This is a genomic window from Leisingera sp. ANG-Vp, from assembly GCF_000813725.1.
Taxonomy (GTDB): domain Bacteria; phylum Pseudomonadota; class Alphaproteobacteria; order Rhodobacterales; family Rhodobacteraceae; genus Leisingera.
Genome location: NZ_JWLD01000051.1, coordinates 1 through 49991 on the forward strand (window position 1 = coordinate 1; position 49991 = coordinate 49991).

A 49991-nucleotide genomic window follows, 5' to 3' on the forward strand; every position below is an offset into this window, starting at 1 on the left:
TGCTCCGCCGTGCGGCGTTTTTCCTCAGTGATGTTGGTGGCGAACTTCACCACTTTCACCGGTTTGCCATCGGCATCAAAGATCGGGTTATACGAGGCGTTGATCCAGATTTCCTCGCCGCGCTTGCCAAAGCGTTTGTATTCCCCGGCCGAGAATTCGCCCATCGCCAGCTGCATCCAGAAATCCCGGTATTCATCCGATGCAGCGTAAGAGGGATCGCAGAACATCCGATGATGCTGGCCGCGGATTTCGTCCAGTGAATAGCCAACGGTCGAGAGGAAGTTCTCGTTGGCTGTCAGGATCGTCCCATCCAGCTCAAACTCAATGACAGCCTGAACACGGTTGATAGCGTCCACAACGCCTTGCAGATCCGCACCCGCCTTCAGAGACTCCGGAGTTTCGGAGATTTCTTTCGCACCCATAACCTTGCCTCACTCACAAAAAACTTTCTACGTGAATGTCGGGAAAACCCCTTAAAAATTGCCTACCGCTGTTTCCTTTTGAGGGTGCTTAATCTCAAAAAATCTACCGAAAATTGCGCATCCAAAACGGCATTCACGCAAGCAAACAGCTCTTCCGAAATGCTGGCCCGCCAGTGATCCGCTCACCTAAAATTCCGGTATCAACATGCCAGCCTGCCGCTATCGGCCCGCTGACGAGTGGTGTCGGTGGAGACCCGATGGTGGCGTCACTCGGGCCGCCAGGATTAGGAGCATCACCTTTGGATCTGCATGGATGGGCAGCCAGCCCGCCGACCCGCTCAGACGGTGCCGAAATCGCTCAATCCAACTGGAGCATAAATCGGGGCGCTTTGGAGCCTCTGAGGCGTCCAAGCTTCTTGTTTTGCTATGTCAGGAGGCCGATGGCTGGGGTGGTAGGATTCGAACCTACGGTACACGGTACCAAAAACCGCTGCCTTACCACTTGGCTACACCCCATCGGTGAGGCGCTGTCTAAAGTTTGTTGCGGGGGGGTGCAAGAGGGTTTTTGAAAAAAAGTGCAGTTCTTTTTCCAACCCTCCGGGAATCCTGGTTTTATCGATGTTCCGCTGTGGCAGGCCTCCAGCTGAAATGGCAGGAAATAGAAATGAATTTAAAGAGTTGCACGGTGATCGCAGCTGGAATTTCTGGGCGCGGGGCAGCCCTGAAAACAGCCTGCCCCAGCCTGTTGGGACAGGCCGGGGCAGGTGAAAACATGATCCGGCAGCGGCTGGAAGAGCAGCGCCGCCGGCCCGGGTATTAAGAGCCCCAGATCGCCTGATGCGCCTCTTCGCCGCTTTCGAAGATATGCGGCTGGACGCTGCGGCTGGCAAGCTCGCCCTGCATCTTCAGACGCATGAAGGCGCTGGTGGTGTAATGGGCAATCGACTCGCTGCTGGCCTCCAGGAGATGCCCGGCGGTGGCCGCGTAGTCATCCTGCAGATCCTCGGCGATGCGGAAGCCGTTCTGGTTCACCACCGTGTTCACGCCTGTGCCGCTCCTGGCAAAGGCCTCCTTCAGCACCCGGGTCAGATCCTCGATGTCGCGCTTCTTCTTGACGCTCCAGCCTTCCAGGTTGAGGAACATGGTATGGCGGGCGGCGTCATAGGTGACGCGTTCCGACAGGTTCAGGTTCAGCAGGTCATCAAGCAGCCCCATCGGTTCGTCGCGGAAGATGCGCGGGTCCATCTGGGTGACATTTTCGATGATCGGCTTGAACTCCATCTGGTCGAGGATATCGCGCTGCAGGTCGATGCCCGGGGCAATCTCGATCAGCTCCAAACCTTTGGGGGTCAGCTGCAGCACGCAGCGCTCGGTCACATAAAGCACCGGCTGCGAGCGTTTGGAGGCATAAGGCCCCGAGAAAGTGATCTGTTCGATCAGGCGCACAAATTTCTTGTTGCGGCCCTCCTGCACAATGCGCAGCTGGCCGTCTTCGACAGCAACCTTCAGTCCGCCTGCGGTGAAGGTGCCGGCAAAGACCACGGCGCGGGAGTTCTGCGAAATATTGATGAAACCGCCGCAGCCGTTCAAGCGGCCGCCGAAGCGGGAGGCGTTGACGCTGCCTTCGGCATCGCATTCCGCCATCCCGAGGCAGGTGAGGTCGAGGCCGCCGCCGTCGTAGAAGTCGAACATCTGGTTCTGGTCGATCACCGCATCGGCATTGGCGGAGGAGCCAAAGCTGGAGCCGCCCGCCAGAACGCCGCCAACGGCGCCGGCCTCGGTGGTGAGGGTGATGTACGGGGTGGCCTTCTCCTCGTTGGCCACGGCAGCGACGCCGTCCGGGGCGCCGACGCCGAGGTTCACAGCGCCATTGGGCGGCAGTTCAAAGGCTGCGCGGCGGGCGATGATTTTGCGCTGGTCCAGCGGCATCTTGGCGATGCCCTCAACCGGCACCCGGATTTCACCGGAGAGCGCCGGATTGTGCTGCACGCCGTAGTTCATCCGGTGCATGTCCGGGTCGTCAGCAACGCAGACACAGTCCACCAGCAGACCGGGGATTTTCACGTCCTTGGGTTTGATCGAACCGTCTTCGACGATGCGCTCAACCTGGGCAATGACAATGCCGCCGTTGTTATGGGCCGCCATCGCCTGGGCCAGGCAGTCCAGCGTCAGCGCCTCGCGCTCCATGCTGATGTTGCCCGAGCGGTCGGCACTGGTGCCGCGGATCAGCGCGACGTCGATCTTGGTGGCCTTGTAGAACAGCCATTCCTCGCCCTCGACCTCGTGGAAGCGGACGATGTCCTCCTGGGTTTTCTTGTTGACCTTGCCGCCGCCGTGGCGCGGGTCGACATAGGTGTGCAGGCCGACCTTGGAGAACAGGCCGGGCTGGCCCGCGGCACAGGCGCGGTAAAGCTGCGAGATCACCCCCTGGGGCAGGTTGTAGCCGCAGATTTTTTCCTCCTGCGCTGCCTGCGCCACTTTGGGCATACGGCCGAAATTGCCTGCGATCACCCGGCGCAGCAGGCCGTCGTGGTGCAGCCGCCCGGTGCCCAGGCCTTTGCTGTCGCCTGCACCTGCGCACATGATCAGGGTCAGATCGCGCGGAGCGCCTTCCTCAAGGAAACGTTTCTCCAGTGCCGCGTGCAGCAGTTCCGGAATGCAGCTTTGCACAAATCCGGTGGTGGTCACGACATCCCCGTCCCGGATCAGCGCCATTGCCTGTTCGGTGGTGGTTGTCTTGTCTTTCATGGCGGCGCGTCCTCCCCGATGCCTGTCGCCTTCCGCGCAGGCTTTGCTGCCTCACGGAAATCTGATCGGGCATTCTAGGGGCCGGCGGCGCGGTGGCAGACACCGGATTCCGTCAGCGTATGGCGGAGTTACGACATCGCCAGTTCCGGGCAGGACAGAAGTTTCCGATCGGAGGCTGCATGTTCCTGATGCGGAGGCGGGGAGGGGCACCGCTGAGCAATGCGGCTCCACAGCCGGCGTCAGAACAGGCTGTCGCCGGAGTCCTGCCATTCCTTCATGGTCACGTTTTCCAGCACAACCGACCATCCAGCGCCGTCGGACACCTGCAGCTGCCCATCAATTTCGGTGACTTGAAGCAGCCGTTTGGGGGTGCCCATTACCTTGATCCAATCCAGCCCGAGTTCGAAGTCGGTGATCGTGTCGTTGCCGTGCTGTGCGCTTCTGAATACAAAGCAATCGCTGCCGGCGCCGCCTGTCAGCAGGTCGTCGCCCTTGCCGCCGTTCAGCGTGTCATCGTGTTTGCCGCCGTCCAGGGTGTCATTGCCCTTGCCGCCGTTCAGCCTGTCATAGCCGCGGCCGCCGTCCAGCATGTCATTACCTTCGTTGCCGCGCAGCTGGTCCCTGTTGCCGCCGCCCAGAAGAATGTCGTTGCCATACCCGCCGCGCAGGTAGTCGTGGCCGCCGCCGCCATCCAGACAGTCGGCGCCGCCGTTGCCGTTCAGATTGTCATTGCCGCGGCCGCCTTGCAGGTCGTCGCAGGCGCCGTATCCAATCAGTGTGTCATTGCCGTCGCGGCCATGCAGGAAGTCACGCAGGGCGCCGCCCTGCAGAACATCATTGTCCTGAGTGCCGATGATCCGGTCCATGCCTCCGAAGATATCCTTTTGGATCAGCTCAATTTCGGTATTGCGCAGGATGATGTCGGACAGTTTCGTGTCCCAGAGTTTCTGCATTTCCCGTGCCGGGATGCCGTCGCGCCCCTCGCTCCAGAAGGGGTCGCCATCACGCAGCCGGGTGAATTGATCCACCATGACCGTGGTAAAGGTCTCGCCCAGCATGCCGTGGCCGTAGGCGTCTTCGGCCAGGCCGCCGATCCAGGCATCCACCTTGTCGGGGGTGCCATAGGCCTCTTCCAATTTGGCGGCAAGACCCGCGTCCGAAGTGATATCGTCAAAGCTGTCAGCCCGGGCCAGTCCCAGCGCCTCGCGCAGATCGTTGTAGCTGGCAACGCCCAGATCTCGGCCGCGCTGGATATTCAGCGCCGCCAGGTCAAACCCGCCGGCACCGGGCGGGCCGAACAGGAAAGAGCGCACGTCTTCCACCACCTTGGTGTCGATCGCCTCGGCGGTCTGCGAGGCGGCACCGCGGATGATATCTTCGATCATGCTGTCCTGTTTCATCAGCTCCGGCTGGAAGAACGCGTCCCGCAGTGCCAGCGGATCATAGCGGGTGCCATCCTCGCCGACCCGCTGCAGATTTGCCGACAAGAGCGTATGCCCCAGCCGGAACACCACGGTGGAGAACTCGATCGCGATGCCTGGGTTCACCGTTGCATCATAACCCTGGTATTCGCTCATTGCGCTGTCGCAGACCAGATAGGGCAGGAACTCCTTGTAGGTGACCGCCTGCACCAGCGCCTCGACCCGGGCACGGGCCGCCTCGAACAGCTGATCATCGGTCAGATAGGGGTCACGTTCTGCCAGCTCGTCAACCAGCCGGTTGTGCTCGCGGGTGAAGATCGTATGCATTGAAGACAGCGCCACATTTTCGGCGGCCCGCACATCGCCGGTCAGGAACCCGTCGCCGTCCCGGTACAGATGGCCGTCCTCGGTCAGCTTCAGCTTGCCGCCCTCGTCCCGCATGGCAGAGACCGTCTCTTCATCCGAGCCATAGATCATAGATGCATCGATATAAGCGGTGATCTCGTTGATGTATTTGCCGTCCTGCTGGTCCACCCGGGTAAAAGGGATGACCGCTTCGCCGGTGCCATAGGGGTCGAAATACGGATCTCCCGCCGGCACCGGTATATCGGCGCTGGTATAGGCTCCGGCACTGGTCAGCGACAGGTCATGATCCAGGAACTGCCCCCAGATCCACAGAAAATCAGAGGCGCATTCGCTGTTGTGGGTCGTGCCGTGCTGCACCGAAAGAATATTGGAGATTTCCCTGGCGCCGGGCCGGTCCGCGCCGGACATTTCGCCATCAGGTCCCAGATCGCTGGGGGCCAGATTCAGCAGCCCGGTACCGGTTGCGCCCCAGTCTGGATTGTCAGGGTTTGTGGAATAGCCATCGGCGGGGCGCGCGGCCCCGATCTGCAAATTGGACATGTGATCCCCCAATCACTCATTACTTTCACCGAAAATGCCGTTGCGCGCGGCCCGCAGGTCCCCTCTGCGGCCAGCGCTGGGCAAACGCCTGCAGCTTCCCGGAAATGCAATCCTGCCGGGACTCAGGCACTCAGCCAGTATATCACGTTTTTGTGTCGAATTGTGTCAATTTGTGATCGGTGCGCCAGGTAAGCAGCCTGGCCGCTGCGGGTCAGGCCCGGCGGGCGTGTGCCGCAGCGCTGACCGGAAGGCCGCTGCCGGTCCACTTAGCAATCTGTTCCAGCAGTTGCTGCTTGCGGACTGGTTTGGACAGGAAACCGACCATCCCCGCAGCACGGCAGGCGGCTTCATCTGTGCTCAGCACATTGGCTGTCAGCGCAAGGATCGGGCAGGGGGCGCGGCCGGTCTCCTGCTCCCAGGCGCGCAGCCGCCGGGTTGCCTCCAACCCGTCCATCACCGGCATCGACATATCCATCAGTACCAGGTCGAAAGGCTGCGCGGCAAAGGCGTCCACCGCTTCCTGGCCATTGCTGCACATGGTTATCCGGATTCCCGAGGGCGCCAGCATCTTCTTCAGCACCAATTGGTTGGTGCGGTTGTCCTCGGCCACCAGAAGCCGCAAATGGTCAAAGCCCGCCGATACCTGTTCTGTGCCGGGCGCGTCCGCAGCGGGCACCGCCGCCTCGGGCGCAGGGCGCAGCATGTCCTGCAGCGTGCGCAACAGCACCCGGTTGCGGGCGGGTTTCATCAGCACCTGCACAGCCTCCTGGTCCTTCAGCATCTGGTAGCCAGAGATCGCCTGGCTTCCGGCGCAGAACGCCACGGGCAGGCCCTGGCATCCGGCCAGGCTGCGGATGCAGCGGCACAGATCGCCGGCCTGCTGCGGCGGCAGGGTGTTCTCCACCAGCACAAGGTCCGGCGGCTGCCCGGCTGCGGCCATCTCCTCCAACTGCTCCAGCAATTCCGCCGGGCTGGCCGCGGCTGAAGTTTCTGCGCCCCAGTAGGCCAGCTGGCGCAGCCGCACATCGCGGGAAAACGCCAGATCCGCGGCCACCGCCACCCGCTTGCCAGCCATCGGCCGGGTTGCAGGCGCGGGCTGTGCGGCCACCGGAAGGGTTAGGCAGACCGTAAAGCAGGAACCTGTACCCGGCTCGGATTCGACATCGATCCTTCCGCCCATGGCCTCAGCCAGCCGGGCAGAGATTGCCAGTCCCAGCCCGGTGCCCTCAAAGCGCCGTGCGGTGCTGCTCTCCACTTGCTCAAAGGCGTGAAAAATCTGGCCGATGGCGTCTGCGGGGATGCCGACACCGGTGTCTCGCACGTCAACGCACAGCGGAATTTCATGGCTGGCATCATAATTCAGGGTGATGCTGACATGGCCCTTCAGTGTGAACTTGACGGCATTGCCCACCAGGTTCATCAGGATCTGCCGCACCCGGCCGCTGTCGCCGGTAAAAATGGCTGGAGTGGATTCCGGGATATCGATGCAGATCTCCACCCCTTTGGCAGTCGCACTGGGCGACATCAGCGTCGCGACATCATAGATCACGTCGCGCAGGTTGAAGGGCTGTTCCAGCATTTGTGCCTTCCCGGCTTCCAGCTTGGAGAAGTCGAGAATGTCGTTGACGATCCGCAGCAGCGCCTCGGAGGAGGCCAGGATGGTGCCAGTGCAGGACTGCTGTTCAGGCGTCAGATCGGTTTCATTCAGCACTTCCGCCATTCCCAGCACCCCGTTGATCGGGGTGCGGATTTCATGGCTCATGGTGGCCAGGAAGCGGGATTTGGTTTCCGTCGCGGCTTCGGCCCGGGTCTTTTCCTGCTGCAGCCGCTCGGCAATGCGCTTCTTCTCCCGGAGGCTGGACTGCAGGGTGTCGAGTGCGGCAAACACCGCGGCAATCTCGCCGCCGTCCTGGGCAGCGCCGTCCTGCTCTTCGCTGGCCAGCCGCCGCAGTTTGGAGGCTGCGGCCTGCATCGCTGCCGAAATCGCATGAGCTTTGCGCATGGCAAAGATCAGCGCCGCCGCCATGATCAGCGCCGTGCCTGTCAGCCCCAGCACAAAAATCCGCGACAGCGTCTGGTTCGCCGCAGCCACTGCCTGTTCCGCATGCACCGCGGCCAGTGCACTGACCATGCCGGCTTGTTTGGTGACCGCTTCGCTGCTCATGACCAGGGCGCTGGGCGTGGGAATTTCTGGAGCGGATTTGACCCCCAGCAGCACTACTGCCATTGCGCACCATTCCGCCAGGGCATCGTTCAGCGCTTCGGCTTCCCGGCGCAGGGGCGCCGGCAGCGGCAGCGCCAGCAGGGCGCTGAGATCGCGATTGATATCGTTCAGATGGGCCTGAAAACGGCTGGCCACTTCGTCCTGAGGGATCAGCCGGGTCATGGCGATCACCTCCTGGGCATAGTTCTCGGCTGCAATGATGCCGGACCCGACGCTGCTGGCGCGGCGGGTGACCTCCAGCGAGGCCTCAAGCACCGCGTCTTTGCGGCTGGAGGCATACATCGCCATGCTGCCCACCAGCAGCGCAGCAAACAGCGCCGCCATTGCGATGACAAGAACCGGCAGGACAATGGACCGTTTGATATTCATAAGGAGCAGCTTTCAGCCGGGGGCATCAGTTGGCCGGCAGAATAGGGGTTGGCACATTGGTTTCATTGTCCGTCAGCGTCTCAAGAAAGGCGATCAGGTCAGTTATCTCCTCTGCGCTGACAGCGAAACCTGTGATTTCCGCCTGCCGTCCGGTGCGGGCGCCGCCGTTGGCATAGTGGCGGATCACGGCGCGCAGCGAGGGCTGCGAACCGTTGTGCATGTAGGGCGCGCGCAGTGCGATATTGCGCAGCCCCGGGGTCTTGAAGCGCAAAGTGCCCTCTGGAGCCTGCGCCGCTGCCCCGCCGTGGCCGGGATCGCTGGACTGCAAGCCAATGTCATGCAGCTGATTATCGGTGAACATCCAGCCGGAGTGGCACGAGGCGCAATTCGCCTTGCCGGTGAACAGAGCAAAGCCGCGCTTGGCCGCCTCCGGCACGGCACCGGCATCGCCCTCCACCCAGCGGTCAAAGCTGGCCACGCCGCTGACAATAGTGCGCTGATAGGTGGCCAGCGCCGTCAGAATGGTTTCTTTGCGGATGCCGCGGCCGGGAAAAAGCCGCTCAAACCAGGCCTTGTAGTCGCTGACCGCTGACAGCCGCGCCACGATGCCGTCAAAGGTTGCGTTCATCTCGTCCGGCGCGGTGATCGGCCCGATCGCCTGTTCCTCCAGGCTGTTTGCGCGCCCGTCCCAGAACAGCGGCGTGATCCAGGCGGCATTCAGGATCGTTGGCGCATGGCGGAGCACCGGCGTATTGGCAGCGCCGATAGCCTTGGGCACCGGGGTTTCCCAGCCGAAAGAGGGATTATGGCAGCTGGAACAGCTGATGTTCTGTCCGCCCGACAGCCGCGGATCAAAGAACAGCATTTTGCCCAGGGTGGCAATTTCCCGGCTGTATGGCGCAGACGGCGGGAACGGAATGGTCTCCGGGCGGCGGAAGTCCTCAAGCCCGGCGGGTTGCGCCAGACTCTGGACAGTCCACAGCAGCAGTGCCGCAAATGCGGCAGCAGCAGCTTTCCACTGCATCCGGGACCTCCTCTTACCTCACAATGTCTCCATAACTCGAATGGCATAATCTGAGAAGGCCGTTAAGATTTCGATTATGCGGCGGGGGGTGTGCCTGGACCGGATTTGGCTGCCGCATCCGGCGCGCCGGACGCCCGCTTGGGCCCCAGCCGCCGGGTGACCAGCCAGGGGCCGGTCCGCAACGCCATCAGCGCAAAGCCAGCGGTCCAAAACACGGCTGACAGGGTGATCCCGTCCCAGCCTGCTGCCAGAAGCCCGGTTCCTGCAGCGCGCAGCCCGGCAGCGCCCAGCACCAGCGCAAAGGCCGCCGTCAGGACCGGGCCCGCCGCCAGCGCCCTTCCGCTGTGCCCCATGGCAGCGCGCATCATAACTGCCAAAGTCATGCCGCCGATTGCACCGATGCCCAAAAGATGCACGGCAGCCGCCGGCTCCAGCAGGCCGAACGGCACGGCACCGGCAGCCAGCAAGCCGGCGGGCACCATCGCATAGGCCGCGTGCAGCATGAACAGGAGCGGGTCGCTCATGGCAGCCAGCCCGCGCCAGCGGGACAGGCGCAGGGTATGCAGCAGTCCGGCCGCCAGCAGCAGTGCCCCAGTAACGGCCGCCCACGGGGCCAGCACCCAGGCCAGCAGCGCCGCTGCACCAGCTGCCAGGCAGGCGGCATCAAACCGGCCAAAGGGCACAGGCATCCGCGAAACCGCCTGTTTCGCCAGCCAGTTACGGGTGAAGCTTGGCACGATCCGCCCGCCGATCAGCATGATCAGAAAGATCAGCACCGCAAGACCCAGGCGCCGCGACACATCCGCAACGCCCTCGGTCATGGCTTCGATATGAAACAGGGCATTGGCCAGCCCCAGCAGCACGACCGGCACCAGAACCTTGAGGTTGCGCCAGTTTTCGCCGGCGATGATTTCGCGCGCGATCATCACCGCAACCGCGGCCAGAAAACTGCAATCCACCGCCATCACACCAAGCGGCGGCAGCCGCAGCCAGCCTGCCAGGGCGAGCCGCCCCAGCAGCCACAGGCCCAGCAGCGCTGCCAGCGGCCAGCCGCGCGCAGGCATCCGCCCGGTCCAGTTCGGCACCGCGGTGAACAGGAAACCGGCAACAACCGCAGCGCCGTAGCCAAAGATCATCTCGTGGCTATGCCAGTCTGAGGCCAGGAACGGCCCGTTGAATTCCAGCTCTCCCAGCCAGATCAGCATCCAGACAGGAACCGCCAGCAGGGCACAGAGGCAAGCCGCCAGAAAAAACGGCCTGAAGCCGAAGGACAGAAAAGCAGGGCCATCATAATTCTTGCGCGCGCTCATGTTCGTCTCCGCCGTGCGGAGCTGCTGCGAACAGCCCGGCACCGGTTCAAGTGTCGTCATGCGCATTGTTATGCGGCTTTGGCCGCCAGCGGACCTTGAGCTTCCTCAACTTCGCTCCGCTTTTGCCAGGGCCCTGGACAGGCAAGCGCCCGGCAGACCGCACCTGAATGGAGAACCTGACGGAAAAAGGCCCCGCGCAAGCAGGGCCTGGAACCATTTAACATCGGGCGGGACAAAAGGTGGCAAGGCGGCCCGGTGTTCGGGGGGAGCCGCCTTGCCGCGGTATCAGCCGGCCGTTGCCAGAAGGCCGGCTTCCGCCGCTGCCTGAACCTCGGCCAGGTCCGCTTCGCCATCGGCATTGGCGTCGATGGTGGCAAAGGTTTCTGCGGTCAGATCCGGGAACGCGGCCTGCAGTTCTTCGAGCGAATAGGTGCCGTTGCCGTCAGCGTCGGCTTCGGTGATGGATTCCATCGCGGCCAGCGGCGAGGCGGCCAGAGCAGCAAAAGCGGCGGCGGTCAGCGCGAATTTTTTCATGTGAGACACTCCGTTCATGTGTTTGTTTCTTCCTGCGGCCACGGTGTTCCGTGTGCCGTGGCCTAGAGCTAGAACCTGCACTGGCCTGCTGCTATCCCTTTGGAGCCAAGCGGCAAATTCCGGCGCTGCCCTGCCGGAACCGGGTGCCCGGCTCGGCATTTTGCCGCCCTGCGCAAATGCTGATCCTTTCTCCGCTCAGCGGCCTGGACCGATCCTGCAAGTTTCTGCCGGGGCGGCTTTCAGTCCGCGCTTCCCCCCTTGCGCCGGGCCGCCGGAACCCGGCTGGCGTTCACTTTCTGCAGCGCCTGCGTGGACAAGGCGCAATTGCCATCTAGGTTGCAAAGAGGTGTGTATAGGTGTGCGGCGGGTGTTGTGGCTGCAAAAATGGAAATTGTAACGGATCCCGGAGCGCTGGAAGCGCTGCGGCCTGCCTGGGCAGAGCTGCACCGCGCCTCCGGCGGCGGGCCGTTTTCCTCAATGGGCTGGATCCTGGCGTGGATTGCGGGTTTCGGCAATGGCGCCCGGCCGCGGATCGGTTGCGCCTGGCGTGACGGCCAGCTGGTGGCGGCGCTTCCGCTGGGTGTAAACCGGGCTCCTTTGTGGAAAGGCGGTCCCCGGCTGCGCAGGCTTTCGATGCTGTGCAGCGACCGGGCCGGGTTTCATGACGTGCTCGCAGCTCCGGGGCATGGCCGGGAGGCCGCCGGGCTGATGGAAAACCTTCTTGCGGCCCGCGACTGGGACGTGGCGGATCTAACCCCGATGCGGGTGGCGGGTGCCTATGGCCGGATCCGCGCCGCTACCGCTCAGGGGCGCCTCCGCAACCGCCAGCGCGGTGAGATCCGCGCCGGGGTCTGCCGCCATGACGATGGCTGGGAGGCCTGCCTGTCCCGCCGCAGCCGTGATTTCCGCAAATCCCTGCGCTCCGGCCGCCGTGCGCTGGCCAAGACCGAATTTCAGTTGCTGACCGCCACCAAACCGGGGCCGGCGGCGGATCGCATTCTTGACGGTGCGCTGACCGTTTCCGCCCGCACCTGGAAGGCGCGCATGGGGACCGACATCGGTACTGACACCGGCACCCGCCGGTTCTTTCAGGCGCTGTGGCGGAACATGTCGGCCAGCGGCACCATGGCTGTGCATCTGCTGGTGATCGACGGCCGCGAGGCCGCCAGCTGCATTTGCCTGGAGGCGGGGGATACCTCTTACGGGCTGATCCTCGATTTTGATGAAAGCTTCCGCAAGATCTCGCCCGGGCGGATCATGGCCGCGACTTGTATCGAGACCGCGGCGGCCCGCGGCCTGCACTATACCAACATGCTGCGCTCGACACCGTTCCTGGACCGGCTGGCAGATGACTTCGAAAGCTTCCAGCGGCTGCGCATCTGCCGCCGCTACGGCTATGCCGATCTGCTGCTGACCGCGCAGGAGCTGCTGCGCCCGGTCGGGGCCAGGGCGCGCAAACTGAAACAGCTGCGCACGCGCAAGCGGTCGGCCTATGTCAGCTGACCGGCGGTGAAGGGGAAAGACCATGACCTGGGGGAGAAACAGGGTTAAGCACTTGGCACGCAAGGCTGCGGGGCTGGCGGCCCTTTTATGCATGGTGCCCGTTCCGGTTTTTGCAGCGGAACTGCTGCTGGGACCGGGCGATGAAATCAGTGTTTCGGTGCTGAACCGCGACGACCTGAGCCGGACCTACAAGCTGCGCCAGGACGGCCATGTTTCGCTGCATCTGGCTGGTGAAGTCCGTGCCGAGGGCCTGACCGCGGCCGAACTGGAGCTCTGGCTGGAACAGCAGCTGACCGAGCGCACCGGCCTGCCGGCCTCGGTGGCGGTCAGCGTGTCTTCCTGGCGTCCGGTCTATGCGCTGGGCGATGTGGTGATCCCGGGCGAGATTGCCTTCCGCGACGGGCTGACCGTCGGGCGCATCCTGGCAGTTTCCGGCGGCCTCTATCCGCGCGAAAGCGAAAGCGTGTCCAGCCAGCTGGACATCCGCATCGCCGATGAACAGGCCCGGATCACCGTGCGCCGCTCCACCCTGGTGGAGCTGCATTCCCGGCGGCTGCGCCTGCTGGCGGAATCCTCGGGCGCAGTGGAGATTGCTCCGGATGCGCAGTTTTCGGCGCTGGCCGGGCCGGAGGCCGATCAGCTGATGGCCGAACAGCTGGAAATCCTGCGCAGCCGCCAGGACCGGGCGCAGGTGCGTGCTGCCGCAGCTCAGGCCCAGGCGCAGCTTGCTGATCAGGAGGCCCAGGCGCTGGCCCGGCAGCAGGCGATCCTACGCGAGCAGATCGAAACCAGCGCCAAGGCGCTGGCTGATCTCGAAGGGCTGCTGGACCGCGGCTTGACCAGCACCGAGCGGGTGCGCCAGCTGCGCACCATCTACAACGACGAAAACATCGAGATGATGCTGGCCGCCAGCTATGAGGCCCGCGCCCGCCAAAGCGAGACGAGCCTGCTGGCCTCGATCGAAGACGCCTACCGGGTCCGGCGCGAGGAGATTGCCTCCGGCCTGTCCAGCGTCATGGTCAGCATCCGGGCCGAGGAGGCCGAAATCGAAGCCTCGCGCGAGCTGATCCGGGCGCTGTCGGCGGCACTGGGCGAGGTGCCCGCCACCGGTCCGCTGCTGCCCGCTGAATACCGCATCCGCCGCAACACCCGTGCCGGCGAGGAAATCCTGCCAGCCGCGCTGGAAACCCGGGTGCTGCCCGGCGATCTGGTGGAAGTCCGCCGCGGCGGCTTTGCCGAGCTGGAGCCCGGGTAAACACCCCGAAGTGCAACAGGCCGCAGTTCAGCCAGGTTCATCTGCCGCGCGCGGTTGCGCTGCGCCCAGGTTCCGGCGCCGCAGCAGCCGGCACCAGCAAACCGCTGGCAAGGTTTTCAAACGCCCGCACCGCTGTTGCCGCCAGGTAAGGATCTGCGGCTTTCCTAGCCTCTTCCAGAAACTGCGGGTCTACAGGGCGGCTGAGCGCGCGCCGGATCGCCGCGGCCAGCATTTGCACATTGCCCGGTTCCACCAGTACCCCGTGCCTGCCGCCCTGCAGGATTGCTTCCGGCCCCAGGCAGCGGCTGGCAATCAGCGGCGTGCCTGCGGCCAGCGCCTCAACCGCCACATTGCCGAACCCCTCCCGCAAGGAGGGCAGCACTGCCAGCTCTGCCCGCGCAAAATCGTGCAGCAGGTTGCCGGAGTACCCCATCAGACGCACCCGCTCCGCTGCGCCCAGGCGCAAAGCAAGCTGCTCGAGGGCGGCTCTTTCGGGTCCCGAGCCGTAAATCAGCAGTTCGGCCTGCGGATGCATTTCCAGAACCTCCGCAAAGGCGCGGATCAGTACATCATGCCCCTTGTCTTTTATCAGCCGCCCGGCAGCCGCGATCCGCCCCGGCAGCCGCTCCGGCGGGTCCGCTTGCAACTCTGCCAGCTCGGCGTCTTCCAGGACTGGATTGGGCAGGCAGGCCAGGGGCGGTCCCGGCAGAGCCAGCGCTTTCAGCCAGCCTTCACCAATTGCCTGCAGCGGCACAGCCAAGCGGTCCGCCCGCGGGTAAAGCAGCCGGATCAGCCCCCGCCGCAGGCGCGGGCGGCGCGCCTTGGCCAGGTAGTTCTCAACCGTGGTGTGCTCCGAGAGCACCAGCCTGGGCCGCTGCCGCCTGGGCATCATTGAAACCGCCAGTGCCGCCGACAGGTTCATCGCATTGGTGCCGCTGTACAAAAGCTTTACCCGGTGCTGCCGCAGAAGCCGTGCCAGCGCCCAGGCCCGCGGCAGCAGGCCCTTGCCGCCGCAGCCCGCCACCAGGACATCCTGCGGCAGATCCCGCAGCAGTTCGCCTTCGCAGCGGTTCAGGATCAGCAGCGGCGACCAGCGGCTGCGGTCCAGATGAGTCAGCAGCGCGCGCACGACCACCTCGATTCCGCCCGCCTTCAGATGCGGCAGGGCAAAGGCAATCCGCTGCGGCTGGCTGTCTGGCATGGAGTGTTCCCGTCTATTGCTTCCATTCCCCGGCCGGCTGCAATTTCCCGGGCCTGGCGCCGATCGGGCGCTATATCAATTTGCAGTGTTGAGTTGAGAGTAGGTCCGCCATGAACATGCTCAAGTGCATCCCGCCTTTGCCGGGGCTTTTCCTTTTCGCTGCCCTGGCTGCAACGGCTCCGCAGCCTGCGGCAGCCGAAAGCGGTTCCTGCACACCGGACAGCCGCCACTGGGTGTTTGAAGCGGCAGAGAAGAACGGCGGCTTTGCCTTTGTACAGCTGCAGCGTGGCGAAGCAGCCCAGGTGCAGGATCCGCTGCAGCCGGGCAATCAGGTGGCGCATCTGGTGGCAGGCCCCAAGAAACGGGGCAAAGTGGGCAAGGCCGATTATGTGCACCGCTTCGATCCCTTGCCGGCAGGTACTGTGATCTCGATGCAGGCACGGATGTATTTCCCGCCGGAGACACCGCTCAACAGTGTTATTCTGATGGATCTGGAATGCGCCTCCTGCGGGCTCGACACCAATCCAGGGATCCGTCTTTACCTGCGCAAGGGGCTGCTTCGGGTGGACCGCTCCAAGATCGGCATCCAACAGCCGTTCCTCTCCACAGTGCCGCGGCTGCTGCAGCCCGGCACTTGGCATGAGATCACCTGGCAGGTCACGCTTGGCAAAGGCGCTGAAGGGCACTCGCTGGTGATGCTGGACGGCGAGGTGGTCAGCGATGCCCGCGGCACCACTATGCTGACACAGGAAATTGTCAGGCAATATGCGGAAATCACCGTGCAGGAACAGGTGGACCGCTTTCAGGTCGGGCTTACCGCAAATTCCAACAAGCAGCCCGCAGCTCTGTTTCTGGACGACGTCCGTTTCTGTCTGCTTTGACCTGCGCTGCGGGTGACCCCGCGGCGGGCGCCCGGTTTGTCTTCTGCTCATGCAACTGCTTGATGGAGCGCTTCGCAGATCCGCTGCATATCTGCAGGGACCAGCCCGGCATGCACCGGCAGCCGCAGCACAGAGCGTTTCAGGTCTTGGGCGCCGGGATGTTCCGTCAAATCCACAGCCGGATGAAACTGCCGCCAGAACCGCACCGACTGGATGCCGGCTGCTTGCAATCGATGATGAACACGGTCGGCGTCTGGCGTGAAAAGCGGAAAGAACGCAGGACAGGCGCCAACTGGTAAGTCCGGCAGCAAGGGGCGCATTCCCGCCCGGCGCGGCACACTCGCCTGCAGTGTCTCATAGTTGCGCCGGTGTGCGGCTTTGACGGCGGCCGCATCGGTGCCGCGCAGCAGCAGCCGGGTCAGCAAGGACATCCGCCCGCCCATATCCATCGGTGTAATCCCAGCCCGGCTGTGCCAGCATTCCAGCTGCCGCGGATCAGGAGAGGACGCGATAGCTGGCGCCGATGCTGCAAGGGTCCGCCGCATCACCCCTTTGAAACCAGCCAGCACCGCCCGCAGCGGCGGCGGCTGCAGCCGCGCCAGCGCCCGGGGCTGAGGCTTGCGCAGCCACAACGCGCCGCCCTCCGGCAGCGGCAGTGTCTTGACCAGGCTGAACACCGACATATCGCCCTGGCTGCCCAGCGGCACTGCGTTCTGCGTACAGGAAAACAACCCCAGCGCCACATCCTCGATCAGCACCGCGCCATGTGCCCGGGCCAGCTCCAGCAGCGCTTCAGCCGGCTGGCCGTAGCCGAAGTAATGGATCGCATAGACCGCCGCGATGCCGCCCTTGGCCAACTGCTGCGCTACATTCTCCAGATCTGCGCTCAGATCCGGGTTCAGCCGGTAGAGCGCCACCTGCAGCCCGGCTGCCAGTACGGCATCGGCCTCCGAGCCGCAGTGCCAGGCCGGCAGCAGTACTGCCGCGCCTTTGGGCAGCTCCAGTGCCCGCAGCCCCTCGCGGATGGCAAAGCGGCCGTTGCGGGTCAGATGGGCATTTGCACTGTCGAACGGAAACGGCAGCGCGGCGCCGTGCATTCTCAGCTGAAGCGGCGGTGATTTCCGGATCAGGACGTCAGGGCTCATGCGGTGCCCCGCCGGATTGCCTTGCGCAGTATTCCGCGGACGCGGGCCAGCTCCGGCACCTTCAGCACCGTTGCCACCGCGGCAAAGACAAGAGCGCCGCAAACAGCGGACAGAACCGCGACCGACAGCATTTCGAGCCGGCCGGCCAGCTCCCGGGCCGCTGCCGCTTGCACCATCCAGACCGCCGCCGCCGCCGCGGCAGAGGCCAGCGCCATGGCGGCAAAGGATCCCGCCTCGCGCAGCCGCACCGGGGCGCCGATGGCCTGCACTAGCCGAACATAGAGAACGATCAGCAGGGCAGACATCGCCGCCAGGGAGGCCAGCGGTACCGCCAGCACGCCAAGGACCGGCAGCAGCAGCCAATTCAATCCCACCCGCACCGCCAGAGACACCGCGATACCGGTGAAGATGATTTTCAGATGCGGCGCCCTGGGATCGGCAAACAGTGCGGATGCCAGCGTCCCCAGCAAGGCGTTCACCACTAATAGCGGCGCCAGCAGCGCAATAATGCTGGCAGTTTGCTCCACAGCCCAGGGCTCAAAGGCACCATGCCCCAGCAGCACCGAGACCGCCGGGCGGTTCAGCATGAACAGCACCACGGCGGCGGGCATCACAAACAGCAGCGTCGCCCGTACCGCATCCTGCACGCTCTTGCGGAAGGCTTCTTGGCGGCCGCGGGCCAGGTGGCTGGCAAATTCGGTGTAGTAGACAATGATCACGCTGCTGGTCACCACGCCCGGCGCCATGTTGGTCATGCGCTGGGCAAACTCCAGTGTAGCGACGCTGCCCGCACCGGTGAGCGAGGCCATAGCCATGTCGATCCAGCCGGCGCCAAACAGGTGAAACTGCGCCAGCAGCATGGCCCAGATCCGGCTGCGCGAATAGGGCAGCTGCTGGCCGCTGCTGTCCGGCTGCGGCGTCCACTCCTGTGCCAGAGCACGGCGGATGCAGACCGCAAAGAAACAGGCCATCGCCACGGTGCCTGCCGCAATCGCCAACGCCACCGCACCCAGCCCGAAGGCAAAGACCGGCACCAGCGCCAGCGCTGCCGCGGCGCAAGCCCGCGGCAGCAGCCGCGCAATCACCGGCAGCCGGAACAGCCGCAGCGCATTCAGCACTGCGCCGGACAGGGCAGTGGCCGCCGACAACGGCAGCACCGCCAGCAGGATCCGCAGGTACACAGTGGCATTTGCATGCTGCTCTGCGCTGAAGCCGGGCGCCAGCAGTCGGGTCAGCGCCGGGGCAAAAACAAAAGCGGCGGCGCAGAGCACCGCCGCCGCCAGCAGAATCTGCCAGCTGCGTTTGCGCAAGTGCCTGGCCAGGACCTGCAGCCCTTCGGTTTCAGCCATCCGCACCATAGGAGGCACCTGCAGAAACTGAAGCGTCCGCTCCAGCCCGGCTGCAATGTTTGAGACCACGCGGCGGGCCAGGAAGAATGCGTCCGAAGACGCCCCGGCACCAAAAAGATTGGCAATTGCCAGCGCAATTGCCAGGCTTAGCGCCATCCCGATGGATTTCCAGAAAGTCACCGAAATAATGCTGCGCAGGGTTCCATTCTGTTTCATGCGCTGCGCTTTCCGGCGTCCTCAAAAATCTGTTCCAACTATTCAGATTAGCGCCCTTCCCCGGGGCGGCCATTAAAATGCATCACTTTTTCGAAAGCTTGCTCCGGGCGCCATGCGCAAGAGAATGGAGGTTCTAATGTATTGCATTATTTCAGTGGCTTATGTGGTGGTAACTCCTTCGGCGTATGCCGCTTGGCCAATTGACACGAATCACCCTGTTCCGTTCCATCGTATGCGGGGGATGACGCAGCTGTTGCCGGGCTATTGTTGAAAGCGCGGTGAATTGGCTTGCGAAATGCATTCGTAAATACTGGGAATTGTATAGGGGGATACAATGAACCGGGCTTTTGTTCGCGGATCAGCCGGGGGGGCTGATGGCGCGAAATCTATAAATGGCGAAAGATCTGTGCCGTCCAGGCCAGCCGTTTCAGCGGCCAGGCCGCTTGGGAGAGTGAACGAGGGACCGCAGGACAGGCTGCAGAGCCGCCCAAGAACCGGAGACTGGCCGGAAACAGCAAACAGGCTGGATGCCGGGCCGGACGCCGGGGCGTGCCGCGCCGAGGCAGCACCGCGCGGGCTGCTGAGCGGTGCCGAACTGCGCACTGGCTACGCTCCTGGAAACCCGCTTTTCGATGCCATTCTCAACCGCGGCCTGGCTCTTTTGCTGCTGCCGCTGGTCAGCCCGCTTATGCTGTTGATAATCATGCTGCAAAAGGTACTGGTGCGGGGGCCGGTGTTCTATGCCGGGCCGCGGCTCGGCAAGGACCGCAAGGTATTCAGCATCTTCAAGTTCCGCACTCTCAGCTTCAAGGCCGGCACCGTCACCCGAGACCGGACCCTGCCGCGCCGCTCGATGACGGAGACCCGCATCGGCATCTACCTGCGCCGCTCGCGGCTGGATGAACTGCCGCAGTTGTTCAACATCCTACGCGGTGACATGGTGTTCTTCGGGCCGCGTCCGATCCGCCCCGAAATCGAAGAGGTCTACCGCAAGGAGGCGCCCGGCTATGAGGAGCGCTTCCGCATCCGTCCCGGGCTGGTCGGGTTCGCCCAGGCGCTGATGACCCATGAGACCCCCAAAGCCCTGCGCGCCCGCTTCAACCGCATGTGCTGCCGCACCCCGATCCGTTACGGCGCTGCCTTCAGCTTTCTCGCCTACGTCGGCTTCTGCGTGCTGCGCAAATCTATCCGGCTTGCTGTCTCCGGCCTCACCGCCCAGTTCCGGCCGCTGGCCGAGCACAGGTGGCTGCGGGCCGGTTTCAACTGCCCGCCCGACAGCCGGGTCGAGCTTGACGAGGGCAACAGCACCCACATCGGCGCCATCTGCGGCATTTCCGACGAAGTGCTGCAATTCATCTCGACCAGGCCCTTTCCACAAGGCGAGCATTTCGTGATGCTGACCCGCAAGCGCCGGTCCGGCCGGGTCTGCCGCCTCAAGGTGCGGGCCAGAATCGAACACAGTGAGCCGGTTGGCATCGGCAAAAGCGGCTTTGCCAACTTTGCCACTTATTCAACCACCTCTCTTGCCGCCCGGCATTTTGTCGAGAGGTATTTGCTTCAGTCTTCGGTGATTTCCTCATGACTTGGCACGGGCGGCAGCGGGGGGCAGCCGCCCGTGCTGGAGCCAAAGGGCGCTGGACAGGGCATCCAGCCTCGCCAGTCCGGCAATGCCGCACTCTGGGGGGGACGCAGCCATGACCGCGCATTACCGGCAGTTGCTGCTGTATTACCGGGGGCTGATCCTGGTGGCCTTTCTGGCTCTGGTCGGCGGCACCGCAGCGCTCAGCACTCTTTTCCTCTATGTGGCGCCGCTCTACACCAGCTCTGCCAAGGTCTCGCTGCTGCCGACCCAGACCGAACTGGCCTATAGCCAGACCTTTGTGCGCTCCACGACCATCAACCCGGCCAATCTGCTGACCCAGACCCACGTCGAATACCTGCTCAGCCGCGAGATCGCCGCCAAGACCGTGGACCGGCTGACGCGCGAACTGCAGCCCAGCCAGCCGCCGGCTGCAGCTGAGATCGTGGAAACAGAGAAGGCACCGGGCCTGAAGCAGCAGGTTGCCCAGCGGTTCACCAGCTTCCGCCGCAATTTCCGCCGCATCTACAACACGCTGAACTCGGGCAAGCACGTGGTGCAGGACCCGCTGACCGATGCGGTGCTGACGCTGCAGGACGCCATCGGGGTCGAGATGGTCGAAGGCACTTACATCATGCAGATCAAGGTGACCTGGGATAAGCCGGAGATCGCCGCGCTGGCCGCCAATCTGCTGGCCGAGGAATATGTGGCGCATCTGCGGGCCCAGGCCGACGCAGCCTCGCGCCAGCTGGAGGCCGCCTTGCGCCAGGAGATTGCCAAGGGCGATAGCAATTTCACCGAACTGGAGGATCAGATCAACGCACTGCGGCTGGCCCGCGCCAACAATTTTTCGATGATGCGGGTGATCGATCCGGCGGTAGAGCCAGTCTATCCCAGTTTTCCAAAGGTGATTGTTTTCACTGTGTTTTCCATCGTCGGATGGGTGATGGTCTCGGCTTTTCTTGTGATCAGCGCCGACACTTTCTCCAGCACCATCAAAACCGAAAGCGACCTGCAGCGCCTGTTTGGCCCGCGTGCCCTGGGCACTCTGCCGCTGAGGCGGCCGAAACGTGCCAAGCTGGCCGAGCTGGCCAAAATGATGAATTTGCAGTGCAACGCCATGCCCTGCCAAGGCGCCGTAACCGCGCTGGGCAGCGATGAGGAATGCCGCCGCCTGACCGCAGTGATCGAGGTTGCTCTGCGCCGCCTCAAAGGCTGGCAGAAGCTCAAGGTGAGGCGCCTTGAGGACAGTGAAACCGCGGTGCAAGGCCAGGCGGGCGGCGCTGCTTTGCAGGCGGTGCCCGGCGGCCGCGGCAGCCAGCCGGTGATCCAGCTTGGCCGCCCGCTGGGCGGGCGGGCCGGCGCTGCGCCGACCAATGGCGTCAAGGTGACCGACCTTGGCGGCGGCGCCGAAAGCTTCTCAATGAGCAAAGCCTGCGGTTTCAACTGGGTGGTGATCGGCATCCGCCCCGGCGGCGCCACTGAGGAGGCGTTGCAGGGTACGGCCGCGCGGCTGCGCGAGCAAGGGGTGGCGAATATCTTTGGCGTGTTTTTGAAAGGCTGACAGGAGGTTACCTGGGTGTGCGGGGGCATAAGACATCCCTAACCAGCTGCCGCGCGGCGGCGCGCAGAGGATACAGCAGCGGCCCTGGCCGGACTGGCCGCAAGGCTGAACGGCGCCGGGCGCTTTTGATCTGGGCCTGTGGGGTTGCCGCGATCCTGCTGTTCTGGCTGGCTGTCCCAGCGGGGGCATGGCCGCGCTGGAGCGTCCTGCCGGCGCTGGCGGGCTGGCTGTGGATCGCCGATGGCTGGATGCGGCGGCCGGGCGGGGTGCCCTGCCTCACCTGGCACAGCGTCAGCGCGGACGCGTCCTGGCTGCCCTGGGCATCCGAGACTTCTGTGCGGCCGGAAACCCTGGACCGCCAGCTGGCGCTGTTGCGGCAGATGGGCTGCACGGCGATGGACAGCGCCACCTTCATCCGCCGCCGCAGGGCCGGCGATCCGGTGCCCGCGGGGACAGTGCTTTTGCACTTCGATGACGGGTATCTCGACAATTGGGTTGCGGCGGCGCCGATCCTGCGCCGCCATGGCATGTGCGCGACCCTGTTTGTTTCGCTGGAATTCGCCGCCCCGGAGCGCCCTGCGCCGCAAAGCCTGGACGACACTCCATGGCCGTCCCGCTGGGATGGGTATCTCAGCTGGGGGGAGATCCGGGCACTGGACCAGCCCGGGCCGGACAAGGTGTTTGATGTGCAGCCGCATGGGATCAACCACATCCGGGTTCCGGTCGGCCCGCACGCGGTTGGCCGGCTTACACGGGGCAATTGGAAACGCCATGCCTGGATGCAATGGGCCGCCATGCGCGGCAGCAAGCACGACTGGTACAGGGCCGAAAAACCGCCTGCTGTTCCCGCGGGGACTGCAATCCCGGAAAGCGACGCGGCGCTGGCCGCTCCGGCCTTCACCGGGGGGCGGTTTGAGAGCGAGGCGGAATATGCAGCCCGTGTCGGCGCCGAACTGGCCCGCTGCCGCACCGAGTTCAAGGCCCGCCTGGGCAAGGTGCCTGACCTGTTCTGCTGGCCGCAGAACCGGACCTCGGGCCTGGCTCGCCGCATTGCTGCGGAAGAGGGCTACTTGGCCTCCACCGCAGGCAATGGCAGCAACCGCGAGGGTGAGGACCCGGCAGTGATCAGCCGGGTGCACGCGGGGGAAAACGCAGCAGGGTTTCGCAGCGCGCGGCTTGATGCCTGGCACTTCCGTGCCACCGTGCGCTGCTTTCAGGGCAACCACTACTGGTACCTGCTGATCCTGGCCGCGAGCCTGAGCAAAGCGTTGCACAAGCGACTGAACCTGCGCCCTCAGCGCAGGCAGCAGCGCCGGGGGGCGCGGACGGCATGATCTGGCGGCTGACCGGATACCTGCTGCTGACCGGCATCCTCGGCTTTCTGGCACTGCTGCTGATCGCCTTTTCGCTGGCCTCGCCGAAAATGGGTGCCGCGCTGGTGCCGGGCCTTGCCGTGGGCGGGCTGGTCACCCTTAATCCCTTTGCAGCACTGACACTGCTGGTCACCTTTGCGCATCTCGATGCACTTGCCAGCATCCTCTCGAAGGCGCTGCCGCTTTCGGCTTTCAAGCTGCTGACCGTTGCCGCGCTGGGCGGGCTGCTGCTGAAAGGCTACCGCAAGCCGCGGCACTTGCGGCTGGGCCCTCGCAGCCGCACAAAGTCACTAGTGATGCTGTTCCTGCTCTGGCTGGGGATTTCCTTCCTCACCTGCGAATACCCCAGTGCAGGCAAAGACCATGTTATCGGGTTCGCCAGCGTGATTGTGCTGTTCTTCCTGATCGTTGCGATGGCCGACACGCCGCGCCGCCTGCGCTGCTTGGTCTGGATCCTGGTTGGCACCGGGCTGGTTTCGGGTCTGTTTGTGCTGGCCGAAAGCTTCCTGGGGGTGCGGCTGGTCGCCACCGAGGCGGCCGCAACCACTGCCCAGTTCGAAGGAAAGGCCCGCAGTGCCGGCGCTTCCAATTACAATCCGACAACGGCGGCGCATATGCTGCTGTGCACCGTCGTAATTGCTGCGGTTTTGTTTTTTGAACACAAGCCTTTGCGCTGGTTCAGCGGCGCTGTGGTATTGATCGGGACTGCCGGTCTGGTGCTGACGCTGGCGCGCTCGGCAGCGATTGCGCTGGCGCTGATCGCAGTGGTCTACATGTGGCGGAACCGGGGGCACCGGATGTTCCCGCTGCTGCTGTTTGCAATGGCCGCCGCCGCCGCCGCCGCGATGCCCTTTGTGCCCGAAGTCTATTGGGAACGGATGGGCACGATTTTCGAACAGGGCTCGGACCGGACCCTGCTGCGGCGGTTTTCCTACAATCTGATCGGCCTGCAGCTGTTGTGGGAGAACCCGGTATTCGGCGTCGGCCCCGGCAATTATCCGCAATTCTACGCGGGCGACGAATTCCGCTGGTATCCCGGGCGCGAACCGGCACCGCGGCAGCTGCACAACAGCTACCTGGAAGTCGCAGCCGAGCTGGGGCTGATCGGCCTGGCGCTCTTCCTTGGCGTGATGCTCAGCGCCATGAAAGCCGCACTGCAGACCGCGCGGGCCGGGATCCCTGGACTGTCGGTCTTTGCCAAGGCACTGGCCTATGGCTTTGCCGCTTTTTTGATCGCGTCGCTGTTCATGCCCAACGAGGACACTAAATTTATGTGGATCCTGCCCGCGCTGTGCGTGGCGGCACGGCATCTCAGCCTTGGGGAAGGCTCCGGCAGCGGAACAGCAGACAACGGCCCATCAAGGAGGGGCCAGGCGGGCAGCGGAGATGGGGGACTCTGACATGCGGCTGGCGGTGATCGTCACGGAATATCCGAAATTCACCGAAACCTTCATCCTGCGCGATGTGATGAAGTTCATCGAGTTCGGCGCCGAGGTGCGGCTGTACCATCTGGCGCCGTTCAACACGTCGGAAGTGCTGCATGATTTTGCCAAGCCAACTAGGGCCATCGCGAGGCATGTCGGGCTGGTAAGCCCCCGCACCCTGGCCAGCTTTGGGTCGCGGCTGGGCAGCATGGCCGGACCGCTGGCTCTGATCGGGGCGCAGCAGGGCGGCAAACCGGTGCTGGCGGGAAAATCCGCCGTGGTGTCGGTTGCAGCCAGCGCTATCGCCCGCGAACTGACGGAGTGGGGCGCCGACCATGTGCACGCAGAGTTTGCAGGCCACCCGGCCACCGCCGCCTGGGTGATCCACCGGCTGACCGGCATCCCCTATTCTGTGAGCTGCCGGGCGCATGACATTTTCCGCACCCAGCGCCTGCTGGCCGAAAAGCTGGGCGAGGCGTCTTTCGTGCGCACCATCAGCAACTACGGGCGCGACTTCCTGGCCAGCCATGTGCGCGGCCTGCGGGGCGAAGAAATCCAGGTGATCCACTCCAGCGTTGATGTGAAAGCCATTCCGCAGCTGGGGCCGCCGCCGCAGAAAGGGCCGTTCCATGTGGTCTATGTGGGCTCGCTGCAGGTGCGCAAAGGCGTAGACCTGCTGCTGCGGGCGCTGGCGGCGCTGGAAATCCCGGAGTGGCGCTGCTCGCTGGCAGGCGACGGGCCCGAGCGCGAAGCGCTGGAAGGCCTGGCAGCAGATCTGGGCCTGGGCGGCCGGGTGTCTTTTCTGGGCAAGCAGGATTTTGCAGCGGTCAGCAAGCTTTTTGAAAGCGCCAATGTGATTGCGGCGCCGTCGGTGATCGGACCCTCAGGGCGCACCGAGGGCATCCCGAATGTGGCGATCGAGGGGCTGGCTTTCCAGCGGCCGGTGATCTCGACCAATGTGTCCGGCATTCCCGAACTGATCCGCCCCGGCCAGACCGGCTTTTTGATCGAGCCGGGCTCGGTGCCTGAGCTGCTTTATGCGCTGGAGGCCGTGCATGCCGATCCGGGCGGCGCCTATGCGATTGCCAGGCAGGGGCGGGCGCTGGTGGAAGAGGAATTTTCGCTGGCGGTCAATGCGCAGCGTCAGTTCAATCTGTTCCGTGCCCATTCTGCGGCGGCGATGGGGAGGGCGGCGGAATGATCCTGCTGTTCTGGATATGCGCCGGGCTGATCCTGTTTTCGCTGGCCGGGTACGGGCTGCTTTGGTGCTTGCTGGCAGCCGTCGCCGGCCGCCGTGCGCCGCTGCCGCCCGAACAGCCGCTGCGGGCGACGGTGCTGATTGCCGCCCGCAACGAGGCCGCTGCGATCCGCGCCAAGCTGGAAACCATTCTGGCGCAGGACTGCGGGCCGCATTGGGTGGACGTTCTGGTGGTCTCGGACGGGTCGGAGGACGCCACGCTGGAGCAGGCGCTGTCGCTGAACAGCCCGCGCATCCGCGCCTTTCAGACCCCGGAGCATGGGGGCAAAGCCCAGGCGCTGACCGCCGGGCTGGCCCGGATCGAGGCGGATGTCGTGATCTTCTCGGATGCCAACAGCATGCTGGCGCCAGGTGCTTTGCGCCATCTGTTGGCGCCGTTCTCCCAGGCCGGGACCGGCGGTGTCTGCGGCCGGCTGCAGCCGCAGCGCCGTCAGGGACGCGGCGGCTGGCTGGCGCGGGCAGAGCGGCTGTTCTGGTCCTATGACTCCGGCCTCAAGGCGGCGGAAAACCGGCTTGGCGGGGCGGTCTCGGCGCAAGGCACGCTGTATGCCATGCGGCGGCGGCTGGTGCCGGACCGGGTGCCCGGCGACGTGGCGGATGATTTCTATATCTCTGTGCAGGCCCCGGCGCAGCACCGCCGCCTGGTGTTTGAACCGCGCGCGGTGGCACAGGAAGCGGTCACCAGCCATACCGGCGACGAGTTCATGCGGCGCGTGCGCTCGACTGAACGCGGCTGGCGGGGCCTGATACGGATGCGGCATCTGATGAACCCTGGCCGCTACGGGCTCTATGCGCTGCAGCTGATGTTTCACAAAGGGCTGCGGCGGCTGGTGGCATTCCTGCTGCCGGTGATGCTGGTGCTGAGTGTGGCGGCAGCGGCAGAGCATGGCGGCATGTATACCGCAGCCCTGCTGGCGCAGCTGGCCGTCTATGGCACCGGCGCCGGTTCGCTGCTGCTGCCGCTGCTGGCACGGCTGCCGGGATCGGGGCTGTGCCGGTTCTTCGTGATGGGCCATGCGGCGATGGGCTTTGGCATCCTGCGGGCGATGGCAGGGGTGCGCAGCGTGCGCTGGGCGCCGGCCCGGAGGATGGCCGATGAATAACTGCGCTGCCATCCGCGGCGCCCCTAAGGCGGCGCTGGAGGTCCAGGTGCTGACCAGCTGGGCGGATCTGGCGGCGCGGGAGGCGGACTGGCGGGCGATGCACGACAACTGCCGCGGGCGGCTTTATTCTTCCTTTGACTGGCTGGCGGCGCAGCAGGCGGGTTTCGGGCCGCCGGAGGCGCTGCGGATTGTCACCATCTGGCAGGGCAGGGACATGGTGGCGGCGGCGCCGATGTGCCTGATCCGCAAGCGGTTCAGCAAGCTGCTGCCGCTCTACCGCCCGCGGGTTCTGTCCGGCTGGGTCTGCAGCTACACCGGCTTCTTCGAGTTTCTGGCCACCAGCCGCGACACTTTACGGGCACTGCTGGAGGCGGTCTGCCGCGAAGCTCCCAGGGGCGGGATCGAGCTGCCCACCTTCCGGCTGTGCACCCGCGATGCCTTTACCACCCGCTGTCTGCGTCTGGGCGGGCTGGATCTTTGGCAGGACCGGGCGCAGGGCGCCTCGATTGCCGAGAACCTTTGCGATTGGGACAGCTACTGCCAGAGCCGCAGCCGGTCGTTTCGCAAGAAGGTCCGAGTTAGCAGCCGCGAATTGCAGCGGGCGGGTGCAGAAGTTGAAGCCTTTCTGTCGGAGGCGGAGGAGCCGGTGCAGCGGATGCTGGCTCTGTCCGGGCGTTCGTGGAAGCAGCGCACGGGGACCGGTATCGCTGCCCTGCACGGCGGCGATGTCTTCCTGGCCGATCTGTGGAGGCGTTTTGCGGGCCGGGACAACGGCAGTCTGGTCCTGATCCGGGCTGAAAACGCCGATATCGCCTCTTTCTGCGCGGTACGCTGCAAGGACACGTGGTACAGTGTGTTTTCCGAGTTCGACGAAGCCTATGCCGGCATGGCTCCGGGCCGCGCCAGCTTGTACCAGGGTCTGCAGCAGCTGATTGCGAGGGGGCAGCCCGCGCGGGTGGAATTCGGCCGCAGGACGCATTTCCTGAAAGACTTCGAAACAGGCTCATTTCAGGTCCGGCGCGTGCGAGGAGTGCCGCGGGGCAGCGGCGCCTACTGGCTGCTCAAGCTGGAGGATGAGCTGCGCGAACTGACCGGCCTGCGGGGAATGCTGCCGCAAAAGAAACTGCGCCGGGCAGATGTGACGCATCATGGGGGCGGGGAGGCATGACCATGCTTGACAGGCTGCATTGCGAGTCCGCCGGCCTGCGGGTGCGGGTCCATGACGGCTTGACGCCCAAATCGGCGCGGCGGCTGCAGGACTTTCTGGAAGACTGCCCGTCTGCCAGCTGGCTGCAATGCCCTGAATTCACCCGGCGCTGCCCGCCGCCGGGCCGCCACCGCTATGTGATGCTGAGCGCGGCTGAACGCCATGGCAGGCTGGCGGGTTTTGGCCTGGCCCGGCTGTCGCGGCTGATGCCCGGGCGCTACCTGGCCAGCTTCCGCCGCGGGCCGGTCACCCGCTCGCCGGAGGACCTGGCGCGGATCCTGCCTGGCTTTGCGGCGCGGCTGCGGCAGATGGGCTGCTGCTCGATGCAGCTGAACCCGCGCTGGAGCGGCGCGGGGGATGTGGCGGAGGTCACAGGCATCCTGCAGAGGGCCGGGGCCCGGCAGCTTCCTGCTGGCGAGCAATCACTGCATGCAGCGACAGCGCTTGTCAGCCTGCGCGGCAGTCCGGACGAGCTGATGGGACGGCTGAAGCAGCGCTGCCGGCGGCAGATCCGCAAGGCGGCCAAGGCGGGGCTGGAGGTGCGCCCGGCAAAAAGCGAAGCGCAGGCGCTAGCCTTTGGCGGCTTGATGCGGGGCTTTTTCAAAGCCCGGGGCCTGGGGCTGGAGTCGGTGCCGCCGGTAGAGCGGCAATGGGCCATGACCCGCGAACGCGGCGCCTTTCTGCTGGCCTGGCAGCAGGACAGGCTGATGGGCGGCCATGTGATGATCGGTGACGGCGGCCGCGCGTTCTGGCTGGTGCTGGCCCGGGCCGAGGGGCAGCGGGCAGCGGCGCCGGCGGGGTATCCGCTGATTTGGGAAGCGCTGAAAACGGCGCAGGCGCAGGGATTTTCCGTCTATGACATGGCTGGCGCCCCGGACGGTGCCGGCGCTCCGGATGCCGGAGCACGCAGCCGGGACCAGTTTAAATCGGCCTTCAACCCGGATGTGACACCCTTGGTGCCGGCTCATGTGCTGCCGTTGCGCCAGCCGGACCATGCAGTTCTGTTCGGCCTTCGGCAGAAGGCGCGCGGCCTGCGCGCAGCCTGGAGGCAGCGATGACCGCACGCGCGCCCGTTCCGGTGTTTGTGCTGGGTCTGCAGCGCAGCGGCACCACGCTGGCGGCCAATCTGCTGGCAGCGCAGCCGGGCATTGCCGCAGTGGCGGCCAAACAGCACCAGGGAGTGCATGAGAGTGTGTTCTTCTCGCATTTCGCGCCGTCTTTGGAACCCTGGCCCGGCCCCGGTTTCCGGGCAGCGGCAGCCGGGGATTTTTTCGACAGCGCGTATTTTCAGCTTAGCGGCCTGGGGCCGGATTGGGGCAGGCAGGCTGCCGAGGCTGCTGCCAGTCCCGCCGCACTGTTCTGCAGCATGATGGAAGCGCTGGCGCAGCGGCAGGGCGCGGCGGCCTGGGTTGAAAAGTCGCCGCATCATACACTGCTGGCTGCCAGGATCGCTGCCCAGGTGCCGCGGGCGCGGTTTCTTTGCGTGATGCGCGAAACCCGCGGTTTCCTGCGGTCGCGGCTGTGGTCTTATGGGCGGCAGCCGCCGCCCTATCCGCAGCGCGCGGCGCTGATTGCGCGGGCCTGTGCCTCCAATGTGTTCCACCGCCGCTACATGCGCAGCCTGCCTGGCCTTCTGGGCAGGGACCGGGTGTTTCTGGCGGATTTCGAAACTCTGCGCGCGGCGCCGGACACCGCGCTGGCGTCGCTGCTGACGGAGATTGGCCTGAAGCCGGGACGGCTGCGGGCGCCGGGCTATGCGGCGAACTCCAGCTTTGCCGGCCCGGATCAGCGCAAGCGGGCACTGACCCGCGTTGATTGCGCACTGGCGAAGGCGGCTGAACGGGCAGCGGAGGCGGTTCCGCAGGTGCTGCTGCAGCATCTGCAGCGCCGCCTGGCGCGCCGCCGCCCGCGGGTTTTTCCGCATTGGGTATGGGCCAGGGAGGCAGGACCAGCCGCTTCCCGCTGCCATCTGAACCAGCAGGATTGAGAGGCTGCCGATGAAACGGGTACTGAGATTGGAAATTTCCGGCAGCCTTGAAGAATTGGAGGCACTGGACCGGCAGCTGGAGATGCTGGCACATTCCTGCACTGCCGGGGCCTTCGACAGGCCCGGATTCTTCCTGCCCTGGGCGCGGGCCGCGGTAGCCGATGGCCAGCGGCCAGCCTGCCTATGCCTCTACCGGGGCAGCGAGCTGACCGGATTCCTGCCGGTCTTCTTCCACTGCGACCGCAAAGCACTGATGGCGCAACGAGGCCGGTTTCCAGAGTTCGGTTCCTCGCCGGCCTTCGACCTGCTGCTGGCGCCATCCGAAGACGAGGAGGAAACCTGCGCCTTGCTGGTTCAGGCGCTGGACCAGCAGAATTGGCTGGATCTGACCTTTGCCAACCTGCCTGAGGACAGCCGGCTGGCACAGTGCCTGCCGCTGGCATGTCAGCGGCAGGGTTTCCAGGTGAACAGCCTGCCAGGCCTAAGCTACCACATGATTGACGGACTCAATGACAGCGCCACCTTCCTGGCGCAGATGAAAGGCCGCAACCGGCGCAACTGGAAACGCAAGGAACGCCACCTGCGCGAGACCTGCGACATCCACCATTTCACGCATGAGACCGACTATGTGTCCTGTCTGCCGATGCTGCGGGACGTTCTGGAAAACAGCTGGAAGTTTGATGACCGGATGCGCGGCATCGGCTTGCCGCTTTACGAGAACCAGGTGCTGGGCACCGCGCGCGACGGGACGCTTGGCATCTGGTTTGCCTGCCTGAAAGAAAAGCCGCTGGCATTTGCTTTTGAACTTGCCGACCCGCGGGGCGGCCATCACGGCTACTTCATGGCCTACAATGCGGAATACGCCAGATTCGGCGCCGGCGGGGCACTGGCTTTTATGGCAATCCTGAAAAGCCTGGATAGCGGCAACCCCAGATATGATCTCTGGTCAACGCGGGGGCATATGAGCCAGCTGGCCAATTGCGCCCGTGCAACAACGGTTCTGGAAGTCCGCCGCAGGGGAGCGCTGCCCCGCCTGCGTCTTGCGGCAGCGGAACAGATCAGGGCTGTGCGCCATGCGCTGCAAACTGTTAATCCCCGCCCGCAGGCATAGGCTGCGGACGAGGAAGATTTGTGTCAAACGGTCTGATTGCCGGGCAGGTCCGGCCTGCCCAAGCGGATCAGGCCAGGATGAAGTCGTTTGAGGACAGCTCGGCGTAGGCCACCCCTTCCAGCAGGATTGAATCCGCACCGTGGGAGATCAGCACACCGGCGTCCGCGCCGCCTTGCTCCTGGATCCGCACATTGCGCAGCTCCGCCGCGTCGAAGTCGAGGAACACTTTGTCGGCACCGGCCGCAAAGTCGATTGCCACGTCATTGCCGCTGCCCGAGCCGAACACAAAGGTGTCATTGCCCTTGGCGCCCTTGAGCGTGTCGTTGCCGCTGCCGCCGTCGAGCCAGTCATTGCCCTTGCCGCCGTTGAGGCTGTCTGCGCCATTGCCGCCGTAGAGCTTGTCGTTGCCCGCGCCGCCCATGAGCGTGTCGTTGCCGTTGCCGCCCTTCAGGCCGTCATAGCCGTTGCCGCCCCAAAGAGAATCGCCGTCCTCGCCGCCGTAAAGCGAGTCGCCCTGGTCACCGCCGAACAGTTCGTCCCGTCCGCCGCCGCCATAGACGGTGTCCTTGCCGCCGCCGGCGCGCACTGAATCGCTGCCGCCCTGGCTGCGCAGCATGTCAGCGCCCTGATAGGCGATCATCGCATCGCTGCCCGCGGTGCCGGTCAGTACGTCCTCTCCATCGGTGCCTGCCACCTTGTTGTATTCTGTGCTGTCCGCCGGGTCAGGATCCGCCGGTGCGGGATCAACTGGCTCGGGTTCAACCGGCTCCGGATCAACCGGGTCGGGCTCGGCCGGCGGCTGGTTGGGGCTGACCTCGTTCACATAAACCGGGTTGGCTTCGGTGCCGGTGCGGTAGATTTCCTCGGCAAACTGCAGCGAGTCCAGCGGATCCACTCGGTAGAAACTGTCGTTGGCGGTGCCTGGCAGATCGGTGCTGACCTCAATGTTGCGCACAGCAAGCGCGGCGTCATAGTCGTTTACGTTGGCTGTCAGGCCAACCTGCACCGTATCGATCCACGAGTTCGACGAGGTGGTGTCGACGGTCTGGCCGTTTTCATCGACGACCTTTTGGCCGTCCAGATAAACCCGCACTTCGCCGTCGTCGCCGCGGCCCGGGCGCAGTTCCACTTTGAGCGAGTACCAGCGGCCGGTCTCCAGTTCGTCCATGTCGGCGGGCCACAGTTCCTTGATGCCGATCTTGCCGCGTTCAACGCGGATGATGCCGTCGCGGACCTGGATGCGGACACCGGGATTGAAGCCGCTGCTGGCAGCTTTGCTTTCGATGTCGGCCAGATAGATGTGGCTGGTGGGCATCCCATCGGGGATCATAAAGTCGAATTCGGCGGTGACCACGCCGGAATTGTCGGTGGTGTTGATCGCGGTACTGTAGGTCGATTTGCCGACCTTGGAACCTGCCGAACCCGCCCGCATCAAGGTGACATTGCCGTCATCAGAGATGTCGATCCGGCCATCCTGCAGCTGGATCAGCGTCTCTGCATCGACGCGTTTGTAGTCGGTCTGGTACATGCCTGTTACCTCATACTTTGCACATAGCACTGTTGCGCTTCTTGTGGACTTGAGGCGGGGCCGAAGGAAAGCCGCCGGAGCGGGCGGTTCCGGCGGCATAGCGGGAACCTGCCAAGCGGCAGCGGCGGAGTTGGTGAAAAATTGCTGAAAATTCCCCTCAAACCGGCATCTGAAGCGGATCAGCGTCAGGAAATGACGCATTATGGTTGAGTGATAATTTTGCTAAACAACCTATGGGGGCTATTCCTGTCGGCGGTTTCCGGCCAGCAGTACCCGGTGGCCGTAGAAGGTCAGAGAACAAAGCGGGAAAATCGGCCGCAAGAAGCTCCGACTCAGGCCGCCGGGCGGGTTCGCGGCGTCTGATTTTGGGCGGTGGAGTTATTGGCTGGGGACAGCGAACCCGCCATTCAGGGCGCTGACAGCGGTGTCCGGCGCGCTGTTGCGGCTGGCCATGCGCTCCAGGTTGACGATGGTCGAAAGCATGATCCGGTCATGGCTCCAATCGCTCGGCCGCTGCAGCAGCATGGCTGTGGCCAGCACCAGCCCGGCCATGAGGCTGGAGACCAGCGCCCAGCCGAGCGGGCTGTGTGCTTGCGGCTGCGGTGCGGTTACCGCCAGAATGCGCCGCTGCAGCGAGGCGCCGCGGCGGGTCTCGCGGCGGTCGACCAGCGCAACTGCCGGGCTGCGGCGCATGAACAGCGCCGGGTTGCGGGCGGCATGGGCGCAAGCGCGGATCAGGCATTCGCAATAGGCACGCACGTCGAACTGCGGCCGCGCCATCAGCGCCTGATCGCAGGCAAACTCGCGCAGCAGCCGCACCTCGCGGCGCCACAGGTAGAATGCCGGGTTCCAGAACAGCAGCGGGCGCAGAATCTCCAGCAGGAATTCGCATTCGATGTCGCGCTGGCGGAAATGCTGCAGCTCATGGGCGATGGTCAGGCGCAGGTCGCGCGGGTCGTTCAGCAAAGCGGCGGGCAGGACAACATAGCGGCGCAGCAGCCCGCGGGTGGAATAGGCCACCCGGATGCTGTCGGATACCAGCAGCTCGACCCGGCCAATGCGTTTCCAGGTGAAGGCGGCAGCCAGGTTCTGACGCAGCCGGAAGACAGAAACCGCCACATGCGCGAGGCAGGCCACGGCGCCCGCGGCAAAGCCTGCGGCGAGGATCTGCGCCCACAGCGGCTGCAGAGTGGTCAGGCTGCGCACCGCGTCCTCGCGCAGGCCCAGCAGCGTTTCGAACTCGCCCGCGCTCATGCTGACGTTGCCCTGCAGATACTGCGAGACCAGCAGGTCGGAGAAATTCGGCGGATGCGAGATTATGAAGCGGGTGAAGGCCAGGATCAGTGCCGGACAGATGGCCAGGAGCACCGTCATCCCGTTCAGGAGCCGCAGCTGCGGCTGGTAGGCGCGGCCCAGTTTGCTGCGCGCCAGGGCCTTGCGCGCGCCAATCCACAGCGTGGCGCCCGCCAGCAGCAGGATATTCAGATCGATATAGGCATTCAGCAGAACATCAGTTGGCATTGTCCCCCAGCCTTTCATCCAAGAGCGCCCGCATCTCTTCGAGCATCTCGTCGGTCACATCCTCATCATCGACCAGCCGCGCCACCAGGGCGGCGGGCGCGCCGTTGAAAAGCTTGCTCGAAAGGTTTTTCAGAGATGTTTTCTGATACTCTGCCTTGGGAACGGCGGGGCGGTAAACCAGGGAGCGGTCCTTGCGCTCGCTGGTGAGGAAGCCCTTCTGCTCCATGATCTTGAGAACCGTCGCCACCGATGTGTAGGCGCGTTCCTGTGCCTTGTTCAGCTCAGCCAGGATATCGCGCACGGTGCCGCCGCCCAGGTCCCAGACCACGGTCATGAATTCCAGCTCAACCTCGGTCAGCAGGGAATTGTCCAGTTTCTTGCGCATGAGATCGGCGGTCCGGTCCGTTTTGGTTTCAGGCCATGCTAGGGGATGGCGGCCCATGTGAAAACTATTTTTTTAAGAGACGCGCGGCTGCGGGGCGGCTGTTGCCGAAATGTGCGCTTCCGCGCGAGTCTATGCAGCAGGGGGCGGGGCGCCATACCCTCTTGACGGTGGCGTCCGGGGAAGGGTCTGCGGTTCTGGCTGAGACGGCCTTGAAGGGCAGGTTTGCCTTCAAGGCCCGTGCCGATTGTGGTTTTGGTTCAGCGCGTCAAGGGCAAGCCGCCTGCGGCGGGGCCGCTGGCCCCCTTGACCCGCAGGGGCGGTGCTAAACCTGGCTGGTCCGCTGGCGTCAGACCTTCCAGAAGCAGAAAACGCCCCAGGCAACCGACAGCCCCAAGGGCCACCACAGCGGCATGCCCACCAGACCCAGCCAGGCCAGGAAGATGTAGGAGGTGCCAAGAAGGCTGATGAACAGCCGGTCGCCGCGGGTGGTGGTAAGGCCCAGCACGCCTTTGCGGGCGGCTCCGCCGGGGTGGCGGATCTCAGCGATGATCAGCACGCCGATGGCGCTGAAGATGCCGATGAACAAAAGGGCAGTGGGCCAGGTCCAGGCCATCCATGAAAGCATTTAAACCCTCCCCATCGCGAAACCCTTCGCGATGTAGTTGCGGACAAACCAGATCACGATGGCCCCCGGGATGATGGTCAGAGTGCCGGCCGCCGCCAGAAGTCCCAGTTCATAACCCGCCGAAGACGCGGTCTTGGTCATGGTGGCGGCAATCGGCTTGGCAGCGACGGCAGTGAGGGTCTTGGCCAGCAGCAGTTCCACCCAGGAGAACATGAAGCAGAAGAAGGCCGCCACGCCGACGCCTGCCTTGATCGACGGCACAAAGATCGTCGCAAAGAAGCGCGGAAAGGAATAGCCGTCGACAAAGGCGGTCTCATCCAGCTCCTTGGGCACGCCGCCCATGAAGCCCTCAAGAATCCAGACTGCAAGGGGTATGTTGAACAGGCAGTGCGCCAGCGCCACGGCCAGGTGGGTATCGAACAGCTCCACCGCGGAATAGAGCTGGAAGAAGGGCAGGGCAAACACCGCGGCCGGGGCCATCCGGTTGGTCAGCAGCCAGAAGAAAAGCTGCTTGTCGCCCAGGAAGCGATAGCGGCTAAAGGCATAGGCCGCCGGCAGGGCCACGGCGATGGAGATCACCGTATTGATCGATACGTAAAGGATCGAGTTGATATAGCCCCAGTACCAGCTGGGATCGGTGAAGATGGTCTTGTAGTTGTCCAGCGTGAAGGTCTGCGGGAACAGAGAGAAGCCCGCGAGGATTTCATTGGTCGTCTTAAAGCTCATCGCCACCAGCCAGTAGATCGGCAGCATCAGGAACAGAATATAGACGATGGGGACGATGGATCGTTTCTGCATCTGATCCCTCCCTTAGTTCAGGTCGTCTTTGGTCATCAGCGTGTAGAACAGCCAGCTGACCAACAGAGTGATTGCGAAATAGATGAGCGACATGGCAGCAGCGGGGCCGAGGTCGAATTGACCAAGCGCGATTTTCACCAGGTCGATGGACAAGAGCGTTGTGGAGTTGCCGGGACCGCCGCCGGTGAGCACAAACGGCTCGGTGTAGATGTTGAAGCTGTCCATGAAGCGCAAGAGGATGGCGATGGTCAGCACTGTCTTCATCTTGGGCAGCTGGATGAACCGGAACACCGCCCAGTTGGAGGCGCCGTCGATCTTGGCTGCCTGGTAATAGGCGTCGGGGATCGACACCAGGCCCGCATAGCTCAGCAGTACCACCAGCGAGGTCCAGTGCCAGACATCCATGGTGACAATGGTCACCCAGGCGGCAACCGGATCCTGGGTCATGTCATAATTGATGCCCAGCACATGGTTCAGGAAGTAGCCCAAAAGGCCGATGTCGGGCAGAGTGAAGATGTTCCACATCGCCCCGACCACGTTCCACGGGATCAGCATCGGCAGCGCCATGGTGACCAGGCAAACCGGCACCCAGAACCCCTTGCGCGGCATCGACAGTGCAATGGCAATGCCCAGCGGCACCTCGATGATCAGGATCAGGAAGGTGAACAGGAACTGGCGGCCAAGCGCTGCGTGGAACCGGTCCGACCGCAGGATCTGTTGGAACCAATCCAGCCCCTGCCAGAAGAACACGTTGTCGCCAAAGGTCTCCTGCACCGAATAGTTGACCACCGTCATCATCGGAATGAGCGCGTTGAAGGCGACCAGCACCAGCACCGGCAGCACAAAGAACCAGGCTTTCTGGTTTTCGGTTTTCATCAGGCCGCTCCTTGTTCGTCTGCAGCGGGGGAGGTGGCGATCCAGCCATCGACGTAAAGCCGGGTCATGTCCTGGCGGAAGGCCAGATGCACGGAACTGCCTTTTTCCGGCGCTCCGCCTTCGGTGACAGCATTGATGCGGCAGCCGCCTGCCTCGCATTCGACCACCGTGTGGCGGCCCACGTCAGAGACCTTGGTGACAATGGCAGGCAGGCCGTGATCCGCCAGCGAGACAAACTCGGGACGGATGCCGATTTCTGTCTGGCCATCTGCTGCGCCTTGAATGGGCCCCTCCAGCGGAATGGCCTGGCCTGCAAAGACCGCGGCGCCGTGCTGCAGCTCGCAGGGCAGGATATTCATGCCGGGTGAGCCGATGAAATGGCCGACAAAGGTATGGGCAGGGCGTTCGAACAGCTCAACCGGCGTGCCGATCTGCACCACCTCGCCCAGCTGCATCACCACCACCTGGTCGGCGAATGTCAGCGCCTCGGTCTGGTCGTGGGTGACGTAGATCATCGTCGCCTTCACCCGCTGGTGCAGCTCCTTGAGCTTGGAGCGCAGCTTCCATTTCAAATGCGGGTCGATCACGGTGAGCGGTTCGTCGAACATCACTACGTTCACGTCCTCACGCACCAGCCCGCGGCCCATGGAGATCTTCTGCTTGTTGTCAGGCGACAGGCCCGCTGCCTTCTGGTCCAGCATGTCCGTGACTTCTAGCATTTCGGCAATCGCCATCACCCGCTGGCGCACGGTGGCCTCGTCCCGGCCGCGGTTCCTCAGCGGGAAGGCCAGATTGTCGTAGACTGTCATGGTGTCGTAGATCACCGGGAACTGGAACACCTGGGCGATGTTGCGCTGATCCGGGGGCAGGGCGGTCACGTCCTGGCCGTCAAACAGGATCTTGCCTTCGGACGGGACCAGCAGGCCTGAAATGATATTGAGCAAAGTGGATTTGCCGCAGCCCGAAGGGCCCAGCAGCGCATAGGCACCGCCGTCGGTCCAGTCGAGGTCGATTTCCTTCAGCGCGTAGTCCGAGGCGGACTTCGGTGTAGAAAGATAGCTGTGTCGCAGTTTGGAGAGAGTTATTTTAGCCATTGATGCCTCACGCCGCGCGGCTGCCGTCGGGGGCAAAGAAGTATGCCTGCGCGGGGTCCATGTAGAAGTCGTGCAGCTCACCCACCCGGTAGGGGTGGACGCCCGGGGCCAGCGACACCCAGCTTCCTGATCCCATGTCGAAATGGGCGGAACTTTCGGAGCCTGAGAGCTCGGTCACCTGAACCTGGCCCGACAGCTGCACATGGGCGCCGTTCTTTGCCAGCGGAAGCACATGGTGCGGGCGGATGGCAATTGTGTAAGTGCCGTCGCTGAGGTTTGCGGCATCGCCGCTCAGCTCCCAGGTGACACCTGCGCCAAGGCGCGCCATGCTGCCCTGCTTGGTGATCTCGGCGGTGTTGATCGGCGGGTCCGAAAACACCCGTGCCGCATCGACGTTGCCGGGGTTGCGGTAGATCTCGGCGGTGGGGCCGAACTGGGTGACGCGCCCGTCGCGCATCAGCGCGGTCCTGCCGCCCAGGAGCAGCGCCTCCTCCGGTTCCGAGGTGGCATAGACCACCACCGCACCGCGGCCGGCAAACAGCTCGGGCAGCTGGTCGCGCAGCTCTTCGCGCAGCTTGTAGTCGAGATTGGCGAGAGGTTCATCCAGAAACACCGCGCGGCTTTCCTTGGCAATGGCGCGGGCCAGCGCGCAGCGCTGCTGCTGGCCGCCGGACAGCTCATGCGGGCGGCGGTGCAGCATCGGCTTCAGCTGCAGGATTGCCGCGGCCTCCTCGACACGGCCGGCGATTTCGGACTTCGCCATTCCAGCCACTTTCAGGGGCGAGGCGATGTTTTCGAACACCGTCATATGCGGGTAGTTGATGAAGAACTGATGCACCAGGCTGATGTTGCGCTTCTGGGTGCTGAGACGGCTGACATCCTCGCCATCCATCAGCACCTGGCCGCTGGCCATCGGGTCCAGGCCCGCCATCAGTTTAATGAGAGAGGTCTTTCCGGAGCCGGTGGCGCCCAGGAGGACATTGAAGTGACCGGGTTCCAGCAGCAGCGAGGTTTCCTTGATGTGCTGAATGGCGCCGACGCGCTTGGTCACGTCTATAAGTTCGAGTGCCATCTTGCTTTGACTTTCCGGCAGGCGGCCTGTTTGCGCCCCGGGGCCAGGGGCACGCAATCTTAGGGGGAAGAAGGCCCCGGAAGACGGGAAAGGGTCTCCGGGGCCTGTTTCAGCCCGGCCAAACGATGGGGAGGTCTGGCCGGACCGGGAGGAGTGCCTTACTGAGTTGCCCAGCGGGCCACCAGCTCGTCATAGTTGACGGTCTGGCCCTGCGGCTTCTCGTTCTCCAGCGGCGGCTTGGCGCCGCCATTGGCGTACCACCACTCCGCGTCTTTTTCCTCGTTCAGGCGCGGGCCGCAGCCGCCGTAGACATTTGCCTGCTCGTCTGCACGCTGCATCCGGGCCATGGTGATGTCCATTTCCTCGGCCAGACGGTCCATTGCTTCCTGCGGGGTGAAGGCGCCGGAGTTCACGTCACCGATCTGCTGCCACCAGATCTGGGCCAGCTTCGGATAGTCGGGCACGTTCACACCGGTTGGCGACCATGCCACACGGTCGGGCGAGCGGTAGAACTCGACCAGGCCGCCCAGCTTGGGTGCGCGCTCGGTGAAGCTTGCGTGGTTGATCGAGCTGTCGCGGATGAAGGTCAGACCCACGTGGGACTTCTTCACGTCGACGGTCTTGGAGACGACGAACTGGGCATAGAGCCAGGCCGCCTGCGCACGGTCCACCGGAGTGGACTTCAGGAAAGTCCAGGAGCCCACGTCCTGATAGCCGACCTTCTGGCCTTTTTCCCAGTAGGGGCCATGCGGGCTCGGCGCCATCCGCCACAGCGGGGTGCCGCTGGCGTCAACGGTGTTGTTGCCTTCGGACTGCGGCTTGACCATGTCGGCGGTGAAGGCAGTGTACCAGAAGATCTGCTGCGCCACGTTGCCCTGCGCCAGTGCCGGCAGCGACTGGTAGAAGTCATAAGACGCCGCACCCGGAGGCGCGTATTTGCGCAGCCATTCGTCCCACTTGCGGATCGCATAGACCGCCGCCGGGCCATTGGCCGCACCGCCGCGGGTCACGCTGGCGCCCTGCGGGTTGCAGGTGCCTGCATCCATGCGGATGCCCCATTCGTCGATCGGGATACCGTTCGGCTCACCCTTGGAGCCGGCGCCCGCCATCGACAGCCAGGCATCGGTCATCCGCCAGCCCAGGTCAGGCGCGCGCTTGCCGTAATCCATGTGGCCATAGATCGCGGTGCCGTCGATTTCCTTCACCTGCTCGCTGAAGAACTCGGCGATGTCCTCATAGGCCGACCAGTTGACCGGCACACCCAGGTCATAGCCGTACTTCTCCTTGAAGGCCGCTTTCAGGTCTTCGCGATCAAACCAGTCCTTGCGGAACCAGTAGAGGTTCGCGAACTGCTGGTCGGGCAGCTGGTACAGGTCGCCATCCGGGCCGGTGGTGAACTGGGTGCCCATGAAGTCGCCCAGATCAAGGCCCGGGTTGGTCACGTCCTTGAAATCGCCTGCCATCATGTCGGTCAGGTTATAGGCCAGCTGCAGGCGCGAGTGGGTGCCGATCAGGTCGGAGTCATTGACGTAGCCGTCATAGAGGTTCCGCTTGGTCTGCATCTGGGTCTGCACGGCCTGGACCACTTCGCCCTCGCCGAGGATCTGGTGGTTCACCTTGATGCCGGTGATTTCCTCAAACGCCTTGGTCAGCACTTCGGATTCATAGCTGTGGGTCGGAATGCCTTCCGACAGCACGTTGATCTCCATGCCTTTGTAAGGTTCCGCGGCCTTGATGAACCACTGCATCTCTGCAAGCTGTTCATCCTTGGTCAAAACCGACGGCTGGAACTCTTCGTCAATCCATTTTTTGGCTGCCATTTCATCGGCATAGCCCATTGTTCCCGCAACCATCGCGCAAACGGCAGCTGCGGAGAGAAGATACTTGCGCATCTTTTCCTCCCTGAAAGTCTGTAAGGCCAGTTATGCATCTGTCGCACCTGACTGCCATAGAGCTTTCATAGGTTGGAATATGTTGTCAAACTAATTTTTTAGTAACTGTTAGTGCGTTGATTATGAAAGTTAAAATCTGAGTTGGGGAGGCGTAAAGCTACCTGTTTTCGGGTGCCGCACCGCAGCATCTGCAGCTGTGACGCAACGGTACTCCGGCTCTTGAAGACGCCGAAAAAACGGTCGCCGTGCCTGCGCTTTGCGGCTAAGGAGGCGGGCATGACAGCTGAAAACACATTCGAGATCTTCATGACCGCACCGCCGGGGCTGGAGCAGGCGCTGCTGGCAGAGGCCAAAGAATTGGGCTTTGCCGCCCCCAAGGCGGTGCCGGGCGGGGTCACCGTGCAGGGCAATTGGTCCGAAGTCTGGCGCGCCAATCTCTCCTTGCGCGGTGCCGCGCGGGTATTGGCCCGGATCGGCGAGTTCCGTGCCTTCCACCTCGCGCAGCTCGACAAGCGGTCGCGCAAGTTCCCCTGGGGCGATGTCCTGCGCCCGGATGTGCCGGTGAAGGTCGAGGTTGCCACCAACAAGAAGTCCAAGATCTACCACGCCGGCGCTGCTGCCCAGCGGGTGGAAAAGGCGATTGCCGAGACCCTCGGCGCGCCAGTGACAAAGGACGCGGAACTGACGGTGAAGCTCCGGATCGAGGACAACCTCTGCGTCTTCAGCGTCGACACCTCGGGCGAGGGTCTGCACAAGCGCGGCCATAAATCCGCCGTCGGCAAGGCGCCGATGCGCGAAAACCTGGCTGCCCTGTTCCTGCGCGAATGCGGCTTTGACGGGAGCGAGCCGGTGGTCGATCCGATGTGCGGCTCCGGCACTTTTGTGATCGAGGCTGCTGAAATCGCCAAGGGGCTGCTGCCTGGCCGCAGCCGCAGCTTTGCCTTTGACAAGCTGGCCACGTTCGACGCCGCCGCCTGGGAAGAACTGAAACAGCAGGCTGCGCCACGCGAAACGGACCTGCTGTTCCACGGCTCCGACCGCAACGCAGGCGCCGTGGAGATGTCCGCTGCCAATGCCGGCCGTGCCAGCGTGGTGGAGAACACCCGCTTTGCCCAGGCCGCGGTCAGCGATTTGCAGCGTCCGGACGGCCCGCCCGGCCTGGTGATCGTCAACCCGCCTTACGGTGCGCGGATCGGCAACAAGAAATTGCTCTATGCGCTTTACGGTGCCCTGGGGCAGGTGCTGATGGAGCGTTTCACCGGCTGGCGCGTCGGCATCGTCACCTCGGAAACCTCGCTGGCCAAGGCAACCAATCTGCCGTTCCTGCCCTTTGGCGCCCCGGTCGCCCATGGCGGGCTAAAGATCCGCCTTTTCAAAACGGATCCGCTGCCCTGAGGCAGCGGGCCGGTGGTCACTCCGCTGGCAGCAATTCCGGCGCCACGCCAATTTTTTCAGCTTCAGTACCGCTCATCTGGATATGGCAGTGAATGACATGCCCGCTTTGCAATTCCTGCGCGGGCGGCACCACTGTATCACAGATGGACCCGATCCGTTTGGCGCAGCGGCGCTGGAACGGGCAGCCGGTGGCAGGCGGGGCCTTTTCACTCATGTCGTTCGCCAACAGAATAGGCGCCGTATCCGGATCCGGCTCCAGAACCGCGCCCATCAGCGTCTGGGTATAGGGGTGATAGGGCGGCGCATAGACCTGTTCTGCCGGGCCGGTCTCGCAGATCCGGCCCTGGTACAGCACCGCCACCCGGTCCGAGACAGCGCGCACCACCGCCAGATCGTGGCTGACAAAGATATAGGAAGATCCGTTCTCCTTCTGCAGTCGCGTCAGCAGCGCCAGTGCCGCCGCTTGCACCGAAACATCCAGCGCGCTGGTCACCTCGTCGCACAGAGTAACTTCGGGATTGGCGGCAAAGGCCCGGGCCACGCCGACACGCTGTTTCTCGCCGCCTGACAACTGTCCAGGAAAGCGCGGCATATACCGCGCAGGCAAGCGCACCGCTTCCAAGAGCGCCTCGGCCCGCGCCTGCGCCTCCGCCCCTTTGAGGCCGAAGTAGAGCTTCAGCGGTGCCATCAGGATCTCGCCGATGCTTTGGCGCGGGTTGAGCGAAGCATCGGCGTTCTGAAATATCATCTGCACCTTTCGCAGGGTCTCGCGGCCGCGGCCCGCCACCGGCGCATTCAGGCTCTCTCCATCGCCCAAAGTCACCGAACCCTTGCGGGTGCCCGCGAGGCCGGCAATTGCGCGCAGGATGGTGGACTTGCCGGAGCCGGACTCGCCGACCAGCCCCAGCGTCTCACCCTTTTTCAAAATGAAACCAGCGCGGTCCACGGTCGGCGCAGGCTCCGGCTTCTTCAGCCAGCGCTCCATGAGACCGGGCTTGTGATAGCTGATCGCCACGTCCCTTAGCTCCAGTGCGCGCGCCTCCTGCACCTGCGGCTCGCGCAGAGCGGTGACGTGCTCCGGCGCCGGTTCACCTGCAAAAGGGCAGCGCACCCGGACACCGCCGCGGCGCTCCAGTTGGGGCACGCCGTCCCGGCAGGCGGTGCGGGCCTGCGGGCAGCGGTCTATAAAGGCGCAGGCGGTCAGCTCGGAGCCGACAGCAGGCGGCATGCCCGGCATTGAGGCGGGAATGCCCGGTTCGCCCAGCCGCGGGATCGAGGCCAGAAGACCGCGGGTGTAGGGATGGTTCGGCGCCCGCAGCACCTCTGCCGTGGGGCCTTCTTCGACCAGCATCCCGGCATACATCACTGCCACCCGGTCCGCAGCACGGGCAATCACACCCAGGTCGTGGCTCACATAGATCATCGCCACGCCCAGCTCCTTGGCGAGGGAGCGCAGGAATTCCAGGATATGCGCCTGAGTGGTCACATCCAGGCCGGTGGTCGGCTCATCCAGCAAGAGCGCCTTGGCATTGCCTGCCAGTGCCATGGCAACAGCAGCCCGCTGCTGCTGGCCGCCTGACAGCTCATGCGGATACCGTTTGGCAATGTCCTCAGGGCTGGGCAGGCGCACGCGGTTCAACAGCTCCAGCACTTTGATGCCGCGTTCCCCGGCGGTCAGCGCGGTGTGCAAACGCAGTGCTTCGCCGATCTGCTGGCCGATCTTCAGCGTTGGCGTCAGAGCTTGGCCCGCGTTCTGCGGGATCAGCGCAATCGACGAGCCGCGCAGCCGCGCGCGCTGCTTTTCCGGCAGGGCAAACATGTCGTTGCCGTCAAACACCGCCCGTCCGCGGAACACCGAGAGGCCGGGTTTCAGATAGCCCATCATCGCCAGCGCCACGGTTGACTTGCCGGAGCCGCTTTCGCCGACAATGCCCAGGGTTTCGCCCGGCGCCAATTCCAGAGACAGCCCGCGCAGAATCGGCGCCTGGCGCCCATCCTTGGCGGTGAAGCCCAGGGACAGATCTTCGATCTTGATCAATGGTTCGGTCATTGCATTTCCCTCAGACGGCGGCAGCGGTTGCACGGTCCAGGCCCAGGGCCTTGCCCACGGCGTCGGCCAGCAGGTTTATCCCGATAATCAGCGAGCTCAGCGCCACACAGGGCCAGAACACGCCCCAGGGTGCGGTCGACAGAAGCCCGCGCTCTTGCGCCACCATCAGGCCCCAGTCCGGCGTTGGCGGGGTTGCGCCAAAACCCAGGAACGACAGGGAAGAGAAGGCCAGCAGCATCCAGCTCCAGCGCATAGCGCCCTCGACCAGCAGGATATCGGAGAGGTTCGGGAACATCTCGCGTGTCAGGATCGGCCACAGCGCTTCGCCCCGGGCCTTGGCAGCGGTGACAAAGTCGCGGGCGGAAATCTGCATCGCGGCACCGCGCACCACCCGCAGCACGGCAACGCCGTAGAAGAATCCCAGCGTCGGGATGATGGTCAGCGGCCCGGCGCCGCCGATTGAGATGATGAGGAGCAGGAACAACAGCCAGGGCATCGACAGGAAGGCATCTGCGATGCGCATGGAGTATTCGTCCACACGCCCGCCAACAGTGCCAAAGAAGATGCCGGCAAAACCGCCCCAGAGGGTGGCAACCACTGCGGCGCTGAAGGTGACCGCAATTGCCAGCCGCCCGCCATGGACCACACGCGAAAATACGTCGCGGCCCAGCGTATCAGTACCCATCCAGTGGGTGGCATTGGGCGGCAGCAGGATGGCGTCGGCGTTCTGCACGGTCGGGTCGAACGGCGCAATCCAGGGCGCCAGCACTGCCAGAACCAGATGAAACAGGGTGAGGCCGAGGCCAAGCGCGCCTGAGGGTTTCGACGCTATGGTTGCAATGAGTTTCCGCATATCAGTGCCCTTTCCGGCGCAGGCGCGGGTCCAGAGCGAGCGCGGCAAGGTCTGCCAGCAGATTCACGCCCACATAGATCACCGAGAAGATCAGCGCGATGGCCTGCACCAGCGGCAGATCGCGGTCATAGATTGCCTGGATCATCAGCGTGCCAAGCCCCGGGTAGTTGAAGACTTTCTCGACCACCACAACACCTGCCAGCAGCCAGGCGATGGTCAGTGCGATCACGTTCAGGGCCGGGATCATCGCGTTCGGCACGACGTGCTTCCAGATGATCCGGCGCTCCGGCACGCCTTTCAGCCGCGCCATCTGCACATAGTCCGAGGCCATCACGTCAATCACAGAGGCGCGCATCATCCGCATGATATGGGCGATCAGCACCGCGCTCAGCACGATCACCGGCAGGACGATATTCGGGAGCATCTGCAGGAAACCGGCTCCGGGCGACACGATCGTCACCGCAGGGAACCACTGCAGCGTGATTGCAAAGACATATATCAGTGCTGTGGCGGTCACGAACTCCGGAACCGTCATCGCCAGCATCGCGGCCCCTGATAAGGACAGGTCCAGCGGCCTGTCCCGCCTGACACCGGCGGCAATGCCAAGGAAGATGGCAAAGGGAATGGCCAAGAGCGCCGCCAGCCCGCCCAGCAGGGCCGTATTGCGGAAGCGTTCCCGGATCAGTTCGCTGATCGGTTTGCGCTTTTTCAGCGAATAGCCGAAATCGCCCTGCACGGCGCCTGCCGCCCAGTCGCCGTATCGCACCAGCGCGGGGCGCTCCAGCCCCTGCTGCTCAATGCAGCGCTCCAGCCGCGGGCCTTGGGCGAACCTTTGCAGGAAGGAGGTGCAGACATTGCCAGGCAGGGCCTCGACAGCGGCAAACATGACAATCGACACAAAACCGATGGTGAAGGCCGCAAAGCTGAAGCGGCGCAGGATCAGGGATGGCATGGGCTGGCCCTCTCCGGAAAAGAAAGCGGTGCGGCCTGCGGATCGCGGGGGGCAGGCCGCACCAGTTTGAAAGGGTGAGACGCCCCTTTGGCTATGACTTAGGAGCCGGACCCGTTCTTGGTCAGGTCTTCATAGCGGATCGAGAAGCCCTCGACCGGCGGCAGGCCGCTGATTTTGGAGGACAGGACTCGGGTGATGTTCAGGTGAACCGGAATGAAGGACCCGCCGGTTTCCCACAGTTCCTCCTGCAGCTCGCCGTAGAGCTTCTTGCGCTTGCCAAAGTCCAGTTCGGAGCGGGCCGAGTCCAGTTTGGCGTCGAAGTCAGCCGAGTTCCAGGCGGTCTCGTTCCAGGCCACGCCGGAGCGGTAGGCCTCATTGAGGATCTGGTCCGCGGGGCGCTGCGACCAGCCGGTGGCAAAGAAGGCTTCCTTCATCCACACGTCGCCCCAGTAACCGTCTGCCGGGGCCGGAACCAGTTCGATCTCGATGCCTGCGTCCTTGGCCTGGTTCTGCAGAACCTCGGCCATCTTCACGGCGCCTTCCGAAATGTCGGAGACGAACAGCTCAATCTCCAGGCCGTCCGCGAAACCGGCCTCGGACAGCAGCGCCTTGGCGCCGTCCACGTCGCGGCCGCAGTCGATCTCCTTGCGGTACTGGTCCCCGGTCCAAACCGGGTGGTCGCAGGACACAATGTAGCCGCCCTTGCCGTAAACCAGCTTGCCCAGGGCATCGCGGTCGGCAGACATGCGGATCGCCTTGCGGACGCGCGGGTCGCTGAACGGCGCTTCCTGGGTGTTCATCACCAGGCCGACCCAGCGGCCGGACGGCACCGACTGCACGGTGAAACCCGGGTTGCCTGCAAACAGAGGCACCTGCTCAGCGGAGACGGAGTAGACCAGGTCGATTTGGCCCGCTTGCAGGGCAGCGACGCGGGCATCCTGGTCGGCGATGGCGATCAGCTCCAGGTTTTCCACGCCGGCCCTGTTGCCGTAGTAGTTCTCGAACCGCTTCATGGTGGTCGTGCCAAGGGCGTCCAGATCGACCAGTTCAAACGGGCCGGTGCCGTTGCCGCTTTCGCACAATGCGTCCAGGTCGCCCCCGCAGGTTTCCGCATCCAGCATCTTGATACGGTAATCCATGGTCAGCAGCGGGAAGTCCGCGTGGCTGTCTTTCAGCACGACCTTGACGGTCTGCGGATCGACAACGTCGACATGGTCGATGATGCCCATCACGCCTTTGGTCGGGCTGTCAATGGTCTCCGACTGTGTGCGCATCAGCGAAAAGGCCACGTCCTCGGCAGTAAAGGCGTTGCCGTTGTGAAAAGTCACGCCCGGCCGCAGCTTGAAGGTCCATTCCTTGGCATCGGGTGTGGCTTCCCAGCTCAGCGCCAGATCCGGCGAAGGGCGGCCGTCCTCACCCTGGCGCACCAGGCGGGAATAGACTGTCTGGATGGCTTCATAGAAGCGCTGCGGTGAGATCGGGTCCATCGACTCGGAACCGCCAAATCCCAGCTCGTGCGGGATGCGCAGGGTTTCGGCGGTGGCGGCAGAGCTTGCCATGGCAATGGCAGCGGTAAGCAAAAGCGGCTTTTTCATCGGTCTACCTCGGGGCGTGGCCCGCTGGAATAGGTGGTGGCGTGATTGCCTGCCGCCGGAATTGCCGCATGCGGTGACAGATTTGTGACGGGACACGGGGGCTTGGAATGCTGGGGCGGCACGAAGTGTCCCGAACCCCTTGTTTTCAAGGCGCCGCGCTGTTTCAGGGCAGCTAAGATATTCAAAAAATTCACAAAAGCTTCACACGCACCCCCTGTCAAAACAGGGTTTGGCGCGAGTATTTTCATTGCCAGATGCGAAGTTTTTAATGGGACAGTCCGTGGTGTGGAGCGACTCGAATCTCAATCTATCGTGGCTGGCCGCCTTTGATGCAGCGGCCAGGCATCGGAACTTCACCAAAGCGGCCGAGGAACTGCAGCTGACCCAGGGCGCGGTCTCGATCCAGATCCGTAAGCTGGAGCAGGCGCTGGATGCTGCCCTGTTCGAGCGCCGCGGCCGCCATGTGGTGCTGACGGACGAGGGCCTGGCCTACCATCCGCATGTGGCGGACGCGCTGCAGGCGCTGTCGGTCTCCACCTCGCGGCTGTTCACCGGTTCGCGCCGAAATGTGGTCAGCATCGGGTGCTACTCTCCCACTTTTGCCAGCCTCTGGGTGATGCCGCGGCTGCGGCGGCTGATGGCGGATATTCCGCAAGCTGAGATCAGCCTTACCATCGATTACCAGGCCAGCGGCAGCCGGGCTGCACGTGATGACCTGGTCTTCACCTACGAGCAGGCCGCCGGTTCCGCCTTCCTGCCCCTGTTGCGTGAAAGCCTGCAGGCAGTCTGCGCGCCCTCCTACCTGGCAGAGCACGGGGAGAACTGGGGCCGCGGCGTGCTGATTGAGACTGCGGGCCCGCGCGGCACCTGGCCCGCCTGGCGCGCCGCTACCGGCGGCCAGATGCAGCTGGATGGGCGGGTGCTGCAGGTGAACTCGATGGCTGCGGCCCTGGACCTGGCCTGCACCGGCGCCGGAGCCGCGCTGGTGGCGCATCCTTTTGCCAATGACGCGATCGCGGCGGGCGAACTGCAGGAAATCCAGCCCGGCAAGCGCTTGCCGGGCAAGTTCCACGGGCTGCAGGCGATTGATTTGGAGGCGGCGCGCCCGCTCACCAAGCGGGTGGCTGCCTGGCTATTGCAGGACGCGGGGCAGGACATTCCAGCCTACCTGCTGCAAAAGTAGGATGAGGGCGCCCGAAGGCGCCCTCTCATGTCTGTGCAACGCTGGGCAGATCAGCCGAAGTCGTACATCTCACCAGTGCCGCCGCTGGCGCCGGTGCCGGGCATGGTGCCGCCCACCGGCTGGTTCATCAGCGCCATGATGTCCTCGGTGCCGGGCTCGGAGCTGCCGCCGCCGAACTGGCCCGCCAGATTGGCGTCATACCAGTTGCTGAGCCCGTCCCCGGTCACCCCGCCATTTGCATAGCCAGTGCCGGTGCTGGCCGCTGCGGCAGGATCATAGCCGCCCTCCAGCACCTGCTGCGAGCCGTCCGGGTTGCTCACCACCAGCGACATGCTGCTGAGGTCGATATCCTCAAGCGACAGCCCCGAGTCAGACCACAGGGTAAAGTTGGCGTTGGTGACCGTGCCGTCAGTGCTGTCCGGCACCTGGCCGAATTGCACTTTCGCATCGAAATTGCCTGGCACGGCAGGGCCGTTGTTCAGCGCATTGACCGCATTGGCGTTGGCCTCATGGCCGGTCACCGGCAGCGCGTTCTCATCCGGGAAGAAGTTCAGCCCGTTGAGCTTGGCTTCATTTGCGAAGTTGAAGAACACCCCGTCGATATCCGCAACCTCACCGTCAAAGGACGTCGGCGCCAGTTTGACAAACAGCTGGTTCTCCGGGGTTTGCAGCACTTCAACAGTCACACTCGGGTCGCCATTGCCGCCGATCTCGAAGAGGACCGAAGTCTTGTCGCCGCCGGAACCGCCGCCGCCGTCACCAGTTCCCTTGGTTCCGCCGGTGCCTTTCGTTCCGCCAGAGCCGCCGGAGCCTTTGGTGCCGCCGCTTCCTTTGGTACCCCCAGTGCCCGAGCCGCCAGTACCGGACCCCCGGGTGCCGGTGCCGCATCCATGGGTGCCGCCGGAGCCGCCAGAGCCGCGTGTGCCGCCCGAACCTCCCGATCCGCGTGTTCCGCCGGATCCGTCGTTCCAGTCATCCTCTTCCCGGTACCACCAGTGCTTATTGCCGTGATGGCCTTTGGTGCCGCAGCCCTTTGTGCCGCCGGAACCCCTGGTACC

40 protein-coding genes and 1 tRNA gene are annotated in these 49991 nt (G+C 64.2%); 16 read left to right on the plus strand and 25 right to left on the minus strand.

Going from position 1 to position 49991, the window contains the following annotated elements:
• Together RA20_RS16775 and RA20_RS16780 are read right to left on the minus strand one after the other, a co-directional pair.
• The coding region (locus RA20_RS16775) for a PAS domain-containing protein (RefSeq protein ID WP_039131284.1) at window positions 1-422 on the minus strand (422 nt) is incomplete at its 3' end.
• A 441-nt stretch (window positions 423-863) separates the two neighbouring features.
• Window positions 864-938 (minus strand) — tRNA-Gln (locus RA20_RS16780).
• Between the two features lie 49 nt (window positions 939-987).
• Between RA20_RS16780 and RA20_RS25440 the strand changes: the two genes are divergently transcribed.
• The gene (locus tag RA20_RS25440; RefSeq protein ID WP_152618532.1) at window positions 988-1242 is read left to right on the plus strand and encodes a hypothetical protein; all 255 of its coding nucleotides are present in this window, start codon (window positions 988-990) and stop codon (window positions 1240-1242) included.
• Here the strand turns inward: RA20_RS25440 and RA20_RS16785 are convergent.
• The 6 genes from RA20_RS16785 to RA20_RS16810 all read right to left on the minus strand — a co-directional run bounded on the left by RA20_RS16785 (window position 1239) and on the right by RA20_RS16810 (window position 10958).
• On the minus strand, window positions 1239-3170 hold the full coding sequence (locus RA20_RS16785; RefSeq protein WP_039131286.1) for an acyl CoA:acetate/3-ketoacid CoA transferase: 1932 nt from the start codon (window positions 3168-3170) through the stop codon (window positions 1239-1241). The two genes, RA20_RS25440 and RA20_RS16785, sit on opposite strands and share 4 nt — an antisense overlap.
• Window positions 3171-3409: 239 nt before the next feature.
• Window positions 3410-5497: a peroxidase family protein gene (locus tag RA20_RS16790; protein WP_039131289.1), complete on the minus strand. Its 2088-nt coding sequence runs from the start codon at window positions 5495-5497 to the stop codon at window positions 3410-3412.
• Between the two features lie 211 nt (window positions 5498-5708).
• The gene (locus RA20_RS16795; protein ID WP_039131291.1) at window positions 5709-8090 is read right to left on the minus strand and encodes a response regulator; all 2382 of its coding nucleotides are present in this window, start codon (window positions 8088-8090) and stop codon (window positions 5709-5711) included.
• Window positions 8091-8115: 25 nt separating this feature from the next.
• The gene (locus RA20_RS16800) at window positions 8116-9114 is read right to left on the minus strand and encodes a cytochrome-c peroxidase (RefSeq protein WP_039131293.1); all 999 of its coding nucleotides are present in this window, start codon (window positions 9112-9114) and stop codon (window positions 8116-8118) included.
• 74 nt (window positions 9115-9188) lie between these two features.
• The gene (locus RA20_RS16805; protein WP_039131366.1) at window positions 9189-10424 is read right to left on the minus strand and encodes an NnrS family protein; all 1236 of its coding nucleotides are present in this window, start codon (window positions 10422-10424) and stop codon (window positions 9189-9191) included.
• A 285-nt stretch (window positions 10425-10709) separates the two neighbouring features.
• Window positions 10710-10958 carry a calcium-binding protein gene (locus tag RA20_RS16810; RefSeq protein ID WP_039131296.1) on the minus strand — a complete coding sequence of 83 codons (249 nt, stop codon included), beginning with the start codon at window positions 10956-10958 and terminating at the stop codon, window positions 10710-10712.
• Between the two features lie 384 nt (window positions 10959-11342).
• Here RA20_RS16810 and RA20_RS16815 point away from each other — a divergent pair, with 384 nt between their 5' ends.
• On the plus strand, window positions 11343-12461 hold the full coding sequence (locus RA20_RS16815; RefSeq protein ID WP_039131299.1) for a GNAT family N-acetyltransferase: 1119 nt from the start codon (window positions 11343-11345) through the stop codon (window positions 12459-12461).
• Between the two features lie 22 nt (window positions 12462-12483).
• On the plus strand, window positions 12484-13716 hold the full coding sequence (locus RA20_RS16820) for a polysaccharide biosynthesis/export family protein (RefSeq protein ID WP_082018039.1): 1233 nt from the start codon (window positions 12484-12486) through the stop codon (window positions 13714-13716).
• Between the two features lie 37 nt (window positions 13717-13753).
• On the opposite strand, the gene RA20_RS24730 is transcribed toward RA20_RS16820, so the two are convergent.
• On the minus strand, window positions 13754-14917 hold the full coding sequence (locus RA20_RS24730; RefSeq protein WP_052249039.1) for a glycosyltransferase: 1164 nt from the start codon (window positions 14915-14917) through the stop codon (window positions 13754-13756).
• Window positions 14918-15027: 110 nt separating this feature from the next.
• Between RA20_RS24730 and RA20_RS16830 the strand changes: the two genes are divergently transcribed.
• Complete coding sequence (locus tag RA20_RS16830; RefSeq protein WP_039131302.1) at window positions 15028-15798, plus strand: heparin lyase I family protein; 771 nt, start codon at window positions 15028-15030, stop codon at window positions 15796-15798.
• A 47-nt stretch (window positions 15799-15845) separates the two neighbouring features.
• Here the strand turns inward: RA20_RS16830 and RA20_RS16835 are convergent, their stop codons facing one another.
• Together RA20_RS16835 and murJ are read right to left on the minus strand one after the other, a co-directional pair.
• Window positions 15846-16943, minus strand: a complete 1098-nt coding sequence (locus RA20_RS16835; RefSeq protein ID WP_039131305.1) for a DegT/DnrJ/EryC1/StrS family aminotransferase — start codon at window positions 16941-16943, stop codon at window positions 15846-15848.
• Complete coding sequence (gene murJ / locus RA20_RS16840) at window positions 16940-18508, minus strand: murein biosynthesis integral membrane protein MurJ (protein WP_039131307.1); 1569 nt, start codon at window positions 18506-18508, stop codon at window positions 16940-16942. The genes RA20_RS16835 and murJ overlap by 4 nt, the downstream gene beginning before the upstream one ends.
• 451 nt (window positions 18509-18959) lie before the next feature.
• Between murJ and RA20_RS24735 the strand changes: the two genes are divergently transcribed.
• From RA20_RS24735 to RA20_RS16890, 10 genes are all read left to right on the plus strand, one after another.
• The gene (locus RA20_RS24735) at window positions 18960-20090 is read left to right on the plus strand and encodes a sugar transferase (protein WP_052249040.1); all 1131 of its coding nucleotides are present in this window, start codon (window positions 18960-18962) and stop codon (window positions 20088-20090) included.
• A 112-nt stretch (window positions 20091-20202) separates the two neighbouring features.
• Entirely contained in the window at window positions 20203-21651 is a 1449-nt protein-coding gene (locus RA20_RS16850; RefSeq protein WP_039131309.1) for a hypothetical protein, read from the plus strand.
• 125 nt (window positions 21652-21776) lie between these two features.
• Window positions 21777-22985, plus strand: a complete 1209-nt coding sequence (locus tag RA20_RS24740; RefSeq protein WP_052249041.1) for a polysaccharide deacetylase family protein — start codon at window positions 21777-21779, stop codon at window positions 22983-22985.
• Complete coding sequence (locus RA20_RS16860) at window positions 22982-24424, plus strand: O-antigen ligase family protein (RefSeq protein ID WP_039131312.1); 1443 nt, start codon at window positions 22982-22984, stop codon at window positions 24422-24424. The genes RA20_RS24740 and RA20_RS16860 overlap by 4 nt, the downstream gene beginning before the upstream one ends.
• Complete coding sequence (locus RA20_RS16865; protein ID WP_241482275.1) at window positions 24411-25649, plus strand: glycosyltransferase; 1239 nt, start codon at window positions 24411-24413, stop codon at window positions 25647-25649. Before RA20_RS16860 ends, RA20_RS16865 begins: the two co-directional genes overlap by 14 nt.
• Complete coding sequence (locus RA20_RS16870) at window positions 25646-26809, plus strand: glycosyltransferase (protein ID WP_039131317.1); 1164 nt, start codon at window positions 25646-25648, stop codon at window positions 26807-26809. The genes RA20_RS16865 and RA20_RS16870 overlap by 4 nt, the downstream gene beginning before the upstream one ends.
• A complete protein-coding gene (locus RA20_RS16875; protein ID WP_039131321.1) occupies window positions 26802-27977 on the plus strand; it encodes a GNAT family N-acetyltransferase in 1176 nt (391 codons plus the stop codon). Before RA20_RS16870 ends, RA20_RS16875 begins: the two co-directional genes overlap by 8 nt.
• Before the next feature lie 2 nt (window positions 27978-27979).
• Window positions 27980-29074, plus strand: a complete 1095-nt coding sequence (locus RA20_RS16880) for a lipid II:glycine glycyltransferase FemX (RefSeq protein WP_039131324.1) — start codon at window positions 27980-27982, stop codon at window positions 29072-29074.
• Window positions 29071-30003, plus strand: coding sequence for a sulfotransferase (locus RA20_RS16885; protein ID WP_039131326.1), 933 nt, complete (start codon window positions 29071-29073; stop codon window positions 30001-30003). Before RA20_RS16880 ends, RA20_RS16885 begins: the two co-directional genes overlap by 4 nt.
• Window positions 30004-30013: 10 nt before the next feature.
• Window positions 30014-31114, plus strand: a complete 1101-nt coding sequence (locus RA20_RS16890) for a GNAT family N-acetyltransferase (protein WP_082018043.1) — start codon at window positions 30014-30016, stop codon at window positions 31112-31114.
• A gap of 67 nt (window positions 31115-31181) precedes the next feature.
• Here RA20_RS16890 and RA20_RS24745 read toward each other — a convergent pair whose 3' ends face one another.
• The 9 genes from RA20_RS24745 to RA20_RS16940 all read right to left on the minus strand — a co-directional run bounded on the left by RA20_RS24745 (window position 31182) and on the right by RA20_RS16940 (window position 40905).
• The gene (locus RA20_RS24745; protein ID WP_052249042.1) at window positions 31182-32642 is read right to left on the minus strand and encodes a heparin lyase I family protein; all 1461 of its coding nucleotides are present in this window, start codon (window positions 32640-32642) and stop codon (window positions 31182-31184) included.
• Window positions 32643-33020: 378 nt separating this feature from the next.
• Complete coding sequence (locus RA20_RS16900; RefSeq protein ID WP_039131332.1) at window positions 33021-34163, minus strand: M56 family metallopeptidase; 1143 nt, start codon at window positions 34161-34163, stop codon at window positions 33021-33023.
• Window positions 34153-34548, minus strand: a complete 396-nt coding sequence (locus tag RA20_RS16905) for a BlaI/MecI/CopY family transcriptional regulator (RefSeq protein WP_039131334.1) — start codon at window positions 34546-34548, stop codon at window positions 34153-34155. Before RA20_RS16905 ends, RA20_RS16900 begins: the two co-directional genes overlap by 11 nt.
• Window positions 34549-34894: 346 nt before the next feature.
• Entirely contained in the window at window positions 34895-35173 is a 279-nt protein-coding gene (locus tag RA20_RS16915; protein WP_039131340.1) for a DUF2160 domain-containing protein, read from the minus strand.
• On the minus strand, window positions 35174-35971 hold the full coding sequence (locus tag RA20_RS16920; protein WP_039131342.1) for a carbohydrate ABC transporter permease: 798 nt from the start codon (window positions 35969-35971) through the stop codon (window positions 35174-35176).
• Window positions 35972-35983: 12 nt separating this feature from the next.
• Window positions 35984-36847 carry a carbohydrate ABC transporter permease gene (locus RA20_RS16925; protein WP_039131344.1) on the minus strand — a complete coding sequence of 288 codons (864 nt, stop codon included), beginning with the start codon at window positions 36845-36847 and terminating at the stop codon, window positions 35984-35986.
• Window positions 36847-37941, minus strand: coding sequence for an ABC transporter ATP-binding protein (locus tag RA20_RS16930; RefSeq protein WP_039131347.1), 1095 nt, complete (start codon window positions 37939-37941; stop codon window positions 36847-36849). The genes RA20_RS16925 and RA20_RS16930 overlap by 1 nt, the downstream gene beginning before the upstream one ends.
• Before the next feature lie 7 nt (window positions 37942-37948).
• A complete protein-coding gene (locus RA20_RS16935; protein WP_039131349.1) occupies window positions 37949-39013 on the minus strand; it encodes an ABC transporter ATP-binding protein in 1065 nt (354 codons plus the stop codon).
• Between the two features lie 158 nt (window positions 39014-39171).
• Window positions 39172-40905, minus strand: coding sequence for an ABC transporter substrate-binding protein (locus tag RA20_RS16940; RefSeq protein ID WP_039131352.1), 1734 nt, complete (start codon window positions 40903-40905; stop codon window positions 39172-39174).
• 276 nt (window positions 40906-41181) lie between these two features.
• Here RA20_RS16940 and RA20_RS16945 point away from each other — a divergent pair, with 276 nt between their 5' ends.
• A complete protein-coding gene (locus tag RA20_RS16945; protein WP_039131355.1) occupies window positions 41182-42300 on the plus strand; it encodes a THUMP domain-containing class I SAM-dependent RNA methyltransferase in 1119 nt (372 codons plus the stop codon).
• A gap of 16 nt (window positions 42301-42316) precedes the next feature.
• On the opposite strand, the gene RA20_RS16950 is transcribed toward RA20_RS16945, so the two are convergent.
• From RA20_RS16950 to RA20_RS16965, 4 genes are all read right to left on the minus strand, one after another.
• Window positions 42317-44350, minus strand: a complete 2034-nt coding sequence (locus RA20_RS16950) for a dipeptide ABC transporter ATP-binding protein (protein ID WP_039131357.1) — start codon at window positions 44348-44350, stop codon at window positions 42317-42319.
• Window positions 44351-44360: 10 nt separating this feature from the next.
• Window positions 44361-45203 carry an ABC transporter permease gene (locus RA20_RS16955; RefSeq protein ID WP_039131359.1) on the minus strand — a complete coding sequence of 281 codons (843 nt, stop codon included), beginning with the start codon at window positions 45201-45203 and terminating at the stop codon, window positions 44361-44363.
• Between the two features lies 1 nt (window position 45204).
• A complete protein-coding gene (locus RA20_RS16960; RefSeq protein ID WP_039131362.1) occupies window positions 45205-46155 on the minus strand; it encodes an ABC transporter permease in 951 nt (316 codons plus the stop codon).
• Window positions 46156-46253: 98 nt separating this feature from the next.
• Window positions 46254-47750 carry an ABC transporter substrate-binding protein gene (locus RA20_RS16965; RefSeq protein WP_039131364.1) on the minus strand — a complete coding sequence of 499 codons (1497 nt, stop codon included), beginning with the start codon at window positions 47748-47750 and terminating at the stop codon, window positions 46254-46256.
• 268 nt (window positions 47751-48018) lie between these two features.
• On the opposite strand from RA20_RS16965, the gene RA20_RS24750 reads away from it, so the two are divergent.
• Entirely contained in the window at window positions 48019-48933 is a 915-nt protein-coding gene (locus RA20_RS24750; RefSeq protein ID WP_052249043.1) for a LysR family transcriptional regulator, read from the plus strand.
• A gap of 50 nt (window positions 48934-48983) precedes the next feature.
• Here RA20_RS24750 and RA20_RS25820 read toward each other — a convergent pair.
• The coding region (locus RA20_RS25820; protein WP_082018045.1) for a hypothetical protein at window positions 48984-49991 on the minus strand (1008 nt) is incomplete at its 5' end.

Coding starts and splice junctions, on each gene's coding strand:
- RA20_RS16935 (WP_039131349.1), bottom strand. CDS start 39,013: ATGGCACTCGAACTTATAGACGTGACCAAGCGCGTCGGCGCCATTCAG.
- RA20_RS16950 (WP_039131357.1), bottom strand. CDS start 44,350: ATGACCGAACCATTGATCAAGATCGAAGATCTGTCCCTGGGCTTCACC.
- RA20_RS16890 (WP_082018043.1), top strand. CDS start 30,014: ATGAAACGGGTACTGAGATTGGAAATTTCCGGCAGCCTTGAAGAATTG.
- RA20_RS16870 (WP_039131317.1), top strand. CDS start 25,646: ATGATCCTGCTGTTCTGGATATGCGCCGGGCTGATCCTGTTTTCGCTG.
- RA20_RS24730 (WP_052249039.1), bottom strand. CDS start 14,917: ATGCCAGACAGCCAGCCGCAGCGGATTGCCTTTGCCCTGCCGCATCTG.
- RA20_RS16800 (WP_039131293.1), bottom strand. CDS start 9,114: ATGCAGTGGAAAGCTGCTGCTGCCGCATTTGCGGCACTGCTGCTGTGG.
- RA20_RS16820 (WP_082018039.1), top strand. CDS start 12,484: ATGACCTGGGGGAGAAACAGGGTTAAGCACTTGGCACGCAAGGCTGCG.
- RA20_RS16810 (WP_039131296.1), bottom strand. CDS start 10,958: ATGAAAAAATTCGCGCTGACCGCCGCCGCTTTTGCTGCTCTGGCCGCC.
- RA20_RS16905 (WP_039131334.1), bottom strand. CDS start 34,548: ATGCGCAAGAAACTGGACAATTCCCTGCTGACCGAGGTTGAGCTGGAA.
- RA20_RS16940 (WP_039131352.1), bottom strand. CDS start 40,905: ATGCGCAAGTATCTTCTCTCCGCAGCTGCCGTTTGCGCGATGGTTGCG.
- RA20_RS16850 (WP_039131309.1), top strand. CDS start 20,203: ATGACCGCGCATTACCGGCAGTTGCTGCTGTATTACCGGGGGCTGATC.
- RA20_RS16880 (WP_039131324.1), top strand. CDS start 27,980: ATGCTTGACAGGCTGCATTGCGAGTCCGCCGGCCTGCGGGTGCGGGTC.
- RA20_RS16960 (WP_039131362.1), bottom strand. CDS start 46,155: ATGCCATCCCTGATCCTGCGCCGCTTCAGCTTTGCGGCCTTCACCATC.
- RA20_RS16805 (WP_039131366.1), bottom strand. CDS start 10,424: ATGAGCGCGCGCAAGAATTATGATGGCCCTGCTTTTCTGTCCTTCGGC.
- RA20_RS16790 (WP_039131289.1), bottom strand. CDS start 5,497: ATGTCCAATTTGCAGATCGGGGCCGCGCGCCCCGCCGATGGCTATTCC.
- RA20_RS16865 (WP_241482275.1), top strand. CDS start 24,411: ATGGGGGACTCTGACATGCGGCTGGCGGTGATCGTCACGGAATATCCG.
- RA20_RS16945 (WP_039131355.1), top strand. CDS start 41,182: ATGACAGCTGAAAACACATTCGAGATCTTCATGACCGCACCGCCGGGG.
- RA20_RS16925 (WP_039131344.1), bottom strand. CDS start 36,847: ATGAAAACCGAAAACCAGAAAGCCTGGTTCTTTGTGCTGCCGGTGCTG.
- RA20_RS16785 (WP_039131286.1), bottom strand. CDS start 3,170: ATGAAAGACAAGACAACCACCACCGAACAGGCAATGGCGCTGATCCGG.
- murJ (WP_039131307.1), bottom strand. CDS start 18,508: ATGAAACAGAATGGAACCCTGCGCAGCATTATTTCGGTGACTTTCTGG.
- RA20_RS16830 (WP_039131302.1), top strand. CDS start 15,028: ATGAACATGCTCAAGTGCATCCCGCCTTTGCCGGGGCTTTTCCTTTTC.
- RA20_RS16915 (WP_039131340.1), bottom strand. CDS start 35,173: ATGCTTTCATGGATGGCCTGGACCTGGCCCACTGCCCTTTTGTTCATC.
- RA20_RS16930 (WP_039131347.1), bottom strand. CDS start 37,941: ATGGCTAAAATAACTCTCTCCAAACTGCGACACAGCTATCTTTCTACA.
- RA20_RS16965 (WP_039131364.1), bottom strand. CDS start 47,750: ATGAAAAAGCCGCTTTTGCTTACCGCTGCCATTGCCATGGCAAGCTCT.
- RA20_RS16885 (WP_039131326.1), top strand. CDS start 29,071: ATGACCGCACGCGCGCCCGTTCCGGTGTTTGTGCTGGGTCTGCAGCGC.
- RA20_RS16920 (WP_039131342.1), bottom strand. CDS start 35,971: ATGCAGAAACGATCCATCGTCCCCATCGTCTATATTCTGTTCCTGATG.
- RA20_RS16875 (WP_039131321.1), top strand. CDS start 26,802: ATGAATAACTGCGCTGCCATCCGCGGCGCCCCTAAGGCGGCGCTGGAG.
- RA20_RS16860 (WP_039131312.1), top strand. CDS start 22,982: ATGATCTGGCGGCTGACCGGATACCTGCTGCTGACCGGCATCCTCGGC.
- RA20_RS16900 (WP_039131332.1), bottom strand. CDS start 34,163: ATGCCAACTGATGTTCTGCTGAATGCCTATATCGATCTGAATATCCTG.
- RA20_RS16835 (WP_039131305.1), bottom strand. CDS start 16,943: ATGAGCCCTGACGTCCTGATCCGGAAATCACCGCCGCTTCAGCTGAGA.
- RA20_RS16815 (WP_039131299.1), top strand. CDS start 11,343: ATGGAAATTGTAACGGATCCCGGAGCGCTGGAAGCGCTGCGGCCTGCC.
- RA20_RS24745 (WP_052249042.1), bottom strand. CDS start 32,642: ATGTACCAGACCGACTACAAACGCGTCGATGCAGAGACGCTGATCCAG.
- RA20_RS16955 (WP_039131359.1), bottom strand. CDS start 45,203: ATGCGGAAACTCATTGCAACCATAGCGTCGAAACCCTCAGGCGCGCTT.
- RA20_RS16795 (WP_039131291.1), bottom strand. CDS start 8,090: ATGAATATCAAACGGTCCATTGTCCTGCCGGTTCTTGTCATCGCAATG.
- RA20_RS24750 (WP_052249043.1), top strand. CDS start 48,019: ATGGGACAGTCCGTGGTGTGGAGCGACTCGAATCTCAATCTATCGTGG.